This is a genomic window from Amaricoccus macauensis, assembly GCF_049800915.1.
Taxonomy (GTDB): Bacteria; Pseudomonadota; Alphaproteobacteria; order Rhodobacterales; family Rhodobacteraceae; genus Amaricoccus; species Amaricoccus macauensis_A.
Genome location: NZ_JBNAFY010000010.1, coordinates 1 through 57,671, shown reverse-complemented (window position 1 = coordinate 57,671; position 57,671 = coordinate 1). Strand labels below are relative to the sequence as shown.

The 57,671-nt window shown below is 66.3% G+C and carries 48 protein-coding genes (1 of these 48 running past the window's edge); 32 read left to right on the top strand and 16 right to left on the bottom strand.

Features of this window, described 5'->3' with window-relative positions:
* Both ACP15W_RS19800 and ACP15W_RS19795 read right to left on the bottom strand, forming a co-directional pair.
* A protein-coding gene (locus tag ACP15W_RS19800) for a WD40/YVTN/BNR-like repeat-containing protein (protein WP_424934680.1) crosses the window boundary here: on the bottom strand, positions 1 to 3,079 show its 5' portion. 1,409 nt of this gene lie to the left of the window's left edge; the window shows 3,079 of its 4,488 coding nt (coding positions 1-3,079); it begins with the start codon at positions 3,077 to 3,079; the stop codon falls past the left edge of the window.
* A gap of 118 nt (positions 3,080 to 3,197) precedes the next feature.
* Entirely contained in the window at positions 3,198 to 3,461 is a 264-nt protein-coding gene (locus ACP15W_RS19795) for a spike base protein, RCAP_Rcc01079 family (RefSeq protein WP_424934679.1), read from the bottom strand.
* 450 nt (positions 3,462 to 3,911) lie between these two features.
* Here ACP15W_RS19795 and ACP15W_RS19790 point away from each other — a divergent pair, with 450 nt between their 5' ends.
* From ACP15W_RS19790 to ACP15W_RS19780, 3 genes are all read left to right on the top strand, one after another.
* Entirely contained in the window at positions 3,912 to 4,790 is an 879-nt protein-coding gene (locus ACP15W_RS19790; protein WP_424934678.1) for a hypothetical protein, read from the top strand.
* Positions 4,783 to 6,036: a glycosyltransferase gene (locus ACP15W_RS19785; RefSeq protein WP_424934677.1), complete on the top strand. Its 1,254-nt coding sequence runs from the start codon at positions 4,783 to 4,785 to the stop codon at positions 6,034 to 6,036. The genes ACP15W_RS19790 and ACP15W_RS19785 overlap by 8 nt, the downstream gene beginning before the upstream one ends.
* Before the next feature lie 73 nt (positions 6,037 to 6,109).
* A complete protein-coding gene (locus tag ACP15W_RS19780; RefSeq protein ID WP_424934676.1) occupies positions 6,110 to 6,856 on the top strand; it encodes a hypothetical protein in 747 nt (248 codons plus the stop codon).
* Positions 6,857 to 6,910: 54 nt separating this feature from the next.
* Here the strand turns inward: ACP15W_RS19780 and ACP15W_RS19775 are convergent, their stop codons facing one another.
* Together ACP15W_RS19775 and ACP15W_RS19770 are read right to left on the bottom strand one after the other, a co-directional pair.
* Positions 6,911 to 7,804, bottom strand: coding sequence for a sulfotransferase (locus ACP15W_RS19775; RefSeq protein ID WP_424934675.1), 894 nt, complete (start codon positions 7,802 to 7,804; stop codon positions 6,911 to 6,913).
* 37 nt (positions 7,805 to 7,841) lie between these two features.
* Complete coding sequence (locus ACP15W_RS19770; RefSeq protein WP_424934674.1) at positions 7,842 to 8,762, bottom strand: hypothetical protein; 921 nt, start codon at positions 8,760 to 8,762, stop codon at positions 7,842 to 7,844.
* Between the two features lie 178 nt (positions 8,763 to 8,940).
* Here ACP15W_RS19770 and ACP15W_RS19765 point away from each other — a divergent pair, with 178 nt between their 5' ends.
* A complete protein-coding gene (locus ACP15W_RS19765) occupies positions 8,941 to 9,690 on the top strand; it encodes a sulfotransferase family 2 domain-containing protein (RefSeq protein WP_424934673.1) in 750 nt (249 codons plus the stop codon).
* A gap of 99 nt (positions 9,691 to 9,789) precedes the next feature.
* Entirely contained in the window at positions 9,790 to 9,915 is a 126-nt protein-coding gene (locus tag ACP15W_RS19760; protein WP_424934672.1) for a hypothetical protein, read from the top strand.
* A gap of 15 nt (positions 9,916 to 9,930) precedes the next feature.
* Here the strand turns inward: ACP15W_RS19760 and ACP15W_RS19755 are convergent, their stop codons facing one another.
* The 4 genes from ACP15W_RS19755 to ACP15W_RS19740 form a co-directional block, all read right to left on the bottom strand.
* Positions 9,931 to 10,791 carry a glycosyltransferase gene (locus ACP15W_RS19755; RefSeq protein ID WP_424934671.1) on the bottom strand — a complete coding sequence of 287 codons (861 nt, stop codon included), beginning with the start codon at positions 10,789 to 10,791 and terminating at the stop codon, positions 9,931 to 9,933.
* A complete protein-coding gene (locus ACP15W_RS19750) occupies positions 10,788 to 13,286 on the bottom strand; it encodes a glycosyltransferase (protein ID WP_424934670.1) in 2,499 nt (832 codons plus the stop codon). The genes ACP15W_RS19755 and ACP15W_RS19750 overlap by 4 nt, the downstream gene beginning before the upstream one ends.
* A 70-nt stretch (positions 13,287 to 13,356) precedes the next feature.
* Complete coding sequence (locus ACP15W_RS19745; RefSeq protein WP_424934669.1) at positions 13,357 to 14,394, bottom strand: NAD-dependent epimerase; 1,038 nt, start codon at positions 14,392 to 14,394, stop codon at positions 13,357 to 13,359.
* 997 nt (positions 14,395 to 15,391) lie between these two features.
* On the bottom strand, positions 15,392 to 16,753 hold the full coding sequence (locus ACP15W_RS19740) for a UDP-glucose dehydrogenase family protein (RefSeq protein WP_424934668.1): 1,362 nt from the start codon (positions 16,751 to 16,753) through the stop codon (positions 15,392 to 15,394).
* A 239-nt stretch (positions 16,754 to 16,992) separates the two neighbouring features.
* On the opposite strand from ACP15W_RS19740, the gene ACP15W_RS19735 reads away from it, so the two are divergent.
* From ACP15W_RS19735 to ACP15W_RS19705, 7 genes are all read left to right on the top strand, one after another.
* Positions 16,993 to 19,104 (top strand): hypothetical protein, encoded by a 2,112-nt coding sequence (locus tag ACP15W_RS19735; RefSeq protein ID WP_424934667.1) that lies wholly within the window; start codon positions 16,993 to 16,995, stop codon positions 19,102 to 19,104.
* Between the two features lie 154 nt (positions 19,105 to 19,258).
* Positions 19,259 to 22,312: a hypothetical protein gene (locus ACP15W_RS19730; protein ID WP_424934666.1), complete on the top strand. Its 3,054-nt coding sequence runs from the start codon at positions 19,259 to 19,261 to the stop codon at positions 22,310 to 22,312.
* A gap of 43 nt (positions 22,313 to 22,355) precedes the next feature.
* Entirely contained in the window at positions 22,356 to 22,580 is a 225-nt protein-coding gene (locus ACP15W_RS19725; protein WP_424934665.1) for a hypothetical protein, read from the top strand.
* Positions 22,577 to 23,674: a class I SAM-dependent methyltransferase gene (locus tag ACP15W_RS19720; protein ID WP_424934664.1), complete on the top strand. Its 1,098-nt coding sequence runs from the start codon at positions 22,577 to 22,579 to the stop codon at positions 23,672 to 23,674. The genes ACP15W_RS19725 and ACP15W_RS19720 overlap by 4 nt, the downstream gene beginning before the upstream one ends.
* On the top strand, positions 23,671 to 24,870 hold the full coding sequence (locus ACP15W_RS19715; RefSeq protein WP_424934663.1) for a hypothetical protein: 1,200 nt from the start codon (positions 23,671 to 23,673) through the stop codon (positions 24,868 to 24,870). Before ACP15W_RS19720 ends, ACP15W_RS19715 begins: the two co-directional genes overlap by 4 nt.
* The gene (locus tag ACP15W_RS19710) at positions 24,871 to 25,785 is read left to right on the top strand and encodes a hypothetical protein (RefSeq protein ID WP_424934662.1); all 915 of its coding nucleotides are present in this window, start codon (positions 24,871 to 24,873) and stop codon (positions 25,783 to 25,785) included.
* Positions 25,786 to 26,172: 387 nt separating this feature from the next.
* Positions 26,173 to 26,886, top strand: coding sequence for a sugar transferase (locus ACP15W_RS19705; RefSeq protein ID WP_424934661.1), 714 nt, complete (start codon positions 26,173 to 26,175; stop codon positions 26,884 to 26,886).
* 282 nt (positions 26,887 to 27,168) lie between these two features.
* On the opposite strand, the gene ACP15W_RS19700 is transcribed toward ACP15W_RS19705, so the two are convergent.
* Positions 27,169 to 27,987, bottom strand: a complete 819-nt coding sequence (locus ACP15W_RS19700; protein ID WP_424934660.1) for an ABC transporter permease — start codon at positions 27,985 to 27,987, stop codon at positions 27,169 to 27,171.
* A gap of 159 nt (positions 27,988 to 28,146) precedes the next feature.
* On the opposite strand from ACP15W_RS19700, the gene ACP15W_RS19695 reads away from it, so the two are divergent.
* The 6 genes from ACP15W_RS19695 to ACP15W_RS19670 all read left to right on the top strand — a co-directional run bounded on the left by ACP15W_RS19695 (position 28,147) and on the right by ACP15W_RS19670 (position 35,710).
* Positions 28,147 to 29,700, top strand: a complete 1,554-nt coding sequence (locus ACP15W_RS19695; protein ID WP_424934659.1) for a hypothetical protein — start codon at positions 28,147 to 28,149, stop codon at positions 29,698 to 29,700.
* A gap of 179 nt (positions 29,701 to 29,879) precedes the next feature.
* Positions 29,880 to 30,539, top strand: a complete 660-nt coding sequence (locus ACP15W_RS19690) for an ABC transporter ATP-binding protein (RefSeq protein ID WP_424934658.1) — start codon at positions 29,880 to 29,882, stop codon at positions 30,537 to 30,539.
* A gap of 99 nt (positions 30,540 to 30,638) precedes the next feature.
* Positions 30,639 to 32,048 carry a phosphomannomutase gene (locus tag ACP15W_RS19685; protein WP_424934657.1) on the top strand — a complete coding sequence of 470 codons (1,410 nt, stop codon included), beginning with the start codon at positions 30,639 to 30,641 and terminating at the stop codon, positions 32,046 to 32,048.
* Positions 32,049 to 32,499: 451 nt separating this feature from the next.
* The gene (locus ACP15W_RS19680) at positions 32,500 to 34,983 is read left to right on the top strand and encodes a tetratricopeptide repeat protein (protein ID WP_424934656.1); all 2,484 of its coding nucleotides are present in this window, start codon (positions 32,500 to 32,502) and stop codon (positions 34,981 to 34,983) included.
* A gap of 203 nt (positions 34,984 to 35,186) precedes the next feature.
* Positions 35,187 to 35,426: a type II toxin-antitoxin system ParD family antitoxin gene (locus tag ACP15W_RS19675; protein ID WP_424934655.1), complete on the top strand. Its 240-nt coding sequence runs from the start codon at positions 35,187 to 35,189 to the stop codon at positions 35,424 to 35,426.
* Entirely contained in the window at positions 35,423 to 35,710 is a 288-nt protein-coding gene (locus ACP15W_RS19670) for a type II toxin-antitoxin system RelE/ParE family toxin (protein WP_424934654.1), read from the top strand. The genes ACP15W_RS19675 and ACP15W_RS19670 overlap by 4 nt, the downstream gene beginning before the upstream one ends.
* A 165-nt stretch (positions 35,711 to 35,875) precedes the next feature.
* Here ACP15W_RS19670 and ACP15W_RS19665 read toward each other — a convergent pair whose 3' ends face one another.
* Positions 35,876 to 36,658 (bottom strand): glycosyltransferase family 2 protein, encoded by a 783-nt coding sequence (locus ACP15W_RS19665; protein WP_424934653.1) that lies wholly within the window; start codon positions 36,656 to 36,658, stop codon positions 35,876 to 35,878.
* Positions 36,659 to 36,742: 84 nt separating this feature from the next.
* Positions 36,743 to 37,246: a BLUF domain-containing protein gene (locus tag ACP15W_RS19660; protein WP_424934652.1), complete on the bottom strand. Its 504-nt coding sequence runs from the start codon at positions 37,244 to 37,246 to the stop codon at positions 36,743 to 36,745.
* A gap of 271 nt (positions 37,247 to 37,517) precedes the next feature.
* Here ACP15W_RS19660 and ACP15W_RS19655 point away from each other — a divergent pair, with 271 nt between their 5' ends.
* The 7 genes from ACP15W_RS19655 (at position 37,518) to ACP15W_RS19625 (ending at position 45,184) form a co-directional block, all read left to right on the top strand.
* Positions 37,518 to 38,102: a polysaccharide biosynthesis/export family protein gene (locus ACP15W_RS19655; RefSeq protein WP_424934651.1), complete on the top strand. Its 585-nt coding sequence runs from the start codon at positions 37,518 to 37,520 to the stop codon at positions 38,100 to 38,102.
* A 10-nt stretch (positions 38,103 to 38,112) separates the two neighbouring features.
* Positions 38,113 to 39,390 (top strand): hypothetical protein, encoded by a 1,278-nt coding sequence (locus ACP15W_RS19650; protein ID WP_424934650.1) that lies wholly within the window; start codon positions 38,113 to 38,115, stop codon positions 39,388 to 39,390.
* 324 nt (positions 39,391 to 39,714) lie between these two features.
* Positions 39,715 to 40,479 (top strand): WecB/TagA/CpsF family glycosyltransferase, encoded by a 765-nt coding sequence (locus ACP15W_RS19645; RefSeq protein WP_424934649.1) that lies wholly within the window; start codon positions 39,715 to 39,717, stop codon positions 40,477 to 40,479.
* Between the two features lie 60 nt (positions 40,480 to 40,539).
* A complete protein-coding gene (locus ACP15W_RS19640) occupies positions 40,540 to 41,562 on the top strand; it encodes a sulfotransferase domain-containing protein (RefSeq protein ID WP_424934648.1) in 1,023 nt (340 codons plus the stop codon).
* 41 nt (positions 41,563 to 41,603) lie between these two features.
* Positions 41,604 to 42,374 (top strand): sulfotransferase family 2 domain-containing protein, encoded by a 771-nt coding sequence (locus ACP15W_RS19635; protein WP_424934647.1) that lies wholly within the window; start codon positions 41,604 to 41,606, stop codon positions 42,372 to 42,374.
* 198 nt (positions 42,375 to 42,572) lie between these two features.
* Positions 42,573 to 44,186 (top strand): VPLPA-CTERM-specific exosortase XrtD, encoded by a 1,614-nt coding sequence (gene xrtD / locus ACP15W_RS19630; RefSeq protein WP_424934646.1) that lies wholly within the window; start codon positions 42,573 to 42,575, stop codon positions 44,184 to 44,186.
* Positions 44,187 to 44,197: 11 nt separating this feature from the next.
* Positions 44,198 to 45,184, top strand: a complete 987-nt coding sequence (locus tag ACP15W_RS19625) for a glycosyltransferase family 2 protein (protein WP_424934645.1) — start codon at positions 44,198 to 44,200, stop codon at positions 45,182 to 45,184.
* 314 nt (positions 45,185 to 45,498) lie between these two features.
* Here ACP15W_RS19625 and ACP15W_RS19620 read toward each other — a convergent pair whose 3' ends face one another.
* Both ACP15W_RS19620 and ACP15W_RS19615 read right to left on the bottom strand, forming a co-directional pair.
* Positions 45,499 to 46,194, bottom strand: a complete 696-nt coding sequence (locus tag ACP15W_RS19620) for a hypothetical protein (protein ID WP_424934644.1) — start codon at positions 46,192 to 46,194, stop codon at positions 45,499 to 45,501.
* A 422-nt stretch (positions 46,195 to 46,616) separates the two neighbouring features.
* Positions 46,617 to 47,606 carry an aldo/keto reductase gene (locus tag ACP15W_RS19615; RefSeq protein WP_424934643.1) on the bottom strand — a complete coding sequence of 330 codons (990 nt, stop codon included), beginning with the start codon at positions 47,604 to 47,606 and terminating at the stop codon, positions 46,617 to 46,619.
* Between the two features lie 83 nt (positions 47,607 to 47,689).
* Here ACP15W_RS19615 and ACP15W_RS19610 point away from each other — a divergent pair, with 83 nt between their 5' ends.
* From ACP15W_RS19610 to ACP15W_RS19580, 7 genes are all read left to right on the top strand, one after another.
* Complete coding sequence (locus ACP15W_RS19610; protein WP_424934642.1) at positions 47,690 to 48,298, top strand: TetR family transcriptional regulator; 609 nt, start codon at positions 47,690 to 47,692, stop codon at positions 48,296 to 48,298.
* Positions 48,299 to 48,876: 578 nt separating this feature from the next.
* Positions 48,877 to 49,254, top strand: a complete 378-nt coding sequence (locus ACP15W_RS19605; protein ID WP_424934641.1) for a response regulator — start codon at positions 48,877 to 48,879, stop codon at positions 49,252 to 49,254.
* Positions 49,255 to 49,463: 209 nt separating this feature from the next.
* Positions 49,464 to 50,309, top strand: coding sequence for an ExeA family protein (locus tag ACP15W_RS19600; protein WP_424934640.1), 846 nt, complete (start codon positions 49,464 to 49,466; stop codon positions 50,307 to 50,309).
* A 30-nt stretch (positions 50,310 to 50,339) separates the two neighbouring features.
* Positions 50,340 to 51,947, top strand: a complete 1,608-nt coding sequence (locus ACP15W_RS19595) for a GumC family protein (protein ID WP_424934639.1) — start codon at positions 50,340 to 50,342, stop codon at positions 51,945 to 51,947.
* Positions 51,948 to 52,004: 57 nt separating this feature from the next.
* On the top strand, positions 52,005 to 52,817 hold the full coding sequence (locus tag ACP15W_RS19590; RefSeq protein ID WP_424934638.1) for a CpsD/CapB family tyrosine-protein kinase: 813 nt from the start codon (positions 52,005 to 52,007) through the stop codon (positions 52,815 to 52,817).
* A gap of 114 nt (positions 52,818 to 52,931) precedes the next feature.
* Positions 52,932 to 54,449: a GMC oxidoreductase gene (locus tag ACP15W_RS19585; protein WP_424934637.1), complete on the top strand. Its 1,518-nt coding sequence runs from the start codon at positions 52,932 to 52,934 to the stop codon at positions 54,447 to 54,449.
* 29 nt (positions 54,450 to 54,478) lie between these two features.
* Positions 54,479 to 54,688, top strand: coding sequence for a hypothetical protein (locus tag ACP15W_RS19580; protein WP_424934636.1), 210 nt, complete (start codon positions 54,479 to 54,481; stop codon positions 54,686 to 54,688).
* Positions 54,689 to 54,779: 91 nt separating this feature from the next.
* On the opposite strand, the gene ACP15W_RS19575 is transcribed toward ACP15W_RS19580, so the two are convergent.
* The 3 genes from ACP15W_RS19575 to ACP15W_RS19565 form a co-directional block, all read right to left on the bottom strand.
* Positions 54,780 to 55,508 carry a hypothetical protein gene (locus ACP15W_RS19575; protein WP_424934635.1) on the bottom strand — a complete coding sequence of 243 codons (729 nt, stop codon included), beginning with the start codon at positions 55,506 to 55,508 and terminating at the stop codon, positions 54,780 to 54,782.
* Between the two features lie 27 nt (positions 55,509 to 55,535).
* The gene (locus ACP15W_RS19570; protein WP_424934634.1) at positions 55,536 to 56,354 is read right to left on the bottom strand and encodes a hypothetical protein; all 819 of its coding nucleotides are present in this window, start codon (positions 56,352 to 56,354) and stop codon (positions 55,536 to 55,538) included.
* Between the two features lie 233 nt (positions 56,355 to 56,587).
* Positions 56,588 to 57,671 (bottom strand): hypothetical protein (locus tag ACP15W_RS19565; RefSeq protein WP_424934633.1); only part of this gene is annotated, 1,084 nt, incomplete at its 5' end.

Here is a 57,671-nt window from a genome sequence, read left to right as displayed (position 1 = left end):
ATGCGAAGACGTTCCAGTTGCCATTGTCGTTCGGCGAAATGAGATGTGCCGAGCCGAACCCGTCGGTCGTGCGGTAGATGCCCCGGTTGAGCACGCAGATATAGGCGATATCGGCGTTTGTGGGATGGCACTCGATCCCCGTGACCCAGCCGCTGGGCAGGCCGTTCGGGCGCGATGCGTTGCTCCAGGAGTTACCGAAATTGGTGGAGGTGTGGATGCCCTTCTCGGAGCCGACATAGACCTTGCCCTTGGCGTCCTGCGTGAGCGTGTAGAGCCGGGAAAGCTGGTTGTTCTTGAAATAGGTGTTGGCAACCGACCAGGTGCGGCCGCGATCGGTCGACTTCAGCGTCTCGCCGCCCTGGTTGCCATACCAGCGGTTCACGAACAGCCATTCATCGTAATCTTGGTTGTTCCAGATCAGTGTCCTAGTCCAGGCGCGGAAGTTCCGGTTGGACTGACCCTGGCCGCCGACCACATAGAGGTCCTTGTGCGCGTAGGGATAGGTCTGGCCGTGATCCTCGGTGCGGAACAGGCCGCCCACGTTGGAGGGGTTGGCGCCGCTCCGGCTGGCGCAGACCGCGACCCACTGGCCGGGATATTCCGGGTCGAGCTTGCAGGTGACGCCGAAACGCGAGGTGAGCCCGCGTCCTTCCGGAACGTGCCAAGTCGCGAATTCGTTGCGCGCATCGCGCGTGTACCAGATGTGGTGCACATCCATGATGGTGATCGCGTCGTCCGGATAGAGCCGGTGCACGTCGCCGCCGTGGAAGAACTGGTAGTGCTCGCCGCCCTTGCCTTCGCGATAGCCGTTCGTCAGGCCCTTGCCGAGCGCGTCCTCGCCGACGAGCAGCGCCGGGCGCCAGATATCGGTGGAGACGGATGGCTCGCCGGGCACCTCGACCGTGGTGCTTGTTTCCGGACCCGCGGTTCCGGCGCTGCCCAGGGCACGCACCCTGATGTCCGCGGTGCGGCCCCACATGGCCTTGCCCAGATCCACGGTGAAGCTCGGGGACGGCAGGTCCTGCCATTCCGTCGTGCCGCTGCGCCACTGGATCACGCCACTGCCGTCGTCCCCCCAGGAAGCCGGCTCATCCGCATCAACCGAGATGGCGACCAGTCCATCCCCATCGCCGGGGGATGTCTTCCAGTTGGCCACTTCCGCAGGCGGGATGGCGGGCGGCGGCGGCAGGATCGCCTTCTTGCCGGATTCGTCCGACCACTCTCCGGTCTCGCTCGCCTTGTAGCGCAGACGGAAATTGGCGGCGCGCGCCTGACCATCCTTGAAGAGATGCCAGTCACCGGTGTCCTTGTTGAGCATTTCGGTGACGAATTCGCGGGTTTCGCCATCGACCAGGGTCAGGGTCTCCCAGTGTTCGTCCAGTGCAGGATCGTAAAAGCTGGTCGTCCACTGCGCCGCATGGACCGGCACGTCGGCGGCGATGCGGACCTTCGGCTGATAGGTCTCCTCCTGCCCGGCCGGAGCCCAGACGGTCGTGACGATGTCCCATTCGTCATCCGCGAGCACGGGCGGCGTACCGATATCGACCGGCTCGATCGTGACCTGGAACGCACTGCTTGCCGTGCCGCCGGAATTGCTGGCCGAGACTGTCACGACGCCATCGAGCGCGGTGCCGGTGGGGATGGAGACGACACCGGTCGCGGCATCGATTTCGGCGCCAAGCCCCTCGACCGCGAAGGACAGGTTCTCGCCGGTGAACACGTCCGCGGTTTCCACCCGTTGCAGACCGGTATTCTGGTCGAAGATCTCTTCGGGCAATTCGCCGGCAGCGACAGGGGCCGCATAGGTCACCTCGAGCGGCTTGGTCACCGCCTCGGCGGAACCGGCAATGTTGGTGGCCGTCACCCGGCAGGAGATTTCCTTGAGATCATCTTCCGGGCCGGGAACGTATTCGGCACCCGCCACACCCTCGATCTCCGCGCCGTCGCAGAGCCACTGAAGCGCTAGTTCGGGGGCCGGGACACCGCCCCAGAGCCCCTGGTCGAGCGTGATGGCCTGACCGATCGTGGCGGGCCCCGCGAGAACCGGCGCGCTCAGCAGGACCGGCAGGATCCGGGACGCCGAGACGGTGACCTCGAACACGGCCTCGGCCGCGCCGCCGGAGTTCTCGGCCCTGACCGTCACTTCCGCCGCGTCCAGAACAGCATCCGTGGGAATGCTGAGCGCGCCGGTCGCAGCGTCGATCGTGGCACCTGCACCGCTCACGGAGAAGCGCAGCCCGAGCCCCTCGAAGGCATCCGCCGCATCGATCGAAATGGCGGCATCGCCCTTGCCTGCGCTCACATCCTTGAGGATGCCCGCAAGTTCGGGTGCCTCATGGGTGATCTTCAGCGCCTCGGTGACGACCCCAACGCTGCCGCCCGCATTGGCGGCGGTCACCCGGCAGGAGATTTCCCCGAGATCGTCTTGCGGGCCGGGAACGTATTCGGCTTTCGTCGCACCCTTGACCTCCGCGCCGTCGCGCAGCCATTGCAGGGAAAGCGCGGGCGCCGGATAGCCGGTCCACGCACCGGGATCGACCATGATCCCGGACCCGATCTTGCCGCTGCCTGCCAGGGCCGGGCCAGAGGTCATTTCAGGGGCGACCGGCTCGACCGTGGCCTTGAAGGTGCTGGTCGCACTGCCGCCCGGATTGGTCGCCGTCACCGTGATCAGTTCACCGCTGAGAAGGTCATCGGTGGCGATAGTGACCACTCCTTTCGCGGAGTCAATCGTGGCGCCTGCGCCACTGACGGTAAAGGTCAGATTCTCGCCGGTGAAATCCGCGGCCGCATCCACCGTGACGGGGCCGGAACCGGCCGGCGCGATCACATCCGCCAGCGCGCCTGCGGAGACGGGAGCTTCAGGCTGTTCGGTCCCGATCTCCCGGATGGAGAGATTGACCTCGAACCGGCCAGAGGTTTCGCCGTCTTCATCGGAAGAGGCCACGTTCACGGCGATGCCGTTCGCGAGCGCCTCGGGAGAGATCCGGATTTCCCCGGTCTCCGAGTCGATGGAAACCCCCTCGGAATTCGCGCCGAATTCGAGGGAAAGTTTTGAAAATGAAAGCTGATCGCTCAAGTAAATTGCTCCAATGACTTGGAAAATAAGGTCGTGAATGGCTCTCGCTGCATGATCGCCGGCACCCTGAAGCACACCTCCCGGCCCGGTCAGGGCGCCCAGCAGAAGCGAGGTCATGCTACCAGAGGCCGAGAATCGCGGAGGCCGTGGTGCCCGTGGCCAGGACACGGGTCACCCGGAGCGGCATCAATGTGCCGGGCGGTACACTGGCGAAGGTGACGGTTTCGCCGCCGAGCATCGCGACACGCAGATCACCCCCCTGGCCCACATAGAGCGCCCGCGTCACATGCGAAATGTCCGACGCATCGCCGGGTGTGATCGGTGCCGCGTTCTCGGGAGGGGAAACCAGGCTGCGACTGTATTTGCTGAATTCGTCAATCATCGATCTCGTTCGTGCGCTCCGGCCAGCTGGCTCCGATGGCATCCGCCACGGGTAAGGGGTGGGAGCTCCCGCCTGGAATCGAAGCCTGCTCATGAAGGGAATACGGCACTGCTTGCCTCCGAAGGGGGGCTGCAAGATGCCGGAAGGCTGCAAAAGACACAGCCATGCGCGAAAGGTGCGCGTCTTTTTCTATCAAAATATGCCCGAAAAGTGAATTCCAATCGAGCGGCGCGCTGCCCGGCGCCGATTTGCGCAATCATGTCGCGGGTCCGATTCAATCCGAAGTCCTCCGTTCTAGGTTCTGGACACTCCATGCGCGGCGGGGCAGAAGAGGCCCGGATTTTCAGTCTTCGGCATCGGGATGGGCAGGCGGGTGAACAGAACGGCAAGCAGGCAAGCTCCAGGCAGCCCGCGGCACGCCCGAAGCCATTTCTGCGGGAGCGTTCCACAATGGTGACCGGTATCGGGATCACACGTCACGCCGGGGAGGAAGAAGCTGGCTCCCGCAGGGGAGGCCGCAACGAGGGGAAAGAGCGCCGCTCTCCCCGCCTGCATCTGCTTGCCGGATGCCGGAACCTTCTCGCCCCCGCACCGTTGCCGAGCGAGGAGATCGTGCGCCTGCTCGGAAAGAAGCGGGTGCAAGGCGCCACCGCCTTCTGGCTCTCGGCGCGCTGTGGACCGTTCTATCACGACTTTCTTCTCGAGGCGGAAGGCGACACGCGGGTCGCGGTCTTTGCCCGGTCGCTGACGGAGGATTTCGGCAGCCGGGTCGAACCGCTCGTGGTGCTGCCCACCCTGATCGCGGAGGCGACAGGGGCGCTGCCGCCTGCCCATGGCATGCGGGGGGCGCCTGGCGTTCTTCTGGAAATTCTGCGATCCCAGCCGAGCCTCGATCTCGTGCTTCACGCTTTTGCACTGCCGGCAAGCGTCGATGCCGACGGCAGCTGGGCGGGGCCGGCCGAACTGCTCGCCCCGCAGGCACGGGGCCGGCTCGACGGCCTGCGTGCGTCGCTGGCGGCAGAAGGGCAGGACCCGGACAGGATCAGGATCCGCGTGACCGAGGCATCCCGCAAGGCCCCGGGCTTCGAGGCTCTGCTGCGCAATGCCCTCTCCTGCGAAATCGCGAAACGGCTCGCACCGGACCTGGCCACGGCGGGGATCGGGGTCGATTTCCCGCAACTGGAAACCGCGATCGCGCAGATCCTCGCCAACTGGAGTGCAGCCGGCCAGCCCCCTGCCCCCTCCCTGGGGGCGTCCGAGCTCGACAGGCTGTCCGAGCGTGTCTCGATGGCATTGCCGTCCTTCGTTCAGGTATTTGCGGATGCGTGAGAGTGTCATCCTGCCCCGTCCACGCCGGAAGATCTGCTTCGTCATCGACAAGCTCGCGGGCCGCAGCGGCGGCGCCGAACGGATCCTGATCGGCACCGCCAACGGGCTCGCGGCACGTGGTCACGAGGTGCAGATCCTCACCCACGAGCCCCGGGGCATCCCGCCGTTCTATCCGCTCGCACCGGGGGTCATTCACACCAACCTGCGACGCCCCAAGGCGGTGCGCAACCGGATCCGCCGCAAGATCGACGCGATCCGCGACAGCCTGCACGCACGCTACAAGACCCCGCCCTTTCCGGCCGACCACCTGCTCTGGACCAGCAAATACGGGGCGTTCTGGCGCCGCCTCGAGACCCATCTCGCCGCGCATCAGCCGGATGTGGCCATCGCCTTCCTGCCACCGGCCATCACCGCACTCGGGCGTGCCCGCCCCTCGCCGGGCCTGCGCCGGATCGCCTCGCTCCACAATGTTCCCGAACAGGACTACCGCAACCCCGCGCGCTGGGATCCGAGCCCGCTGGACCGCGCGCGCCGCTGGGCCGGGCTCGAGGCCTGCGATGCGGTCACCGTCCTGCTGCCCGAATTCCGCCAGTGGTTCCCGGAGGAATTGCGCCGGCGCATCTCGATCATGCCCAATCCCGTCCCGCCGGTGCCCTCCAGCCGCATCCGCAGCCATGGCCGCGACCGGACCGTGCTCTCGGTTGGCCGGCTCGCCCCGGTCAAGCGGCAGGACCTGCTGATCGATGCCTGGGCGGAACTGGTGGAGCGGTTTCCCGACTGGACGCTCAAGATCTTCGGGATCGGGCCGGACCAGGAAAAACTCGCGGCCCGGGTGCGCGAACTCGGCCTCGAGGACAAGGTGCTCCTGATGGGCCATACCGATGCCATAGGCGAGGAATACCTCACCGCCGGCATCCTGTGCCACCCGGCGGAATACGAGGGCTGGGGACTTGCGGTGACCGAGGCCCTGGCCGCCGGGCTCGTCCCGGTGGGCTTCGCCGACTGCCCCGGCGTCAACCAGCTCATCGAGGATGGCCGGACCGGGGTTCTGGTGGATCCCGGGCCGGGCAGCCGGGAGGCGCGTGTCCATGCGCTGGCGGAGGCCCTGTGCGACCTGATGGCCGATCCCGAACGGCGCACCCGCCTCGGCATGGCCGGCCCGGCCAGCATGTGCGATTTCGCGCCCGACCGGGTGATCGATCTCTGGGAAGATCTGCTCTACACCGAGGCGGGGGCCCGCCCTTGAGCCGCCTCATTCTCCCGGGACATCCAGAACGCGCGGCCAACTGCAAAACACGTGGTGCATAAGGAAGATCACCGTGATCATTTCACATCATTGGAAGTTCGTTTTCGTCAAGACGCGAAAGACAGGTGGAACATCCGCGGAGATCGCCCTGTCCCGGCTGTGCAAGCCGGGAGACATCGTGACACCGGTCTCCCAGGAGGATGAGCACCTTCGGCCCGATGTGGCCGTGGGCCCGCAGCAGATGACCTTCAAGGTCAACGGGAGCGTGATCAAGCTCACCAACCATTCTCCCCTGCGGGACGCATTCCGGGTGTTCGGGGCCAAGTTGAAGGACTACAAGATCATTTCGGTCGAAAGAAACCCGTTCGACCGGGCGGTTTCCCTGTATTTCTGGCAAAAACGGAACAGGCCGGAAAACAATTCCGGGATGAGCGCGAAATGGGTCATCAACACCTTCAACTCCAACATGCCTCTGTATTCGCTTTTCGGAATTCCCGTGTTTGACCACATGCTGCGCACCGAAAATCTCGACGAGGACCTGGCGGCCCTGGCGCAGGATCTCGGGGTTGAGGGAGATCTGGCGTCGGGTCTGGTCCGGGCCAAATCGGGCTATCGTCCCAAGAGCGCATCACGCGAAGAGGTCTTTGCCGATGATCTTCTGCGGAGCGTCGTGGAAAGCAAGTCGATGGCCGAACTCTACCAGTTCGGCTATTCCTTCGACCGGGTCGGTTGCGAGCCGATCGCCCCTCTTCCTCACCGAAAGCAGGTCATTTCGGCCTATATCAGAAAACTGAAGCAGGCCGAAGCTCTCAACGTCTGAAACCGGGGGCGTTGATACGCTCCCGGCCTCACCGCCGTCCCGCCCCTCTGCGGCTCAGGCCATGAGCAACGGGCGGGCATTCGGCCAGACATTGCAGACGGTCTCGGTCCCGAACCTGGCCGCGACCGCGTCGTAGACGCTGCGGTAATATTGCATGACCTCGTCTTTCGCGCGCTCCGAGACATTCGCGGTCTTGGGCGATGCATTCACGAACTTGCCGAAATCCGCAGGGACCGTCTCGATCTCGAGGAAGTTGCAGATCCTGGAAACGGCCGCTTCCGTGAAAAGGCTTTCATAGAACTCGTAATGGATGTTTTCCGGGGGAAAGACCTGTTCGATGCACTCCATCGTCCGGTCATAGCGCGTGCGGAGCACCTGCGGCGACTTCGTGTAGATTTCGAGCAGCCGCTCTTCCTCGGATTTCTGCAGGATCCTGGCATCCGGATCCTTTTCGCGATGCTTGCGAAAACTCATGCGGACGGCCGACCAGACCCGTTCGAAGGGATCGCGCATCAGGAAAATGACCTTTACCGGCACGCCCCGCATCGCGAAACCATCCCGGATATGGGCGAGCCGTTCGACTGACAGCCCGGCATAGGCCGGCGTGATATCCGCGGTCAGCCGGACCCGGGGGTCGCGCAGCAGAAGATAGTGGAAGTAATCGAAATAGCTGCCCGAATCGAGGAGGAACTGAAGCCTGAGCAGGATCTTGGATCGCTTCTCGCTGGGCATGCCCGGCGTTTTCAGCGCCTTGCGGGCATTGGCCTGAACGCGTTGGCGAAAGGCCTTCGAACTGGGCAGATCGAGGGCATCGAACACATGATATTCCTTCAGAAACCCGAGATCGGTCTCGTCGGAACGTTGCAGGTAGTCATGCAGCCAAGTGGTTCCGCCCTTCTGGCATCCCACGCCAAGCAGAAAGGTCTTGTGATGCGAAGTATGGTCCACGATTCATTTCCCAGTTAAGATGCACAAGAGTGTTGGATCAGTAATATCCGAGACCATTACCCGGCCCGCCGAGGTCGTATTTCTCGAACAACGTCTGGTTGGATGCCGCATATGTTTCGAATATGTCCGCTCGCGCCTCGGAACCGAGCAGGGCGGCCCGGGGGTGCGTGGCCGTAGAGAAATGCTCCTGCAAGAAGCGGCGAAGAAGCTTTCTTTCCTGCTCGTTCAGCATGGGATTGACCTGGCGGGCGATCTTCATGCCAAGCTCGCCGTAACTGCGGTTGGCGACCCGTCCCGTGCTGGTTTCTTTCTGCGCTTCAAACTTTTCCGTGTCCTGTATGCCGCAAAGTGACAGGAACTCCCGGAAGAAGTCATCCGATCCGGCCTGCCGGATCCTCTCGAAGGGACGGATGAGGATACGCTCCTGCGGCACGACGGAAGCCAGGTCCTTGACCACCCTGAGCCAGGAGAAATCCACGTTCTCCGTCCGCTTCATGAATTGCTCGAATTTCAGTTTTCGGCCCAGATGCACGTATTGCATGTAGACGGACTCGAGATAATCCGCCTGCGTACGGGTGTAGAGTATGAAGAAGACGTCGAAATTCGGCAGCGCATCGCGGATGTAGCGCGCCGCCGCGCCTATGTTCTGGTAGAAATCCTGGATGTTCAGGCTGCTGACCAAGTCCTCGTTCGTGATGAGGATGTCGCCCTTCCTGCGGGACAGGATTTCCCCGAGGTTTCTCTTCGACCTGGGAGACATCGTATCCGGATCGCGCGTGCCATGGGCAACCTCGCCAAGCTCCTTTGCAAAGGGCGTATTCAGGATTTCCTGGCGCAGAACCACATCGAGTCCAGCCTGGGAGAGCGCGCTCTGGCACGTGCGCAGATTTGCCTGGAGAAACGAGGAAGCGGTCTTGTGTGCGCCGATGTGGAAATAGATCTTCCGGTTTTCACGCATCAGGTCAATACACTCGCATGCTATTCAAGGGCCGGATGAGGACGGGGCGGGCCAGGCCCCCTGCCCACCGAATTCACCGGCCACTGATAATTAGAGCGGGTTGTATTGAAAAGCACATTCCACGGTCATACCAGATCCCGGGAACGTGCCGTGCAACTTCGGAAAGGGGCAGCATTCGATGCAGTCGAACGAGAACGACAAGGCCAGGAAGAAAGCGAGACAGCGCCCCCTGCAGAGCCGGGCCGTGCCGCCCCAGCTCAACGGGGCGATCAATTTCGACATGGAAGCCATCTTCGTGGCCGTGCCCAAGACCGGCACCACATCCGTGCGCGCGCAGCTCTCGCCCGGCGGCCCCTATCTCTATCCCTTCGCGCATCTCGACATCTGCCAGATCCGCGACATTCTCTATGCCTATGAGCTGATGAAGGCTTTGCGGCAGAACAAGACCTTCCCGACGGAGAACGTGTCCACCGACGCCGAGGTCCGCGAACGCGCGCGCGCCATGTTCGAGACTTTCTTCAAGTTTTCCAGCGTGCGCAATCCCTGGGCCCGGGCGGTTTCGCTCTACTACCGCAGCGAAGGCGTGCAGATTTCCGACAAGATCAGCTTCGAGGAGTTCTGCGAGCGCCACACCCATGCCAGCGACACCTGCCTCGTGCCGACCCTGCACCAGAACCAGATCGACTGGATCACCGACGAGTCGGGCAAGGTGGTGGTGGACTATGTCTACAAGATCGAGGAATTCGCCGAGAAGATCGACGAGATCCACGAGCGCTCCGGCGGGCGCGTGCGCCTCAAGCCCCTGCAGAACAACGTGAACGCCCGCTCGCGCTCCGGCAGCTACCGCGATCTCTACAACGATCACACCCGCAAGCTGATCGCCAAACGCTTCGAGCGCGACATCGACGGTTTCGGCTATGTGTTTTGAGCCCCGGGCCTTCCGACGGACCCGGCGATCGGGCCGCCTCACCGTTGGAGGGTAGACAGGAATGACCGCAAGGCCCTCGTCGAGGAGAACCGCGCGCCGATGCAGACCAATTCCAACAGCAAGATCCTGAAATATTACACCGACGAGATCGCCGCCAAGGTGGCCGAGCGCTACCGGCTCGATTTCGAGGCCTTCGGCTACAGCACGGATCCGGAAAAGGCCTGATCCTGCCTTCGGGGGTCAGCGCCGCTCCGCCGCCCCGCCCGCGAGCAACCGGGCGACCTCGGCAAGCTCCACGCCCCAGAGCCTGAAGCGCACGGCCGCGGCGATCAGCCGGAAGCGGAGAGGATGCGGGCTCGCAAGGTAGTAGACCGTATCGCGCAGGGGCGGCGCGAGACTGCGCAGCGTCCAGAAGATGCGCCGCCGCACGGACCCGGCCCGGACCTGCCCGCCCTTCACCCGCCGGGCCTTGAGCGCGAGCTCCTCCCAGTTCGTGCGGCAGGGATGCGCGACCACGGCCCCGGGCACGAGGCAAAGCTCATATCCTCTCGTGCCCGCCCTGCGGCAGAACTCCGCATCGCCCCCGGAGCGCCGCGCGGCATCGAACCCGCCCAAGCGCTCGAATATCTCCCGGGGCACCGCGAGATTGGCGGTGGTCGCATAGCCATGGGCGACGTAACGCGCCTGGGGAATGCCACGCACGAGATCGTAGATCGCATGGGCATTGGGCTCGGGCGGCAGCTCCATTTCCACCGGCCCGGCCCGCAGCCCTTGGGGCATCGCACCCGTGAGCGCGTCGAGCCAGCCCGGCACGGGGCGGCAGTCGGCATCGGTAAACACCAGCCATTTCCCCCGCGCCTGCGCGGCCCCGGCATTGCGCGCGGCATAGGAGCCGGGCGTTTCGCAGGGCAGGATGCGGGCATTTTCCGGCAGGGCCACGGGCGGCGGGGGCGCAGGTGCGTCGTTGTTCACGATCAGCACCTCGAACCGATCCTGGGCCAGGGTCTGGCCGCCGAGCGCCGCGAGCAGCACCTCGACGATCTCCCAGTGCCGATGCACCGGCACGATCACGGAGATGTCCGGAACCGAGGCGTCCCTCATATTGTCTCCAGCCGTGCGAGCCGCTTTGGAAAGACCTCCCAGGCGCAGGTTTCCCGCACGAAGGCCCGGCCCGTCTCCACCCGCGCCTCCCAAGCCGCCTTGTCGCGCCACAGCGTCTCGATCAGCGGCCAGACCTCCTCCGGCGCGGCGTAGAGGGCGGCTTCCCCGAAGGTCGGCTCGAATTCGGGGGGCAGGATCACCGGCACGCCCACCGCCATCGCCTCCATCGGCGCACGGCCGAATTCCTCGAAATATTCCGGGTCCGGATAGTGCAGGAAGACATCGAGATCGGCGAGAAAGAGGCGCACGTCGCGTCCGTCGAAAGGATGGATCCGCCAGTTCCTCGGCCAGCGCCCCACGCGGTCCCGCGCGAAATGCGCCCCGCCCAGGAACCGCACCTCGCACGGTTTCTCGGCGCAATAGGCCGCCCGCAGGGCCGCCGGATCGCGCGGCCATTTCAGCGGATGGTCGCGCCCGTGACGCCCGATGACCGGACGCGGACGGGCAGCGCCGCGCCAGCGGGGCACATGCGCACACCAGGTTTTCGTATCGATCAGCGGCGTCCAGGTATCGCCGAGCGGCGCCGGATAGCGGGCGTCCGCGTCCATGGCCGCACGCACCCGTCCCGAGATTGGCGCCCAGCGTCCGTCGCTCCCCAGCGCACGGGTGAGATGCGCGCGCACGCGGGCCGGATCATAGGCCACGTCGTGCCCGGCCCGGTCGCGCTCGGCCATCTGGTTGACCACCACCGTGAGTGTCTTGTGCGTCACCTGCGGGAACCGGTCCATCAGCTCCGCGAAGACCGGGGGATAGGTGACGATGACATGGGTTGCCCGCACCGCCTCGCCGGGGGCCACGATCCGCATGTCCTGCTCTGCGGCCAGCCGGCGGACATCCTGGGCAAGCGGTACGGTCACGTCCTGGTCGTAGCGGCGATACTGCAGGAGACCGGCCCGAAGCCCGGCGGCCCGCGCCGCCCCGGCCATGGCGAGCCCGGATTTCTGCGTGCCGCCCAGGAAGTTGAAATCGCCGATAAAAAGCGCATCGAGGGCTGCGCCCGTCCCCCGCTCGGGGCGCAGGATCGCGGGTGCGGGAAAATAGGGCGGCGTGAGCTTGAAGCCCTCGCGGCGGGTGATCTGCGGATCGAGGCTTGCCTGCCAGAAGGCCGCGGCCTCGCGGTATTCGCGCCGGATCCCGTGGTAGATCGTCAGCACATGGCTCGCCCCGGTGCGGGTGAGCGAGGAGGGGATGAGCCGGCCGAAGGACAGCGGGCAATCCTTCAGGATCAGCCGTCGCCGGAAGGCCTCGCGCGGGCGGCCCGCGAGATGCTCGAAGCGCCAGATCAGTTCCTTGTCAGCGGCGATCCGCGCCGCGTCCCAGCCCCCGAAGCGGTCGAAAAGCTCCCGGCGGAAGAGGGCCGAACTGTCATTGAGCCCCAGTAGGTCGGGAAAGACCCGCGCCGGGCCCAGAAAGGCGAGATCGGGGGTCGCGCGCACCCAGGACGAGAAGGTCGAGGGCGCGCGGGTCTGTCGCAGGGCGCTCAATTGCCGGGCGATCTTCTCCGGGTGCGACCAGTCATCGGCATCGTGCACGGTGATGAAATCGCCCGTGGCCTCCGCCATCGCGCGGGTGCGCGCCATGTAGCCGCCCTGGTTCTTCTCCTGACGGATCAGTCGGATACGGGAATCCTCTCGGGCGAGATCCGCCGCCACATCGGTGGTGTGATCGGTGGAGGCATCATCCACCACCAGGATCTCCAGGTCGCCATGGGTCTGGTCCGTGAGGCTCCGGAGCGCCGTGGCGAGCGTCGCCTCGGCATTGAAGACCGGCACGATCACCGTGACCCGGCCCGTCGTTCCCGGCTGCGGCCCTGGTGCGGTTCCGCTGAGATTGTCCAGCGAAAGCAGGCTGTTGGAATCGCGGCGGATCACCTCCTGCAACCCGAAACGGCGGAAGACGGCGTTGATATGCGTGAGCGTGGCGGCATCCGCCTCCGGGCCCTGGGGGTCGCCGCCAGCAATGCGCCAGGACCCCGCGAGGATCAGCGAGAGCGAGGGGTCGGGATCGCGCACCCCGAGGCGTTCGGCAATCAGCGACCGGGCCGCGGCCCCCTGCCCGGCCTGGCCCAGATAAAGCGCCTCGAGCGCATATTGCCGCCGCTCGAAAGCGGCCTCGGGGCGCGCCTCGCGCATGGTCCGGATCCAGGTGAGTGCGGTGTTGAAATCGCCGTGCGCCGCGTGCCAGCGCGAGAGAACCCAAGCGGAATCAGCGGCTTGCTTCGGATTTCCGCCTTCGACCAATGCCTCGAGATCTCTGCAGGCAGCCTCGGAAAACCCGTGCCAGAGCCGCTCCTCGAGCCCCGAGGCGCTGGTGGCGAGCCCTGCGCGCAGCCGCGCCGCCCGACCGCGCAGCCAGGCCTCCAGCCGGTGGGGGATGGCATTGCGCACCGGGTCCGGCAGGGCGGAATAGAGGGCACGGAGGCGGGCGGGCGTCATGCGCGGGAATCGATATGGTTTCGATATGGAAACGGTATGGAAACCGTATGGCGAAAACGGGTCCGGAGGCTCACGCGGGGTTGGCCTCCTCCCCGTAGAAATCGCGATACCACTCGATGAAGCGGGCCACGCCTTCGCGCACCGGGGTCGCGGGGCGGTAGTTGGCCGAGAGCGCCAGCCGCGAACTGTCGGCATAAGTATCGGGCACATCGCCGGGCTGGAGCGGCAGGTATTCCTTCACCGCCTCCCGCCCGAGCGCCTCCTCGAGGGCGGCAATGAAATCGGCGAGCTCCACGGGCGCGTTGTTGCCGATGTTGTAGACCCGGAAGGGCGCGTTCGAGGTCGCGGGGTCCGGGGCGGCCGGGTCCCAGTCGGGATCGGGCGCGGCCGGACGGTCGGAGGCACGCAGCACCCCCTCGACGATGTCGTCGATATAGGTGAAGTCGCGGCTGTGGCGGCCGTGGTTGAAGACCTTGATCGGGCGGCCCGCGGAAATGGCAGAGGCAAACAGCATCGGCGCCATGTCGGGCCGGCCCCAGGGCCCGTAAACGGTGAAGAAGCGCAGGCCCGTCGTCGGCAGGGCGTAGAGATGGCTGTAGGCATGGGCCATCAGCTCGTTCGCCCGCTTGGTGGCGGCGTAGAATTGCAGCGGATGATCGACGCCCTGTCCTTCAGAAAACGGCATGGTGGTGTTGGCGCCATAGACGCTCGAGGTGGAGGCATAGGTGAGATGGCCGACACCCGCATGGCGGCAGGCCTCGAGGATATGGGTGAAGCCGAGGATGTTGCTCTCGACATAGGCCAGCGGGTTCTCGAGCGAGTAGCGCACACCGGCCTGGGCGGCGAGATTGATCACCCGATCGAATTCATGGGTCTCGAAGGCGGCCTCGACCGCGGCGCGGTCCGCGAGATCGGCGCGCAGGAAGCTGTAATCAGCGCCGCGGGCCTCGGCCAGACGCTCCAGTTCGGCCAGCCGGGCCTCCTTCAGCGCCGGATCGTAGTAATCGTTGACCACGTCGAGCCCGACGACCGCATCGCCGCGGGCGAGAAGTGCCTTTGCCACGTGAAAGCCGATGAAGCCGGCGCTGCCTGTGACCAGAGTTTTCAAGGCGAAGCCTCCCGCATGCGTTGCGGAAACGGGCTTAGTGCAAAATCGTCGCGGATTGAAACGCTATCTGGGAAGTGTGTTTGCTGCGCATGCCTCTGGTGGCCCGTTCCGCAGGCTAACAAAAGAAGAAGTCATCTTACAGACCGCCCCCAACTTCTTGGACGGACCGAACAGAGGTACTCCCGCATCAACCTGTGTAGGTAGAACCCAAATTATCCTGCATAAATTCAACCTAAGCGCGAGCTGCTATCCTTAACAACCTACTGACAGCAGGTTGTGGACACTTGTCTGTCAACCACAATATGTGGTCGAAATACGCAATAAAACCATTGCGATTCGGAGCACTTTGACTTCCCATAAAGCCGCTGCACTATCGCAGCAGTTTTAAAGGAGGTTCCGAATGTATCGGGATGGTTATACAGAGCGCATCAAACGTCTGTTTGGAGAGCTTCTCAAGCTCGTAATAGTGAAGCTGGTCGTCGACCTAGTTTGCCGACTTTTCGACGACCAGCTCTGAATCACCTTGGTGGTGCGTGACCACACATGCACCATCATACACCTCGTAGCGGATAACAACACCAAATGTGTAACGTAGGGAAGGTTAACCGTTACATTTCGACCGCCCCAAAGGCGGTCGAATAGGTTTATTCTGCATCCTGGATAAGAACGTGCCTCGCAGTATCGGCCTTAAATTTTCTCTGGCAATATTTCGAACAGGTATGATTTCCGGTAATTGCACGATACGATCTCAATTCGCAATCGCGCGCCGCACTTAAGGTAGTGAGCGACTAATCCATGCAAACGACGACATCGTCTCTTGTTCGCCGCGAAATGCGGCGCCATCCGGGGTTGCCGCTGAATTTCACCTTGTTTGCAAATATACTTGGGGAATTACTTCACGCGCAGGATCGCGTGACGGAAAGGCCGGCGGCAGGGACACCGGCGCCGGCCTTCGATCTGTTCGGACATCTCCGCCTCAGGCGACGGAGACGGCCCCCTATTCCGCGGCCGCTTCCGCCCCGGCAGGCGGTTCGATACGCCCGCGGCCGATGGCGTAATAGGCAAAGCCCTTCTTCTCCATGCGCTCGGGGTCGTAGAGGTTGCGGCCGTCGAAGATCACCGGCGCCTTGAGCTTTTCCGCGATCAGGTCGAAATCGGGGGCGCGGAACATCTGCCACTCGGTGATGGTGACGAGCGCATCCGCGCCGCGCAGGCAGGATTCCTTGGTGCCGCAGAGCGTGAGATCGTCACGGTCGCCGTAGATCCGCTGCACCTCTTCCATGGCTTCGGGGTCGAAGGCCCGGACACTGGCGCCCGCCTCCCAGAGCGCTTCCATCAGCACGCGGGAGGCCGCCTCGCGCATGTCATCGGTATTGGGCTTGAAGGCGAGGCCCCAGAGCGCGAAGACCTTTCCCTTCACGTTGCCGCCGTAATGCCGGATGATCTTGTCGAAGATCACTTCCTTCTGGGCTTCGTTGCGGGCCTCGACCGCATCGAGGAGCGTCGGCTCGAAGCCGACCTGGCGCGCGGTGTGGATGAGCGCCTTCACGTCCTTGGGGAAGCACGACCCGCCATAGCCCGCGCCGGGATAGATGAAGTGATAGCCGATGCGCGGGTCCGAGCCGATGCCGTGGCGCACCGCTTCCACATCCGCGCCGAGCTTCTCCGCGAGGCAGGCGATCTCGTTCATGAAGGAGATCTTGGTCGCCAGCATGCAGTTGGCGGCGTATTTGGTGAGCTCGGCCGAGCGCACGTCCATCACGATGACCTTGTCGCGGCTGCGGTTGAAGGGCTCGTAGATCTCGCGCATCAGGTCTTCGGCTTCCTCGCTGTCGGTGCCGATCACGATCCGGTCGGGGCGCATGCAGTCCGCGACCGCAGCACCCTCCTTGAGGAATTCGGGGTTCGAGACGACATTGTAGCCGAGATCGCTGCCGCGGCCCCGGAGCACTTCGGAGAGTTTCGCGCGCACCTTGTCGGCGGTGCCCACCGGCACGGTGGACTTGGTGATGACGGTCTTGGTTTCTTCCATGTGCTCGGCGATGGTTCCGGCCACGGCGAGCACGTATTTCAGATCCGCCGAGCCGTCCTCGTCGGGAGGGGTGCCCACGGCGATGAACTGCACGCGCCCATGGGCCACGGCCTGCGCCGCATCGGTGGTGAAGTTGATCCGGCCTTCGGCGTGGTTGCGCTTGACCATCTCCTCGAGCCCGGGTTCGAAGATCGGGATGCGCCCCTCCTTCAGGGCCTGGACCTTGGCCTCGTCCACATCGACGCAGAGCACGTCATGGCCGACCTCCGCCAGAACCGTTCCCTGGACGAGCCCGACATAGCCGGTGCCGAATACGGTGATCTTCATGGTTGCTCCTGTCTCCTAACCCACTCTTGCCCCTGCGGGCATACATAAGACCCGAAATCACGACCTGTTCAAATAGGCCTGCATATTCTGCCGCAGCAAGGTAAATGTCCATCCTGCCCGGCCCTCCGGACCCGGTCTCAACCACGGTTGCCAAGCGCATCTTCCGGGGCGCGGGTCCGGGCTCTATTGTGGCGGCTGGTGGCAGGGCCTCCCGCGGGGGGCCACAGGTGTGGGGGTGCATGGTGCCGGTCAGCCGGATGAAGAGGGCAGCGACAAGGTTGCCGGTGACGCGGCGGCTGGTGGCGGGGCTGCTGGTGGCGGGACTTGCGGCCCTGCCGGGCGCGGCCCAGGAAGAGCCCGGGGAGGCCCAGGAGGAGGAGGCCCGCGTGGTCGAGCCCGCCCCCCTGCCGCGACCCCTGCCGCCCTGGCTTTCGATCGATCCCGGAACCGCCGCCGATCTCTTTGCCATGCCGGTGATCGCCGCGGAGATCCGCGAGGCGGGCGCACTTGCGGACGCGGGCGAGACCGGCGCGGCGACGCTCCTGCTCGACCGGCTGGTCCTGCGCCATCCGGATCTGGCCGAGCTCCGGGTCAACCGCGCGGCCCTTGCCATGCTCGAGGGATTCCCCGAGGCCGCCCGGGCCGATCTCGAGGCGGCCGCGGAGGCGGGCATGGAGATGGCGCCGCTGCTGTCCGAACCGGTCTTCGCGGAGCTCGCCGCGGATGCGGCCTTCGCCTCCCGGCTGGCAGACCTGGCCGCGGAGCGCGACACCGAACCGGGGCTTGCTCCCACCCCCACCCCCGCCTGGAGCGGGCGCGCGGTGGTGAGTGCGGCGAACACGGTCTGGAACCCCGAGACCGGGCGTCTCGAGCCGCGCTTCGCCTTCGCCCCCGAGCCGTCCGCGCCCGTGCTGCCCGTCCGTCCCAGGACAGCCGCCAGCGACCTGCTGCGCGAGCATGAAAAACGCGGCCGGGCGGCGGGAAACAACGGCGATCTCTACGACAACCGCGACCGCGGCCATTCGGCGCTCGAACGCGCCGCCCACCCCCAGCTTGCCCATGTGGTCTATGACGATGCCGCGAAGCGGGCGGGCGTGGATTACGGGCTGGCGGGCCCCTTCCTCTTCGACCGGCCGGTGCTGGGCAATTCCTCGACCGCGATCACGAGCGGCCCCGCCTGGCGCAGCCTGCCGCGCCACGCCTATACCTATCCCGACGGGGCAGGCCCCCTGCGGCTCTGGCAGGAAGCGCGCGCGAACCACCTCTACGTCTATCCCGCGCACGAGGATTTCACCGACGAGGGCGGCGATCTCTTTCCGGCCAACACGCCCTATATCCTGATCTCGCGCGGCTCCTCGGGTTCGGACAAGCCCCTCCTCGAGGCGGTGGCGATGATCCTTGCCGCCTTCCGCCCCGACACCAAGGAGCGGCTGATCGCGGAAGGCCTCGTCACGCCGACGGTGCAGATGGTCTTCCGCCGCAGCCTGCAGAACGTGCGCTCGCGGGAGAGCTATTTCAGCTCGGATGCACAGCGCGCCGCCTTCGACGGCTTCGACATCAACCTCGCCCGCATGGTGAGCCTCGCCAACGCGATCCGGGTCGAGGACATTCCCGCCGAGGTGCGGATCGCGGTCGAGGCGGAGGATCTGGGCCGGGAGGGCGTGGATTTCTTCGGGGAGGGGCTGAGCGAGCAGCTGTTCGACACGCCCCGGGCGGTGGCACGGGTCTGGCGTTCGAAGACCGGGCGGCGCGAGATGATCCTCTCGGCGGAGGAGAGCCGCGACCCGAACGGGCGGGCGCTCGCCTTCGAGTGGCGGCTCCTGCAGGGCGATCCGGAGAAGGTCACGATCGAACCGCTGGACGGAGGTGCGCGCGCGCGCATCACCCTCGACTGGCACGCGCCCTTCGAGATCTCGGAGGAGTTGCCCGTCACCTCCTCCCGCGTCGATATCGGGGTCTTCGCGCACAATGGCGTGCATGACAGCGCACCGGCGATCCTGAGCTGGTATTTCCCGCCCCAGGAGACGCGGACCTACGAGACCGGCCCGGACGACACGCCCCGGATCGTCTCGATCGACCATGCCGACCCCGAGAAGGCCGAGACCTATGCCGATCCGGTGCTCACCCCGGGCGCGGACTGGCGCGATACGTATCGCTACGGCCCGGGTGGCGCGCTCGAAGGATGGGTGCGGGTCTCGCCCCGGGGCGAGGCGCATTTCACGCCCCAAGGCGCGCGCATCCTCGCCGTCGATGCCGCGGGCCATCCGGAACGCACGGTGCCGGTCAGCTATCCGCTGGTGGAGGACGCGGACGGCAGGCTCGCGGTCGAGGAGGTCCCGGCGGGCGAGTGACGCGAAACCGGCACGGCGCGCAAGGGGGTGCGGTGACGGTTTTTCGGCCACGGTCCTTCGGGGCCTTGCACTGGCGCCTTGCCAATCGGACGCGTCCTGACCTATCGGTTCGCGACATGAAAGTCGCATCCCGCATATTCTGGACACAATCGACATGCGTTCCAGCACCCTCCCTGCCCCGTCCGGGGAGATGAAAGATCCGGCGGCCCGTGCCGCGACAACCGCCCGGACGCTGTTCGATGCGGGCTGGTATGCAAGGACCGTTCCGGATCTCGAGGGCCAAGAGCCCTGGGCCCATTACCGGAAGACGGGCTGGCGCGCGAGCCGCAACCCGAACCCGGTCTTCGATGTGACGCGCTATCTCGCCGCCAACGCGGACGTGGCGGAGGCAGGCCTCGAGCCGCTTGCCCATTACCTCGAGACCGGCTGGCGCGAAGGGCGCCGCCCCCACCCGCTTTTCGACCCCGCCTGGTATCTCGAGACCAACCCGGATGTGGCGCAGGCCGGCACCGAACCCTTCACCCATTACCTCACCCTTGGCTGGCGGGAAGGGCGCAAGCCGCACCCGCTTTTCGACACCACCTGGTATCTCGGCCAGAACCCGGATGTGGCGAAACAGGGCCGCGAGCCCTTCGGCCATTATCTCGAGTGGGGCTGCCGCGAGCGCAGGCGGCCCCTGCGCAATCCGAACCCGGTGCTCGACATCGCCTGGTACAAGACGCGCTATCCGAAGATCGTGAAGACCGGGCTGGAGCCGCTCGAACATTACGCCACCATCGGCTGGCGCGAGGGCCGCAACCCGAACGCGGCCTTCGACGCGAAAAGCTATCTCGCCGCCAACAAGGGCGTGGCGAAGGCAGGCCTCGAGCCGCTCGCCCATTACCTCGAGACCGGCTGGCGCGAGGGCTGCCGGCCCCATCCGCTCTTCGATCCGAATTGGTATCTGGCCCAGAACCCGGATGTGGCCGAGGCCGGAACCGAGCCCTTCGGCCACTACCTCACCCTTGGCTGGCGCAAGGGGCGCAAGCCCCACCCGCTTTTCGACACCACCTGGTATCTCGGCCAGAACCCGGATGTGGCGAAACAGGGCCGCGAGCCCTTCGGCCATTATCTCGAGTGGGGCTGCCGCGAGCGCAGGCGGCCCCTGCGCAATCCGAACCCGGTGCTCGACATCGCCTGGTACAAGACGCGCTACCCGAGAGTGGCGAAGACCGGGCCGGAGCCGCTCCAGCATTACGCCACCATCGGCTGGCGCGAGGGCCGCAACCCGAACGCGGCTTTCGACACGAGACGCTATCTCGCCGCCAACGCGGACGTGGCGGAGGCAGGCCTCGAGCCGCTCGCCCATTACCTTGAGACCGGCTGGCGGGAAGGGCGTCACCCCCATCCGCTTTTCGATCCCGAGCGGTATCTGGCCCAGAACCCGGATGTGGCCGAGGCCGGAACCGAGCCCTTCGGTCACTACCTCACCCTTGGCTGGCGCGAGGGGCGCAAGCCGCATCCGCTTTTCGATCCCGCCTGGTATCTCGAGACCAACCCGGACGTGGCGAAACAGGGCCGCGAGCCTTTCGGGCACTATCTCGAATGGGGCTGCCGCGAGCGCAGGCGACCCCTGCGCAACCCGAACCCGGTGCTCGACATCGCCTGGTATCAGAAGCGCTACCCAAAGGTGCTCGATACCGGGCTGGAGCCGCTCGAACATTACGCCACCATCGGCTGGCGCGAGGGGCGCAATCCCAATGCGGCCTTCAATGCGACGCGCTATCTCGGGGATTACGGCGAGGTGGCGGAGGCAGGCCTCGAGCCGCTCGCCCATTACCTCGAGACCGGCTGGCGGGATGGCTGCCGCCCCCACCCGCTCTTCGATCCCTTCTGGTATCTCGGCCGAAACCGGGACGTGGAGGAGGCCGGGGCCGAGCCGTTCAGCCATTACCTGACCACCGGCTGGCGCGAGGGGCGCCGCCCCCACCCGCTCTTCGATCCAAAATGGTATCTCGATCAGAACGGGGACGTGCGGAAGATGGGCCGCGAGCCCTTCGGCCATTACCTCGAATGGGGCTGCCGCGAACGCAAGCGCCCCTTGCGCAATCCCAATCCGGATTTCGACATCGCCTGGTATCAGGCCGCCTATCCCGATGCCGCGAAATCGGGGCTGGAGCCGCTCGAGCACTATCTCACCCGCGGCTGGGAAGAGGGAAAGAGCTATTCCCGGGCCCTGAATGCGCGCTACTACCAGCTTCTGCACCCCGATCTCGCCGGGCTCTCGCCGGTCGAGCTGATCGCGCATTTCGAGACCATCGGCCGGGCCGAGGGCCGGGTGGCGGTGCCGCCCGCGCGCGGCGAGGTGACGGTCACGCCCCGGGCCGCGAAACCGCCCGCCCGGCGCAACCTGCCCGAGACCGAAACCGGAGGCGTGCCGCAGTACAGCGCCCCCCTGGTGATCGCGGGCTTCCACCGCAGCGGCACCTCGATGCTGGCCAACCTCTTCCATGACGCCGGGCTCTTCCTGGGCGACGATCTGCTGGGCGGGAAGTTCTCCAACAAATACGGCCATTTCGAGGATCGCACCGTCATCGGCTTCCACGACCGGCTCCTCGCGCAATCGGGCGCCTCCTGGCAGCACGGGAGCGCCTTCATCCCCACCGTCACCCGGGAGGACTGGTACTGGCTGTCGGAATACGGCATCGCGCGGTCGGAGCATGGCGCCTGGGGGGTGAAGGACCCGCGGGTCTGCCTGTTCCTGCCGCAATGGGCGGAGGTCTTCCCGGCGATGTCGGTGCTATATCTCTTCCGCTCCTGCGCCGAATGCGTGGGCTCGCTCAAGCGGCGCGCGGCGGCCGATCTGGCCCGGGGCCAGGCGCCGGCGGTCAATATCCGCTTCTGGACCGAGCCCGATCTCGCGATCCGCATGTATCTCACCTATGCCCGCGCCGCCCTGCGGTTTCTCGAGAGCTTTCCGGGGCGCTCCTGCGTGGTGAGCCTCGACAGCCTGCTGGCGGGGCGCGACATCCTGGGCGAGCTGCGCGAGACCTGGCGCTATCCGCTGGCGCCGCTCGAGGTGGGCGACGTGTTCGAGGCCGGGCTGATGAAGCGCGCGGGCCCCAACGAGGCGGTGGCCGACCCGGCCCTGCTGGCGGAGGTGCGCCAGGTGGAGGCACGGCTGCGCGCGCGCGAACGGATGGGATTCGTCGGGCCGGAAGGCCGGTGACACGCGGGACCGCCGGGACCGGCAGAACGAAGAGAGGCACGCCATGAAGCAGATCCTGGAAAAACTGCCCGAGACGGCCGCGCTGGAGGCGACCTTCGACCTCCTGCGCTACGAGAACGCGGCGCAGCAGGCGCGGATCGCGACGCTCGAGGCCGAGCTGGAGGCGATGCGGGAGGGGCTCGCGGACAAGGACCGGCTGCTCGAATCCCAGCAGGAATTCATCGATCTCCTGAACGCGGAGATCCACGCCCTGCGGGAGACGGGATGAACGCCATGATCCCGCCCCTCAAGCCCCGGAGCGGTGTCCTCGAGGTGACGCCCGGGCGCGTGCGCGTCTTCACCGACCCCGAAACGGCCCTGGACTGGACCCGGCCGGAGGATTTCGCGCAAGGGGATGCCGTCCAGGCGATCGTCCTCCATGCCGCGCCCGATGCCCCCGAACTGCCGCGCCATGTCCGAGCAGCACTTGCGGGGCTTCTGGGCCATGTTCCCTTCTTCGCCGTGCCCTCGGGGGCGCCGGACTGTCCGCTGAGGCGGTGGGCCGAGGCCCATGGTTCGATCTTCGACCGGCTGGTGGCCCCGGAGCCGGGCGAGGCCCCGGCAGGCTCGCTCCTGCGGCTCGAGCGGCCCGCGGGAACGGATCTGATCGAAGCGGTCTTCGAGGATCTGGCGCAGGAAACGGCCCAGGCCTACGAACAGGAGGCGGAGTATTCCCCGGCCGAGCACTGGGAGGCGCGCGCGCAGCAGTTCGGCACGTCGGCCCGCTCGGTCTGCTATGCCAATGCGCCCCGGATCATCAACAAGATGATGCACGAGACGCAGATGGAGGCCCTGATGCCCGCCATCCGGCGCGCGGCCTCCGACATGCGCCGCGGCTCCCGCCCGCCTGCGCTCCTGGAATACGGCTGCGGCATCGGGCGGCTGGCGCGCTACTGCCGGCCCCATGTGCGCTATCACGGCGCGGACATCTCCCGGGGCATGGTGGAGACGGCGCGCACGCTCAATCCCGGCGTGCGGTTCTTCACCACCCGGTCGCTGCCCGCCGCCGACCTGCCCGAGATCGACATCGTGATGACGGTCACGGTGCTGCACCACAACGACCGGGCCGAGCGGCTGAAGATCCTGAAGACGGCCGCGGCGCGCGCGGGCGCGCGGGTGCGGCTGGTGCTGCTCGAGGACCTGCTGGTGCCGGTGCAGATCAAGTCGCACAACATGTATCCCCTGTCGGTGGAACGCCTGCTCGACGAGATCGCCATGACCTTCGGCGGCACCTGCACCCAGACCGGCTTCCGGCTCCTGGCCTACAAGCCCAATGACCTGGTGGTGCGCGCGGCCCTCATGGAACTGGATGTCTGGCGATGAACGAACAGGTCCTGCCCGTCCCCGCCCCCTCCGAAGCGCCCGACCGACCGGGGCGGATCGCCATCGTCTGCAACGGCTGCGTGCCCGGCTCGCGACTGCCGAGCGGCGCCCAGGGCCTGCGCGCCCAGGGGCTCCACCTCGGGCTCCGGGCCTCGGGCCACGACTGCGACATCGTGACGCGCCGGAGCACCGTGCGAGCCCAGCTCGACCGCTGGAACGCGCCCTCGATGCGGTTTCCCGGCCATTGGCGGGTGATCCCCGACGAGCGGCTCGAGGCGCGCCTGAAGGCCGACTACGCCACGATCATCTTCATCGGCTGGGTCGGGATCGACGCCTTTGCCAAGGCCCCCGGCCAGCGGATCGTCTATGATTTCTTCAGCCCCTCCATGGTGGAGCATTCCTTCATCTCCTCGGGTGGGCGGCTGGAGGCGAAACGCAGCAAGAAGGAGGAGCTGATCGCCCAGGCCGACCTCCTCATCGCCAATGGCACCGGCCGGGCGGAATACGGCGCGGATTACATGCGCGCCCGGCCCCCGCTCGTCCATCTGCCCGCCCCGCTTTCCGTGCGGCTCGCCCTGCCCTGGGCCGGGGACGCGGCCATGACGGAAGCGCCCGCGCAGGGAAACCCCGCGCAAGGACCGGCGCGCGAAGGCCCCCTGCGGGTCTTCTTCGGCGGCTTCGACCAGGCCTGGACCCGCGGGCTCGATGCGGGCGCTCTGGAAGACCTCGCGGATCTCGGTGGCGTCGAGGTCACGGCGATCGGCGTGGGCGAGCACCTGCATTTCCACGACCGCGCCTCCCGGCAGCGACCGCGCCGCCCGCAGGGTCGGGTGGTCTATCGGGACGTGGCCGCCTTCGAGGCCTACCGGCGGCTCAATGCCGGCTCCCATATCTCGCTCGACGTGTTCGAGCGCAATGCCGAGCGCGAGCTCTGCTATTCCACCCGCGCCATCACCTCGCTCTGCAACGGTTGCCCGGTCATCACCATGGCCTTCACCGAGGTGGGGCAGCTGGTGGCCGAAACCGGCGCGGGCTGGGTGCTCGAGGAATTCTCGCTGCCCGCAATCCGCGATCTCGTCGCCCGTCTCGCCTCCGATCGCGAGGAGGTGCGGGCGCGGGCGCGCAACACCCGGACCTTCTGGGAGCGCCATTGCGACCCGGAGCACGAGATCCGGCCCCTCGTGGAGGTTCTGTAGATGGACGGCCCCGCCTTCCCCGCCCCCCGGGCGGTCTCGGAGCGGCTCGCGGCACGCTGCCCGACCCTGGTCCTCGTGGTCCATGGCGGCCCGCTCGAGGCCAAGAGCGCGCTGCTCGCCGCCAGCCTCGCGCAGTATTACCTGCCGGGCAGGATCGTCGCCCGGGTGATGGAACCCGAGGCGCGCTGGGGCGCGCTCGGGCCGGAGGCAAGGGCCCTTTTCGAGGGGCTCGGCATCCCGCTCGTGCCGGCGGAGAACCGGATCGATCCCGACTATCCCCATGGCAACAAGGTCGCGGCCCTCGAGGGCATATCGGGGCCGGCGGTGTTTCTCGACAGCGACATGCTGCTGATGTGCCCCTTCTCCTGGCATCCGGAGCTCGGCGCGGACATCGCCGCCAAGCCCGCCGACATCGACACCTTCTCGCGCGGGGGGGGAAGCTGGTCGCGGGTCTGGCAGCTCTTCAACCTCGAGACCCCGGCGAAGAGCTTCACCTCCACCGCCAGCCGCGAGGCGATGCGGCCCTATTTCAACGCCGGCTTCATCTCGGTGCGCGACGGGGACGCGTTTGCGCGCATGTGGGTGGAGACGGTGCGCCGGATCGATGCCGAGCCGCGCATCCTGAACAAGCGCCCCTGGGTCGACCAGATCGCCCTGCCGGTGACCGCCGCCCGGCTCGGCTGGGAGATCCGGCCCCTGGGCGACCGGTTCAACTTTCCCTGCCACCTCTCGGACACCGGCGCGGCCAGCCCCTATTTCGCCCATTACCACTGGCCGAAGGTCATCGCGTCCCAGGCGCCGCTTCTCTGCCGCACGCGGGCGCTGCTGGAGCGCGTGCCGGGACTGGCGGCGATCCTCGCCCGCCACGAGGAATGGGACGGCGTCCTGCGGGCCTGCGACGTGCAGGCAGCCTGAAAGGGCGGGCCACAACCGCAGGATGCAACCCCGGGACCGCCCCACGAAGGCCCCGAAGCCCGGACCGGGCCGCGTGCGAAAAGCCCAAGTTCCTTGGGACATGGGCGGAAAGACCGGGTGCGGACGCGTGGCACAAATTCACCATGATCCTCCAAGGTATTCAATTAAGGCGAAAATTTAGTTGAAATTCGAGGTGAATAGTGTCTTAATTCCCCCCGTGAGAGGGGTAGCTCACAGAATCGATGTTTCAGAAGGAACGCTCCTAGGGCCGTGATACGCGTGGCCTTGTTCGGGTGCCCTGTTGGCGTTTCCGCATCGGATCGCCGAAGAGGGTTTCTGTTTCTGCTGCTCGCGTTGCTTTCATGGTGCTTGGATCAGGGTAGACGGATGACACTCTTTACGGAACTTGACGGAAACCTGACGCTCTCCGACAGTTCGCAAGACTCCGACCTTTCTCGGAAACATCGGCATCCGGATGCTGGAGCGGCCCGCTCCGGGCTCTCCTGGAAACTGAAGACCGTGGCCGATTACATCATGGCTTCCGTGCTGCTCCTGAGCTTCGCGCCCGTTCTCGCCGCCATCGCCCTGGCGGTGAAATTCAGTTCGCCCGGCCCGATCTTCTTCCGCCAGCCGCGCTACGGCGCCGGCCGGAACGTCGTGGTGGTGACGAAGTTCCGCACCATGCGCGTCGAGGGCACCGACATGACCGGCAAGCGCCAGGCGACCCGCGACGATGATCGCGTGACGCCCGTGGGCCGCTTCCTGCGCAAGACCTGCCTCGACGAGCTGCCGCAGCTCTGGGACGTGCTCTGCGGCAAGATGTCGCTGGTGGGTCCGCGCCCGCATGCGCTGGTGCTCGAGGTCGATGGCGAAAGCATCGAGGACATGATCCCCGAGTATCACGAACGTCACACGGTCCGCCCCGGCATGACCGGCCTTGCCCAGATCAACGGCAACCGCGGCCCGGTCCACAGCCGTTCGATGGCCGAGGAGCGCGTCGATTTCGACCTGGAATACATCCGCAGCCACTCGCTGCTCCTGGATGCGAAGATCCTCGTCAGGACGCTGTTCGTGCCGTTCCAGAAGGAAGGCTCGTTCTGAGGCGCTGACCCGCGCCCAACCATTCCGCCCACCAGCCATTCCACCCGGCCATTCCACCCCGACACCCCGCTTCGGCACAGGCCCCGCGCCCGAGGGTGACCCGGGCCGATGGCCCTCTCCGGGAGCAAACGCCCTGTCCGCATGGCAAATGCCATCCGGAACGGTTTGCTTTCTCGGGACCAAAATCCTTTTCCGGACGGCTTTCGCCACCCGGAACGGTTTGCTTTCTCGGGACCAAAATCCTTTTCCAGGCGGCTTTCGCCACCCGGAACGGTTTTGGTCCTACTGCTCGATCAGGAAGGCGGCATGGCGGCGCACCAGGTAGCCGCCGATCACCAGGCAGGTGAGCGAGATGCCCAGCACATAGGGGATCGAGACGTAATCGGCATTGTAGGTGCCGAAGAAGCCCGCGCGCATCAGGCCGATGCATTGCAGGACGGGATTGTACCAGACCACGTCCTGGAAGGCGGCCGGAATGCTCTCGAAGACGTAGAACACGCCCGAGATGATGAAGAGCGGCCGGGTGAGCACCGACCAGATGTTCTTCCAGGTGGGAAAGAAGCCGAAAAGCACGCAGTTGAGCGTGCCCACTCCGAGGCCCAGCAGCGAGACCAGCGTGAAAGAAATGACGATCATCTCCCAGTCGAGGATCACATAGGCCCCGCTGACGACGATGATGCCGCCGATCAGCAGGACCGCGATCATGAAATTGGTCATCAGCGTGAGCAGGAATTTCGCCGCCACCGCATCAAGCGCGCTGACCACCGGATAGGCCAGCAGCCCGCGGTTGGAGGTGATCGCGGAACTCACCGCGCGATGCATGGTCAGGAAGAGCTGAAGCGGCACGATGCCCGTAGAATAGAAGAACAGGAAACTGTTGCCGAGCGGCGGGCTGCGCAGCGCCAGGCCGAAGGCGATGGCCAGAAGCAGGATGCCGCCGAGCGGCTGGGCGATGGCCCAGAAATAGCCGCCCGCGGACTTGCCGAAGGAGGTGCCCATCTCGCGGATCACCAGCGCGCTGAGCACGCGCAGCCGCTGGAAGGAGGGGCGGTCCGCACGCGGCCGGAGCGGAGAGAGTCTGAAGGTATCGAATGAACTCACGGGAGAGGCTTTTCTCTTCATCGGCGCCGGCACGGAGAAAACACGGGCGAAACTGTCGAATTCGTGCGGCCGGCGTCATTTGCCTTGTATTCGCCCAGACGGTAAACCACACCATGTTCCGATAACAAGCCTGGTCCGAAACCAGTGCCGCAGGTGAAGATGATCCATCCCCAGACCGAGACCGGCGCGCCCCCCGAAGAGGAGGCGGCCCAGACCCCCGGACAGGACGCCTCCCAGCCCCGCCAGGGCCCGGACCCCGTGCAGGCGGGAGATGCCGAGCCGGACGGCAGCGGTGATGGCGGCGGCGATGTCGCGGCCTTTCCCGCCCGCGGGCGGGGCCGGCGACGCAATGCGCGCGGCCGGAAGACGAATCGGCAGTCGGGCGACACACCGCCCTCGGGCAACCGGTCACGCCGGCAGAAGCTCAAGGCCCGTAAGGAAAAGACCCTCGACCGGAAGGCCGGCAAGCGGAAAAGGAAGAAGGGCGGCAAGCTGAAGGCCGCCTCCGCGTCGGCCTCCCAGGCCGCCTCCGCGGCGCCCCCCCGGGCCGAGGGTTTTTCCGGCGAGATCCTCCCCGCGAGCGGCAGCACGTCCGGCATCGAGGTGCCGCCGGCCCGGGCACGGAGCCGGCACTGGGCGATCCTCGTGTCCTTCCTGATCGTGGTGCTGCTGCCCTTCGCGCTGGCCAGCGGCTATCTCTACACCCGCGCCGCCGACCAGTATCACTCGGAAACCGCCTTCTCGATCCGCTCCGAGGAGCAGTCATCCGCCGCCGCCGGGCTTCTGGGGGCGATCACCCAGATCAACCCCGGCTCGGCTTCGGAAGCCGATATCCTGTTCGAGTTCATCCGCAGCCAGAAGATCGTTGAGAACATCGACGATCAGCTCGACCTGCGCACGATCTTCAACCGCGCCGAGAACGATCCCTATTTCACCCTGGGGCCCGACGCCACGATCGAGGATCTGCTCGATTACTGGCGCAGCATGGTCGAGGTGAGCTACGAATCGAGCGCGGGCATCATCCATGTGCGCGCCAATGCCTTCACCCCCGAGGATGCCCAGGCGATCACCACGGCGGTGCTGGCCGAGAGCAGCCGGGTGGTGAACCTCCTGTCCGAACAGGCGCGCGAGGATGCGGTGCGCTTCGCCCGCGAGGAGCTGGAAGAGGCGGAGGCGCATCTGCGCGACGTCCGCAAGCGCATGGCCGATTTCCGCCGCACCAACCGCATCGTCGACCCTTCGGCCGACATCGCCGGCCAGATGGGACTCTTGAACGCGCTCCAGCAGGAGCTGGCCCAGGCGCTGGTGGAGCGCGACGTGCTGCTCTCCTATGCCGCCGAGGACGACCAGCGGGTGATCCAGGCCAACCGGCGGATCTCCGCGATCACCGAGCAGATCGAGGAGGAGCGGCAGAATCTCGGCGTGGGCGGGGTCGACGGGGTGCTTCCGGAGGTGGTCGGCACCTACGAGGAGCTGCTGGTCGATATCGAGTTCGCCAACACCGCCTATACCCAGGCGCTCGCCTCCCTTGCCGCCGCGCGGGCCGAAGCCCGGCGCCAGAGCCGCTACCTCGCCCCCCATGTGCGCCCGACGCTGGCCCAGAGCGCGCTCTATCCCCGCCGGACGCTGCTCGCGGGGCTGACGGGACTGTTCCTGGTCCTGGGCTGGGGCACGCTGATGCTGATCTATTACAATGTGCGTGATAGTAATTAGTGAGCATGCCGCACGAAAGTGGACACCGGTTTCGGGCTTTTCGGCATGCGACCGACAAAAGCATGCCGCACGAAAGTGGACACCGGTTTCGGGCTTTTCGGCATGCGATCCACAAAAACATGCCGCACGCAAACGGCTTCGCGCCCTTCGGCAGGCAGCCGTCAGGTGAGGGCTGACCCGTGATCGAGTTCCGGAACGTCTGCAAGGCCTACCGCACCACCACGCGGCGCAAGGTGCTGCTCGACAATTTCTCGCTGACCCTGCCCGCGGGGCGCAAGGTGGGCGTGCTCGGGCGCAACGGCGCGGGCAAGTCGACCCTGCTTGGCATGGTGGCGGGCATCGCCAAGCCCGATTCGGGCCGCATCCTGCGCCATGCCTCGGTCTCCTGGCCTCTGGGTTTCAAGGGCAGTTTCAGCGGCGATCTGACAGGGGCGCAGAACGTGCGCTTCACCGCCCGGGTCTACGGTGTCGATACCGATGCGCTGGTGGCCTATGTGGAGGATTTCGCCGAACTGGGCGATTTCATGGACATGCCGATCCGCTCCTATTCCTCCGGCATGAAGGCGCGCATCGCCTTCGGCATGTCCATGGGGATCGCCTTCGACTGGTATCTGGTCGACGAGATCACCGCCGTGGGCGATGCCGCCTTCAAGAAGAAGTCGCTTTCGGTGTTCAAGAACCGGCTGAAGGATGCCGGCATGCTGATGGTCTCCCATTCCAGCAGCACGATCCGCAAATACTGCGATGCGGGCCTGGTGCTGGAAAACGGCCGGGCGACCTATTTCGACGATGTGAAAGAGGCGCTTGCCGCACACAAGGCGAACATGAAGGCAGGTTGAAGGCCCGGAGATTGCGGCTTTTTCTCGTCAGGCGGGGCTTGCGCGTGCTATGGCCGGAACGGTTCCCGTTCCCACCCCGAAACCCCGGAGCATTTCAGCATGAAATTTGGCACAAGCGGATTGCGCGGCCTTGTCAGCGACATGACCGGCGAGCTGGTCACCGCCTATACGGCGGCCTTCCTGCGCCATCTCGAGACCGACGGCGCGCCCGCAGAGGCGCTTCTGGTGGGGCGTGATCTCAGGCCGAGTTCGGAGCGGATCGCGGGCGAGGTCCTGGCCGCGGCCGAGGCGGCGGGAGTGCAGGGCGTGCAATGCGGCGTGCTGCCGACGCCCGCGCTGGCGCTCGAAAGTGCCGCCCGCGGGCTGCCCGCGCTGATGGTGACCGGCAGCCACATTCCCTTCGACTACAACGGGCTGAAGTTCTACCGCGCGACCGGCGAGATCACCAAGGCCGACGAGGCGGGCATCACCGCGGCGCTTGCGGATGCCCCCACCCCCCTGCCCGCGCCGGTCTCCCCGGCGGAGGATGACGCGGCGCGGCGGCGCTATATCGAGCGGATCACCGGGTTCTTCGCACCCGATGCGCTCGCAGGGACCCGGATCGGCGTCTACCAGCACTCGGCCGCGGGGCGCGACGTGCTGACGGAGATCCTTGAGGGCCTCGGCGCGGAGGTGATCGCTTTCGGGCGCACCGACGGGTTCATCCCGATCGACACCGAGGCGGTCCGGCCCGAGGACGAGGCGCTGGCGCGCGAGAAGACCGCCTCCGAGCGGCTCGATGCCATGGTCTCCACCGATGGCGACGGCGACCGGCCGCTGATGGCCGACGAGGCGGGCACGATCCTGCGCGGCGACATTCTCGGGGTTCTGACCGCGCAGTTCCTGGGCGCGGATGCGGTGGCGACGCCGATTTCCTCGAACACGGCGCTGGAGCGCACGGGGGCCTTCGCGCATATCGCCCGCACCCGCATCGGCTCGCCCTACGTGATCGCGGCCATGGAGGAGCTGGAGGCCGCGGGCGCGCGGCTCGTAGTGGGCTTCGAGGCCAATGGCGGCTTCCTTCTGGGCGGCGATGTGACGAACGAAGGCGGCGCGGTGCTCTCGGCGCTTCCCACCCGCGACGCGGTGGTGCCGCTTCTGGCCACGCTGGTGGCGGCGAAGACACGCGGCCTGCGGGTCTCCGAACTCGTGGCGAGCCTTCCGGCGCGCTATACCGCGAGCGACCGGCTCAAGGAGATCGGCCAGGACCGCAGCGGGCCGCTTCTGGCCGGGCTGGCGGCGGAAGAGACGGCGCGGCGCGACTTCCTCTCCGGGCTGGGGCTGGCGCCCGCGGGCGAACCGGACACCAGCGACGGGGTGCGGATGGGGCTCGAGGGAGACGAGATCCTGCACCTGCGGCCCTCGGGCAATGCGCCGGAACTGCGCTGCTATGCCGAGGCAGCAAGCCCGGAGCGCGCGCGGGACCTGGTCGCCCGGACGCTGGAGAAGGTCGCGGCGGAGCTGCGCTAAGGAAAGTCGCGGCGGAGCTGCGCTGAAGAAAGGTTCGGCGGAGCCGCGCTGACAGACGTTGCGGCGGAGCTTCCGGATCGCGTCGGCGGGGTGCCGGGGGCACGCCGCGCGATCCGGTCGGCCTGAGGGCTATGCCCGGAAGCCGAGAGGGGTCGGGATTTCCCTTTGCGCCGGATTCGTGCCGTGCCAGCCCGTGGCAAGCGCGGATGCGCGCAGCCGCCCGGGACGGGCTGCGCGGCACGATCTGTCACGCGCCAGATCGTGCAAGGCAACCGGAGAGGTTGCTCAACATTCACACCATATCTCGGCCGCCCCGTGCCCCCGGCTTCACGCCGCCCTGAAGCGGATGTGAGTTTACAGATTGTTGGCGCTTTGGCCTCTAGATGGCCCGGCCCCGTGCCACGCCCCGCAAACCCGGGGGCGCGCGACCGGCCGAAACCTGGAGCCTTGCATGCGCCTGCCCCGCCCCTTGCCTCTGCTGCCCGCCCTGATGGCCACCACGCTCGCGCTCGCGGGCTGCGACACCGCCGAGGAACGGGCCGAGAAGCACTACCAGCGGGGGCTCGCGCTGGTGGAACAAGGCGAGACCGCGCGCGCGCTCCTGGAGTTCCGCAATGTCTTCCGGCTCGACAATGCCCATGCCCCGGCGCTGAACCAGTATGCCGCCCTCCTCGAGGCGCAGGACGACACCCAGGGCGCGGCGAAGCATTACCTGCGCGTGCTGGAGATCGAGCCGCATGATTTCACCGCCCACCAGCGCCTGGCCCGGATCCTGATCGGGCTGCAGGATTACGGCGAGGCGGAGATCCATGTCTCCGAGGCCCTCCGGCTGGAGCCGGGCGATCCGCTGGCCCGCGCGCTGCGCGCAACGCTCGACTTCCGCGCCGGCACGAACCGCGCGGCCGCGCTGGCCGAGGCCCGGGCGGTGACGCAAGAGGCCCCGGAGGTCGTGGCCGCCCACATGATCCTGATCGCGGACCGGCTGAACGCGGAGGACATCGCGGGCGCGCTCGACCGGGTCGATGCCGCGCTCGACGCCGTGCCGGGGGACGAGGGGCTGCACCTCGCCCGGCTCTCGATCCTCGAGGAAACCGGCGATATCGACGCCATCGGCGCGGAGCTTGCGCGCATGGTCGGGCTCTTCCCGGAGAATGACGGCGTGCGGGACGCGCTGATCCAGTGGCACCTGCAGGCGGGCGACGCAGAGGAAGCCGAGGCGGTGCTGCGCGCGGGCGCGGCGCCGGGCGACACGGACGCCGCCCTCGAGGTGGTGCAGTTCCTCTACGGGCTCCAGGGACCGGAGGCCGCGATCGCCGAGCTCGAACGCCTGATCGCGGAGACGGAGGCCCCCGGCCCCTACATCCGCGCGCGGGCCGGAATCGATTTCACCGAAGGCCGCCCCGAGGCGGCAATCGCCGCGCTGCGCGCCCTGCTCGAGGGGGCGGAGGCCTCCGAGGAGACCCGCGAGACCCAGGTGATGCTGGCGGGCATGCTGGCCGGAACCGGCGCGGGCGCGGAAAGTGCGGCGCTGATCGAGACGGTGCTGACCGAGGAGCGGGGCCATGCCGGGGCGCTCAAGCTGCGCGCCCAGGCCCGGATCGACACAGGCGACCCCGATGGCGCGATCCGCGATCTGCGGCTCGCGCTCATCGAGACCCCCGAGGACCCGGAGATCATGACCCTCATGGCGCTCGCGCACGAGGCGGCGGGCAGCCGGGAGCTGATGGGCGAACGGCTGGCGCTGGCGGTGCAGATCTCGCAGAACGGCGTGGCCGAAAGCCTGCGCTATGCCGCCTACCTGATGCAGGAGGACCGGCCCGGCCCGGCGCGCGACATCCTGCGCGAGGCGCTGCGCCGCGCCCCCGAGGACCCGGAAATCCGCCACATGCTGGGCCGGATCGCGATTTCCGAGCGGAACTGGACCGAGGCGGTGCGGATCATGGACCGGCTGCAGGCGGGCAGCACGCCGCGGGAACTGGCCCTTGCCACCAGCCTGGAGGCGGAAAGCCTCGCGGCGCGCGACGAGACCGGCCTTCTGACGGAACTGGTGGAGAGCATGGCCCGCGCGGGCGGCGCGGAAACCGAGCTTGCCCGCCAGGTCGGCGCCTGGGCCGCGCGCGGGCAAACCGCGGCGGCGCGCGATCACCTCGACGCCCTGCTGCAGGACAATCCGGCCAACCTGCCCGCGCATCTGCTGCGCGCGGGTCTGCGCGCGGCGGAAGGCGAGCAGGCGCAGGCCGAGGCGCTCTACCGCGAGGCCATCACCGCCATTCCCTCCGATGCCCGGCCCTATGAGGCGCTGGTGATCCTGCTCTCGACCCAGGGCCGCGAGGCCGATGCGGCCTCCGTGGCCCGCGAGGGAATCGCGGCGGCGGGCGCTTCCGCACCGCTGCAGCTCACCCTGGCGAGCCTCGCCGAGGCGAAAGGCGACATTCCGCGGGCCGTGGAACTCTACGAGGCGCTTCACGACGCCGATCCCGAGAACCTGGTGGCGGCCAACAATCTCGCGAGCCTGCTCAGCGCGGGCATTCCCGCCGATCCTTCCGGGAGGAGCGCGCAGGACGCGGCGCGGCTCGCCCGGGCCGCGGAGGTCGCGCGCGGCCTCGAGGGGATCGCCGTGCCGCCGCTCCAGGACACCTATGGCTGGATCCTGTTCCTTCAGGGCGATGCGGAAACCGCGCGGATCTATCTCGAACCGGCCGCCGCCGCGCTGAGGGAGAATGCCCAGGCGCAGTATCACTTCGCCGAAGCCGCCTTCGCGCTCGAGGACTGGGACGCGGCGGAAGCGGGCCTTGCCCGCGCGCTGGAAGCGGAGGTCGCCGGAAGCCCCCTGCCCCAGGCGGAGGCCGCCCGCGCCCGGCTCGAGGAGATCGAGAGCCTGCGCGCCGCAGATCCTGCGACGCCACCCGCGCCCGCCCCTGCGCAGGGCGGCTGAAACAGCCCCCGGTCCGCCCGCCGCGGGCCGCCGAAGAAACCCTGCCGGGCCGCCGCATCCCCATCCCCAGACACACCATGGAGATCAGGCACCGGGTCCGGAAGCTCCGCGCCGTGGGCACGCTCGAGGACAAGGTCGAGTCGCTGCGGAACCGTTTCGAGACCAGCATTGGAAAGTACCAATGATTGGTATAGGATCGGATCATGGCACAGAACACCTCCGTCTCTCTCGGCCCGCACTTCTCCACCTTCATCGCGGAGCAGGTCGAGACCGGCCGCTATGGCTCGGCCAGCGATGTCATCCGGGCAGGCCTGCGTCTGCTCGAGGAACACGAGGCCAAGGTGAAAACGTTGCAGGATGCCTTGATACAAGGCGAGCAGTCCGGTGAGCCACAACCCTTCGACTTCGAAGAGTTCAAGAACCGGAAACGTTGCTCGACGTGAAATCTCTCGTCTTCTCACCCGGTGCGGCGGCAGACATCGACGGTATCTGGGACTACACCGTTCATCGCTGGGACGGAGATCAGGCCGAACGATACATCGACCAGATCCGGGATACCTGTCTTGCTCTGGCGGCAGGACGAACCACAGGACGGGTCGTCACCGTTCGATCAGGCTACCTGAAATATCCCGCCGGCAGCCACATGATCTACTACCGCGAGACTTCCGCACGCCTCGAGATAATCCGCATTCTCCACCAGCGCATGGACGTGGAAAGTCACCTCTAACCCGAACCTGTTATGCCCCGCCGAGATTTGATCCAGAGGACATTTCGTGATCTGCCTTGCCCTCGTCTACGTGACAGCCGCGGTGGTTTAGGACGGCGACACCTCCCCTGAAACCGCGGCGCCGACATCCGGGGCATTCCCTCGTTTCCTCTCCATGAAAACCGCTCACCCCCCCAGCCGTTTGCGCGCGGCCCCCACGGCATTGCAGGCGATGCACCAGGCGGCGCGGGGCCGCGACAGCCCCGCCGCCTCGCGGTAGAGCCGCCAGGTCGCGGCCATGGCGCGCGCCTTGTTGCCCGAGAGCGAGTGTTTGCGCACCCGGTAATCGGCCAGAACCGTGTCGATCCCGTGGGCCGCGCCGCCATCCGCCAGCAGCCGGAGCCAGAGCCCGTAATCCTGCCGCCGGCGCAGGTCGGGCATCGCCACGGGGCCGAAATGGCGCGCGTCATAAAGCGCGGTGAGACAGCCGATCACGTTGCCGCGCAGGAGACCCGCGTGATCGACCCGCGCGGGCACGCCCACCCGGCCGAGCGGGCGGCCCCGCTCGTCCATGCGCTGATAGGCCGAAAAGACGAAGGTGGCGCCGGTACGCGCGATATACTCGAGCTGGACGTCGAGCTTTTCCGGGCGCCAGAGATCGTCGGCATCGAGAAAGGCCACGAAGCGGCCCCTCGCCGCGGCGATCCCGGCATTGCGCGCCGCCGCCGCACCGCGGTTTTCCTCCCAGCCCAGCAGCCGGAGCCGGGGATCGTCGCGCGCGAGTTCCTCGGCCAGCGCCCGCGAGCCATCGTTCGATCCGTCATCGATGAGCAGAAGCTCCCAGTCTGTGAAACTCTGGGTCCGGACCGAACGCACGGTTTCCTCGAGCGTGCGTTCCGCATTCCAGACCGGTGTGATCACCGAGACGACAGGATGGACGGCGGGGCCGGAAGCGTCGTCCCTGTCCATGGCGTGCGGCTCCCCTTGTGCTGCCCATGTTGCCAAGCGGGCCATCCATAGCCGATTCCCGGCCGGGGAAAAGGGCGCGGCGGATCAGGGCGCGCGCCGGATCTCCACCGGAACCGCACCCGGAACCGCACCCGGGGCCGCACCTTGGGCCGCCCCCGAAGCGGCGGGCAGGGCCGGGCGGCAGGTCTCGGCCATGAACTCGAGCAGCGCATCGGCGGGAAAGCCCTCGACCGGGAAGCCGAAATGGTAGTCGAAGCGCGCGAGGATGGCGGGGCTGATGCTGGGTCCGCTGCGCAGGATCAGACCCGGTGCGCCGAATTGCCGGTAGTAGATCCGCTCGCGGGCGCGCAGGCTGATCTGCACGTGGCGCGGATCCTTCAGGATGCGGGTGTAGGTGGCGCAGAGGGCGGGGGCCGGTCCCTCCAGCGCCTGGACGATCCAGCCGTCGATGAAGACGAGACCACCCGAGAGCCCGCCCAGGACCCCGCCGGCGGCATTGCGCAGGCGTGCGGCCTGGGCGATTTCCGAAATGTCGGAGAGTTCCGTGCCCGTGGCGGCCCGGCTGACATAGAGGATTCGCTCCAGCATCGCCTGTTCCCTGCGCCAGCGGACGTGAAATACTCGGATCGGCAGCAAGCCTATCCCCTGCAGGGTGAAGCATCGGTAAATGTTTACCGAAAATGTTTACGGCCCTCGGACAGGGAGCCCGGAATGCGCAAAAAAACGCCCTGATCTGTTGCAGAATGACTACGATCCCGGGGCCAAATCCCCGTCAAACCGGAGCCCGGGCAGGTTAGGGGTTTTCCTCAAAGCCCTCTGCATGTTCTAAGATCGCCCAAACCATCACAAGGGCGGTTCGATGAGACAGATTTTGTGTGCCATTCTTTTTGCGGTGCTCTCCGCTCCCTTCGCTCTGGCGCAGAGCGCAGGCTACCGCGTCCAGCCCGGGGATACGCTGGCCATCACCGTGCTCGAGGACGACACGCTGAACCGTGAGGTTCTGGTCCTGCCCGACGGTCGCATCTCGGTGCCGCTGGCCGGTTCCGTCCAGGCCGGAGGAAACTCGGTGGGCACCATCGAGAGCACCATCGCCGACCGGCTCGCCTCGAACTTCGCCGTCCGCCCGAGCGTCTTCGTGTCCGTGACCACCGTCGACGAGGACGGGCTGACCTTCCCGGTCTATGTCCTGGGCGAGGTCGCAGCACCTGGCATCCACGAGGTCGAGACCGGCACCACGCTCCTGCAGGCCATCGCGCTCGCCGGCGGCCCGGACCGCTTCGCCGCCACCAAGCGCATCCAGCTTCGCCGCACCGACTCGTCCGGCCAGGAAAAGCTCTACCTCTTCAACTACCGCGCCGTCGAGCGCGGCGGGTCGATCCAGTCGATGATCACGCTGCGTGAAGGCGATGTGATCCTGGTTCCCGAACGCCGCCTGTTCGAGTGAGGGCGTGCGTATGCGCCGCAGCCCCCTCGCCGCACTGCTCATGGCGGGCACCGCATGGACGCCCGCCGCCTTCGCCCAGCAGGAACCTCAATCGACCCTGACGGCCACGATCTCCGAACGGTTCGAATACGATTCCAACTACCAGCTCGATGATCCCTCTGCCGGCGACACCTATTTCGCCGACACGATCTTCGCGATGGACTACCTCCAGGAGACGGAAGACCGCATCCTCGGCCTCGGCTTCGATGTCGGCCTGCGCGCGCTCTGGGAAGCCGACGAGGATTTCGACTGGCAGGTCGCCAGCCCGAGCGGCGCCTACCTCCTCTACGAGGATGAAGGCCCGCATCTCGCCTTCGACGCCGATGTGAGCGCCCGTACCCGCCAGGTGGAGAACGACGACGACGATATCGAGGACGATATCGACGACACGCTCGAAAATCTCGGCGATGCCCGAGAGATCCGCTACGATGCGGATGTCGGCTTCGAGATCGGCCCCGATGCGCCCATGTCCTACGGGATGCGCTTCCTCGGCACGGATATCGACTACGAGGACAACGAGGGCGGCCTGACGCCGCGCCAGACGGTGGAAGGCCAGGCCTTCCTGACGGCCCGGATCAATCCGGTGCTCTCGGCAGCCCTCTTCGGCAGCTACTTCCGCTACAGCGCCGACAACAATGCCGAGACCGAAGTGGACATCGCCGAAGGCGATATCGGCATCATCTACGAGCCGAGCGAAGTGCTCGAGATCACCGCCGGCGTCGGCTATGCCGACCGCGAGCGCGAGGATTTCGGCGAGCAGACGGAATCGGACTCCGGGATCGTGCTCCGCGGCAACGTGAACTACATCCTGCCGGATTTCACCATCAACGCGGATGGCCGCTATACCACCGCTGCCCCCGACCCGCGGTTCAGCTTCAACCTGCGCACCAACTACGCGTTGCAGCGCAGCCAGCTCTTCGCGCGCGTCTACAACCGCTACACCGGCGCGGCCAGTGGCGGCGCCAACGAGGTGCGGGTCACCGGCGCGGCCTTCGGCGTGGTGCATGAGATCAACGACATCTCGCGGGTCCGCCTCGACCTGGGCTATGCCCACCAGGAAAACCTCGACGACGACGACGATCCGGATATCGACCGGACCAATCTCACGGCGAGCTATTTCCACGACCTGACGGAACGGATCACCGCCGAGGTCGGCTATGGCTACACCCGCCGCCAGGACGATCCCGACGATGCCACCAGCCACCGGCTGTTCGTGGAGATCGGACGTACATTCGAGACCGGCCTCTAAGCCCCGGATCCGAATCGCGATACCCGGCCCCCCCGGCCGGGTATCCGCATTTTTCTTTCATGAATGTGATATTTGGTTACGACTATTTACCATTTGAAATCATAAGGTGCCGGAAGACTTTCGGCACCGGAACGCATCCGGTATGCCGGATACGAGATCGTCGCCATCCCTCCGTGACGAAGAGGGGGGCGATCATACCTGCACTCTTGCTTGTGGTTTTGGAGTATGTTCACGCGAAAAGCGCTTCCGGCAGGTCCACCGGTCTCGATATCTCCGCCGCCTTCGAGCGAAGAGGGGACGAAGACACGAAAGGGCAATCCTCCCATGGCCTTCCCTGACCTGCCCTGGCTCGAATTCGGGGACAATCTGCGGGTCAACCTTCCCACCCGAGCCGATGCCCTTCACCTGGTTTCGGATCGCCTGGCGCGTGGGGAAGGTTTCACGATCGCAACGCTCAACCTCGATCATGCCGTGCAGCTCCGGAACTCGGACGCATTCCGGGACGCCTATGCCAGGCACACCCATGTGACCGCCGATGGCGAGCCGGTGGCCTGGCTGGCCCGGCGGGTCCACCCCGGCATCGAACGGGTGGCGGGCTCGGACCTTGTCGAACCCTGCGTGGGCGCGGCGGCCCAGCATGGCGTGCCCATCGCGCTGATCGGCGCCGCGAACGCCGGCGTGCTCGAACGGGCCCGGGCCAAGCTGGAGCGGAAATTCCCCAACCTGAAATGCGCGCTCGAACACTCGCCGTCCTTCCCCTTCGACCCCATGGGGGCCGAGGCCGACGCCCTGATCGCCCAGGTTCGCGACAGCGGCGCCCGGCTGGTGCTGCTGGCGCTCGGCGCGCCGCGCCAGGAGATCCTGGCCAGCCGGATGACCGAGGCCTGCCCCGAAGTGGGGATCATCAGCGTCGGGGCCGGCGTGGATTTCATCGCCGGCGAGGCCCGCCGCGCGCCGGAAACCTTCCGCAAGTTCAACATCGAATGGGTCTGGCGGCTGATGCGGGAGCCCCGGCGGCTGGGTCCGCGCTACTGGCGCTGCCTCCGCCTCCTGCCCCGGCTCGTCGTCGAGGCGTATCGCCGTGCCTGAGTGCTGCTCCGGGAGCGCCCCGGCACCGGCAACAGGCCCCCGCGACAGGATTTCCATGCCATGACCGAACCCGAAAGGCTCCCGCCCGAGGACACGGACCCGCAGGCCGCGGGCCAGGACATGACAGGCCAGGACGCCCCGGACCGGGAGAGCGCCCAGGAGATCACCCAGGAGATCACTGGGCGCCCGCGCATCATGACGCCCGCGGGCTTCAACCCGCCCGCGACGCCGCCCCAGGAAGTGGGGCTGCGCCAGAAGGCCGTGACCTTCTGGAAGAAGAACCGCGCGCTGGTGCGCAACCCGGCCTTCTGGGGCCTGGTGCCGCGCATGCTCGCCTTCAGGCTTCGCACCACAATCCGGCCCTCGCCCCTGAGTGCGCGCCCCGAGGTGCTCTTCGTCGCCACCCATCACAAGGCGATGACGACCTATTTCCATGCCGTGCTGCGCGGGCTCGCCTTCGCGCTCAACCTGCCCTTCGAGCGGGTGGGCAATTCCGATCTGCCCTCGAAACGGGCGAAGCTCTTCCTCTCCATGCAGGGAAAGCAGGATCTGGCCGCCCTCGGCCCCTATCGCGGCGCCCATGTGATGCGCGACCCGCGCGACATGATCGTCTCGGGCTACCATTACCACAAATGGACCCACGAGGAGTGGGTGCACCGGCTCGACGACAATGGCGAGAGCTACCAGGACAAGCTCAACCGGCTCGACAAGCATGCCGGGCTGTTCCTGGAGATCGACCATTTCATCTTCTACTACCGCGACACGCTCGAGGCCTGGGACATGGCCAACCCGGCGATGCTCGAGGTCTCCTACGAGGCGCTCATGGGCGCGGGCAAGCGCGACCTCTACCGCGACATCTTCGCCCATCTGGGCTTCGAGGGGGCCGAGCTCGACCTCGCCGTGGACCTGATGAAGCTCTTCGAGGCCGAAAGCCGCACCGGCAAGGCCAGCGGGAAAGTGGACCAGAGGTCACATGTGCGCAGCGGCAAGTCCCGGCAGTGGGAAACGGAACTCGACCCCGAGCACCTGGCGTATATAGAACAGGAACTGGGACCCGTCCTGCGCAAGTTCGGCTACGACTGAAGCCGCGGCGGACACCAAGACAACACCCGGAGGAACGTTACATGCCCTTCTTCAGGACTGCCGGGAAAACCTGCTACTTTTCCCATATCCCGAAAACGGGGGGAACGTCCGTTGAAGATTACCTGATCGAGCGCTTCGGCCCGCTGGCCATGCTCGAACGGCGGTTCAACTTCATTCCGCAGCCCGAGCGCTGGTGCCAGACCTCGCCCCAGCATATCGAGTGGAAGAGCCTGCAGATGTTCCTGCCGCTCGAACTGATCGACGCGGTCTTCACCGTGGTGCGCCACCCCATCGCGCGCACCGAGAGCGGATACCACTTCCAGATCCAGGTCGAGAAATCCGTTCCGCCCGAGACGCCCTTCTCCGACTGGCTCAAGACCCAGGTGCGGATGCTGAAGGAAAATCCCTTCGCGCTCGACAACCACATGCGCCCCCAGGTCGATTTCGTGCCCGACGGCGCGGCGGTCTTCCATCTCGAGTTCGGGCTCGACCCGATGGTGCCCTATTTCGACGAGCTGGCCGGCAATACCGACGGCCCCCGGATGATCGGGCATTCCAACAAGCGCAAGAAGCCCAAGACCGAGGCGCCGGACTGGGCGCGGCCCTCCCAGGCCGATATCGACCTGCTCTGCGACCTCTATGCCGAGGATTTCGAGCGCTTCGGCTACGTGCCCGGCGAGAAGAAGCCCCAGGTCGAGAAACCCGCCCTGCCGCAATCCTTCCTGGAGGCGCGCGAGGCCGAGCTTGCCCACCGCGCCACCTCCGCCTACCGCTGGAAGACCCGGCTGAAACGCTGGCGCTCCAAGTTCTGAGGTTCCGAACTCCGAAACCGGGGCAGTCCCAAGCGATGCCGCGCCCCGGAACGGGCCCGCGGCCGGGGCGGAACGTTCCGGAAACGCTTACCCTTTAAACAATTGATTCTCGTGTTGGCGGGCGCCATCGCGTAATTTCGAACGCAACTTCCGGCGGTATCGCGGTATCGTGCGGACCATGGGTACGAGGCGCGGCTTGTGAGCTCAGTGACGGACATCGGGCCACGGGCCCAGGGGTTTCAGACGGCCCACGCGCGGAACTGGCGCGGCTTCGGGCTGTTCCTGCTCTGCTGCGCGGGGGCGCTGCCGATCTTCTGGTCCGGCCTGGTGCATCTCGGCGAGGCCTGGTCGCGGCCCGAATACAGCCACGGGCCCGTCATCCCGGTCCTTTCCTTCTACATGTTCCTGCGCGAGCTGAAGATGGTGCCGCCCGCGACCGGGCCCGTCACCGATCGCGGCCCCGGCCTGATCCTGGCGGGTGCGGCCCTTCTCCTCGCCATCGCGGGCAATCTGGTCGATATCCCCGATATCGTGACCTACGCGCTCATCCTCTGGATCGGCGGGCTGGTGCTCACGGGCTTCGGCTTCGCGCGCGGATGCCTGTTCTGGACCTCGGTGCTGCACCTCGTCTTCATGCTGCCGCTGCCGAACATGATCTACTGGGACGTGACGATCGCGCTGCAGTTCGTCTCCTCGGAAGTGGGTGTCTGGCTTCTGCGCATGGCGCAGATCCCGGTCTATCTCGACGGCAACATCATCGACCTCGGGGTCTACAAGCTGCTGGTGGCCGAGGCCTGCTCGGGGCTGCGCTACATGTTCCCGATCATGAGCTTCACCTATGTCTTCGCGGTGCTCTACCGCGGGCCGCTCTGGCACAAGATCGTGCTGCTGCTCTCGGCGGTGCCGCTGGCGATCGGGATGAACTCGGTGCGGATCGGCATCATCGGCATTCTGGTCGACCGCTACGGCATCGCCCAGGCGGAAGGCTTCCTGCATGTCTTCGAGGGCTGGGTGATCTTTCTCTCCTGCATCGCGATCCTCTTTCTCATGGCCGTGGGGCTGCAACGCCTCTCGGGCGACCGCCGCCCGCTGGGCGATGCGCTGGAGCTCGATTTCACCGGGCTGAACCGGGAGCTGGCCCGGGTGCTGAACATCGCGCCCTCGGCCGCGCTCATCGCGCTCACGCTCCTGACGGCGGGGGTTTCCGCCGCCTGGATCCTCGCGCCCGCCCGCGCCATGGTGGTGCCCGATCGCGCGCCCTTCGTGGAGTTTCCGCGCGAGACCCAGGGCTGGTCCGGGACCCGCAAGGCGCTGGACCCGGCCACCGAGGCCGCGCTCGGCGCCGATGACTACACCACGATGGAATTCGTGCAGGCGGGCACCGGCGCGGCAGCCCCGGTCGATTTCTTCGCCGCCTATTACCACAAGGAAACCGATGGCGGGTATATCCACTCGCCCGCGGCCTGCCTGCCGGCGGGCGGCTGGGAGGTCTTCCGCATCGAGCCGGTGGACATCGCCCTGCCCGGCACCCAGTTCGGGGACATCCGGCTCAACCGCACCATCATCCAGAAGGGGCTCAGCAAGCAGCTGGTCTATTTCTGGTTCGAGGGGCGGGGGCGCAGCATCGCCAATGATTTCGAGGCCAAGATCCAGACCGTCGCCGACAGCCTCCTGCGCGGCCGGCGCGACGTCGGGATCGTGCGGCTCATCACGCCCATCGGCGAGGCCGAGAGCGAGAGGGCCGCGGATGCGCGCCTGACGGACTTCCTCACGGCCCATGCCGATCACCTGCATCAATTCTTTCCCAAGTGAGCCCGCTTCCCATGCAAGACGCCTCCCCCTCCCCTGCCGACCCGAAGCCCGAGACAGGCGCGACACCGGTCGTCTCCGTGCTGGTCATCAGCTACAACACCCGCGAGATGACGCTCGAATGCCTGCGCAGCGTGCGGGACCAGACGACGATCCCCCATGAGGTGATCGTCGTCGACAACAACAGCCAGGACGGCTCGGCGGAGGCGATGGCAGCCGAGTTCCCCGAAATGGTGCTCGATGCGCGCTCCGACAACCTGGGCTTTGCCGGCGGCAACAACGAGGCCGCCCGGCGCGCGCACGGCAAGTATCTCCTGCTGCTCAACCCCGACACCGTGGTGCTCGACAACGCGATCGACAAGCTCGTGGCCTTCGCCGAGGCCAATCCGGAGGCGGGCATCTGGGGCGGGCGCACGCTCTTCGGCGACATGAGCCTCAACCCCTCCTCTTGCTGGCAGCGCATGACGGTCTGGAACTGCTTCTGCCGCATGTCGGGGCTGACCGCGATCTTTCCCAACTCGGCCTTCTTCAATGCCGAGGGCTATGGCGGCTGGCCGCGCGACACCGAGCGCGAGGTCGACATCGTCCAGGGCTGCTACCTGCTGATCACCAAGGAGATGTGGGATACGCTCGGCGGCTTCGATCCCGCCTTCTTCATGTATGGCGAGGAGGCCGATCTCTGCCTGCGGGCGCGCAACACCCTGGGCGCACGGCCCCGGGTCACGCCCAATTCGACCATCATCCATTACGGCGGCGCCTCCGAGACCGTCCGCTCCGACCGGATGGTCAAGCTCATGACCGGCAAGATCGCCCTGATCGACCGGCATTTCCCGAAGTGGCAGCGCCCGGTGGGCCGGTTCTTCTACGGGATGTTCCCGCTCACCCGGCTCATCGCCACGCGCACGCTCGGCACGCTGACGGGCAAGGCCTCCTTGAAGGAATCCGCCGATGTCTGGGCCGATGTCTGGGCCCGGCGCAAGGTCTGGCGGGCGGGGTACTGACCAAAACCGTTTCAGGCGGAATAGCCGCCTGAAAAAGGATTTTGGTCATCTGAATGACCCAAAGTGCGCCGCCTCGGCATAGCCGTGCCTGCGGCGGACCGGGGGATGGCGCCGAAACGACGGCTGGAGGCGATTTATGGTGCCGACACCTGAACGCCCGAACGTTGCGCAACCCTGAAAAAGCGCCAGACCTCCGGGACGGTCCGGCGCTTGGCACGGCGGTGCTTCGCACCTCGTCCCGTGCCAGATGGGCCTGGCTCGGATGGAAAATGAGCCCGGAGCCGGCCGCCTCTCCCCGCCCCCACCAGCCGCGCTCAATCGAAGATATCGGCGATGGCGGCCTGTTCGGCCTCCTCCCAGCGCCGCACGAGGTCGCCCACCTCCTCGATCTCCTCCGCGTCGAGATGGTGGGCACCGTCCTCGTTGATGCGGCACAGGCTGAACGGCTCGCCGACGCTGGGAGAGGTGAGATCGAGCGCCTTCAGCACCCGCAGCACCGCCGCGCAGCCGAAACGCAGCGAGCGCTCGGTCAGGTGGAAGTGGGAGAGAAGCGATCCGGCCTGCTGGGCCATGGGCGCACCGCTGCCGATGGCATGGAACCCGATATCGGCGTAGTGTCCGATCATGCCCGAGGGCGTGATCTCCGTGATCCACGGCGCCCCGTCCCGCCATCCGGCGGCCATCACATAGGCCGAGGGTGTCCCGCCGCCTTCCTCCCCCGGCACGTCGGGAATGAAGGTGTCGTAGTGATGGCGGAGGATCGGGAGCACCTGTTCCTGCAAGGCCCGCCCGATGTCGGGGGCCTCCAGGATCGCCGCGCTGTTCTGGTTGAAGCAATTCTCGACATCGGTGAGCACCGAGCGCGCGCCGCTGCCGCCCCAGGCCGCGAGATCGCCCAGCGGGTGCAGCTTCTCGGCCGGGTATGTCATCCCCCGCCCCTTGTCGGTGATCTGGGAATCCGAGCCGAGCACGACTCCATCCCGGCACACGGTGGCAAGCACGACAGTCATTTCTCGATCCTCCCCGGGGTCAGGCCTCCCGGATAGCAGGCCGGGACACATCCGGATCATGGTGCGCTTCATGTCGCGCCGATCAAGCCCGTGCGACAGGCGTGCGGTGCGAAGAAGGTCCCGAAGGAGCCCAGATAGTCCTTTGCTGCGGGATGGATGAATGTCGGCTTTGGTAGGTCGATCCCCAATGCGGCCCAATTCTTCAAGTGCAGAACGGAACTCACGACGCAGCAAATCTGAATTCGGTGTGCGCTCTGCGACACTGCCCAGAACACCTCTTCCGATCTCTACGCATGGCCATACCTTGGAGGCGAGTTGCACGATCCCGGCTTCTCGCGATCGGCTGCCCTTATTAGGCCGCGACGCGCTTGACGACCCCGGCTTTCACCGGGGACGCCGCGCGCATCTTCGGGTGGCATCGGTCATGTCCATTCTGGCATCACCGCATCCGGGTACCGCGCGCCGAACCCACCGGCGGGAAGGATCTCGGCGATGCGTCGAAGGTCATCGGCGGAGAGCGTAAGCCGGGCGGCGCCGACATTTTCCTCCAGGCGCGCGATGTTGCGCGTGCCGGGGATGGGAACGATTTCGTCGCCCTGCGCCAGCAGCCAGGCCAAGGCCAATTGCGAGATCTTGGCCCCGCGTTCCTCGGCAAGGGTTTCGAGCTGGCGCACCGCCTCTACGTTCTTCTCGAAGGCGCCGGGCTGCCAGCGCGGATCGAAGCTGCGCATGTCGCTCTCGTCGTACTGGTCCGCCGGCTTGGCCGTCCCGGTCAGGAAACCGCGGCCGAGCGGCGCGTAGGGCACGAAGCCGATGCCGCAGTCTCTTAGCACGGGAAACAGCTGCTCGACATCGCGTTCAAACAGCGAATACTCGGTCTGAAGCATCGCCACCGGTTGAATCGCATGGGCGCGGCGGATGGTCTCCGGCCCCGCCTCGCTGAGCCCGAAATGGCCGACCTTGCCCGCCTCGATAAGGTCTTTGACCGTCCCCGCCACGTCCTCGATCGGCACGTCGGGATCGACGCGATGCTGATACAGGACATCGACATGCTCCACGCCGAGAAAGCGCAGACTGTTGTCGAGAACCTCGCGGATATGCTCGGGTCGGCTGTCGTAGCCGTAGTCGCGAGTCCAGCCGAACTTGGTGGCGATCACTACGTCGTCCCGCACGGGCGCCAGTGCCTTTCCCACAACGCGTTCATTGTGACCCCAGCCATACATCTCGGCGGTGTCGAAAAACGTCACGCCGATCTCATGGGCGTGACGGATCGTCCTAACGGCGTCGTTCGTGGTGTCCGGTCCGTAATGCTCGGTGATGCCCATTGCCCCGTAGCCGATGGCTGACACCTCTGGGCCGTTTCGGCCGAGCTTGCGGGATGGAAGCGAGTTCTCTTGACGTTCGGTATTCAAGCTCGTCTCCTGTGTGTGACATGCCGAAATCGGCATTAAGTAATTTATTTGGCACTAAGTGCCATTTTATGCGCGAGGTGTCAATGACGAGCGTAGCTGATGGTTCAGGCCGTTCCCTCAGGACGATCAAGGCAGAGGCTGTAACGGCATCCATCGCCGCCCACGCGCTCGCACTCTTCGATGAAAAAGGGTTCGACGCCGTGACGGTGGACGACATCGCGGCCGCGTCCGGCATTTCGCGACGCAGCTTTTTCCGTTACTTCCCCACGAAAGAAGACGTAGTGGTCGCGGGCCATGCCGCCTTCGGCGAAAGGATCATCGAGGCCGTGAAGGCCCGGCCTCGGGACGAAGACGTCTGGGTGTCCCTGCGCCGCGGCTACGATGTGCTGGCCGACAATGTCGATCGCGATCCCGAAGGCGCAGCCAGAACGATGCGCGTGGTCAACAGCACGGCAAGCCTGCGCGCCCATACGCTCGAAAAGCATATTGCCTGGGCTGTCGGACTTGCACCCGAGATCGCGCGACGCCTCGGCGACGCGGACGCCCGGCGCTTGGAAGCGGATGCGTTGGTCCACGCGTCCTTCGCCTGCCTCGACGTCGCGCTGGCCCACTTCACCCCCGGGCGGGACACATCCCTCAGCGTGAAACTGGACGCAGCCTTTGATGCGCTCCGACCGGATCGTGCGCGCTGACTGATCGAAATATTCGTACGCCCATGTACTGAAGATCACATTTCGCGCGTACCATTCCGATCGCGGGCCGCATGCGGCAGACTTGCGTCGATTATGCAGCGAAGGCCCGCTTTGTCCCGCACACTGGATACAAACCCCATGCCAGAACCTTTGCGCCTAAAACGGCCGTTTCTGTCCCTCTCCCATACCGTACGAAAATCCAGTCGTTTGAGCGGGAGAAAACCCCAGGACAAAACCGGCTCGCTTGGTAAGCCCCATACACTCCATTATCAGCCCCCACTCTCCCTCTGAACGAAGCACCCTGCGCCCCGTTTGAAACGCTGGGCCATGCCACCCACCCCCCGTTAACCTTTCCCGTTCGTGCGAAAAACATATGCATGAAATATGCATCGAATATGCATTGAAGTGGCATGGGCCAGGGCGCTGTTAACCTTGGGAAATTCCGCCCCCCGGGCACCAGCCGGCACGAGACTGCGAAAATGCGCGCCTCGCACCGGAACTCACCCCCGGATTCGGGACTTCTTAACGCTTCCCGGCCAAAGGTGCGGCTCAACAAGCCTCGGTCAGAGAGTAGAGAAATGCCAGACGCCAAGAGCATAGCCGCCCTAGTGGTAGACGATCAGCAGACGATGCGCGCCATGGCCCGGCTCGTGCTCAAGGAAATCGGCGTCATCGACGTGGCGGTGGCCGCCAGCGCCGAGGCCGCGCTCGACCAGCTCGGCGCCAAGAAATTCGACGTGGTGATCTCGGACCTGAACATGCCCGGCATGTCCGGCGTGGAGCTCGCCGAGAAGATCAAGGCCGATCCGGGCCTGAGCTCGATCCCGGTTTTCCTTGCCACATCAAAGGCCTACCAGGACCAGGCCGGTGCCTCGGTGGACCATTTCGTGGCCAAGCCCTTCATGGTGCCCGACCTGCGCGAGGCGCTCGAGAAGCATCTGGGTGCGCTGAGCTGACGCGCCCGCGGGTCCGCCCGGTCTGCCCGATCAGGCCCGGTCAATGTCGGCCCCCGGTGTACACGTCACACTCGCTCACCTGTTATTCTTGTCTCGATTAATTACGTGATATGAGGTGTACAAGCCTGTAGAATGCACGCCAAAGATGCCAAAGAGCGGGGCGGCGAAAAGCGTGCCCTTCTCGGAGGGCGTGTCGCGTAACAATGGGAATGACGAGTAACTTGGCGATCTACACGGACCATTTTGGCCTCACCGAGCGGCCTTTCACGCTTCTTCCGGATCCCGATTTCCTCTACTGGTCGGATAATCACACGCGTGCCTATTCGATGCTCGAATACGGCATGCTCACCCATGCGCCGATCACCGTGATCACAGGCGAGATCGGCGCGGGCAAGACCACGCTTCTGCGCCATCTGCTCCGCACGCTGCCCGAGGAATTCACCGTCGGCCTGATCTCGAACGCGCAAGGAAACCGCGGCGAGCTGCTGCACTGGGTGCTGATGGCCCTCGGCGTGCCCACGGATACCGGTGCGAGCTATGTGCAGCTCTTCGCCCAGTTCCAGGATTTCCTCATCGAGGAATACGCCTCCGGGCGGCGGACCATGCTGATCTTCGACGAGGCGCAGAATCTCAGCACCGAAACCCTCGAAGAGCTGCGGATGTTCTCCAACATCAACGCGGACAAGGACGAGCTGATCCAGATCGTGCTGGTGGGCCAGCCCGAGCTTCGGGACCTGATCGCCCAGCCCCAGCTCACCCAGTTCTCGCAGCGCGTTGCGGCGGAATACCACCTGCCGGGCATGTCTGCCGAGCAGGTCGAGGCCTATATCAACCATCGCCTCTCGGTGGCCGGGGCCACGCGGGAGATCTTCACGCCGGCAGCCTGCGAATGCGTGCACCGCGCCTCGCGGGGCGTGCCGCGCCTGGTCAACCAGATCTGCGATTACGCGCTGGTCTATGCCTTTACCGACGGACGGGATCTGATCGATGCCGGCGTGGTCGAACAGGTGGTCACGGATCGCCGCATGCACGGCAACCTGAAGCTGGTCGGCTGATCGGGCCGGGAATTTAGAGAAGCACGGGAAATGGGAAATCTGGATCTGAAGTTCTACTGGGCGGTGTTCCTCCGACGGCTGCCCTATTTCATTCTGGTTTCCGGTTTCATTGCCGCCCTGGGTGTCACGGTGGCGGCGATCCTGCCGCCGGTCTATGTCTCGGGTGCCCGGATCCTCGTGGAGCCGCAGCAGATTTCCGACGATCTGGCGCAATCCACGGTGCCGATCGATCCCTACGAGCAGATCCAGATCATCCAGCAGCGGGTTCTGACCCGGGCCAATCTTCTCGATCTCGCCGAGAAGAGCCAGATGTTCGCCGACAGCCCCGATGCCTCGGCCGAGGACATCATCAAGAGCATGGCCGGGCGGATCACCTTCACCGGCAGCGAGCCCGAGGATGTAGGCCGGACCGGGCCGACGCCCGGTGCCATCGTGGTCCGGATCTCCTTCGAGGCGCCGAATGCCGTGCTGGCCGCCCGCGGCGCCAACGAGGTGGTCAACCTGATCCTGGCGGAGAATGTCCGCATCCGCAACGAACGGGCCACGGGCACGTCGGATTTCTTCGAGACCGAGGTCGCGAAACTCTCCGAATCGCTGCAGGAAAAGGCGCGCGAGATCGCCGAGTTCAAGACCGAGAACGTGGAGGCGCTGCCCGACAGTCTCGAGGCGCGCCGCCAGCAGCAACTCATCGAACAGGAGCGCCTGCTCGCGCTCGAGCGGGAGGAGACCTCGCTGCGCAACGAGCGCGCCACGGCGATCTGGGTCTATGAGCGCACGGGCCGGTCAGGCACGTTCGACACCCGCACGCCGGAGGAGGAGCAGCTCGAGGCGCTGAAGAGCGAGCGGCTGCAGAAACTGGCGATCTATTCGCCCTCCAGCGCCGCGATCCGGGTGCTCGACCACCAGATCAACAATCTCGAACAGCTGGTCGAGGAACAGCGCCAGACCCGCGCCACGCCCGAGAGCGGCGACGGCTCCTCGGAGCCTGCCACGGAGCTCGATCTCGAGCTCGCGCCGATCGACGCCCGTCTCGAATTCATCACCCAGGAAAAGCAGATGATCGAGAACACGCTGGCCGAGCTCCAGGCCTCGATCGCGACGACACCGCGCAACGAGATGGTACTCAACAGCCTCGAGAGCGAAATGCAGAACCTGAACCAGCGCTACGAGGAGGCCAGCGCCCGGCTGGCCCAGGCGCGGGTGGGCGAGCGGATCGAGCTGAGTTCGCGGGGCCAGCGGCTGACGCTGATCGAACAGCCGATCGAATCGCCCTATCCGGAGAGCCCCAACCGCAAGCTGATCGCGATGGCCGGTGTTGCCGGCGGCGTGGGCGCGGGCCTCGGGATCGTCGTGCTTCTGGAGATGCTCAACCGCTCCATCCGGCGCTCGGTGGATCTCTCGACCCATCTCGGCCTCCAGCCGCTGGCCACGATCCCCTACATCCGCACCCGCCGGGAGCGACGGGTCAAGCGGACGCTCATCGCCCTGGCGCTGTTTCTGATCTTCGTGATCATCCCGCTGGGTCTGTTCATGCTGCACACGTATTACATGCCGCTCGACCTGCTCATCAGCGAGCTCAAGAGCACCTTGAGGGGCGAGGTTCCCGCACCACCGGCCGCGGTGGCTCCGCCCTCCTGAGCGGCACATAGAAGGCACAAGGGAGGCGCCTGCCGCCTCCCCCGGCACGAGGACATCATGGAACGCATTCAAGCCGCGATACAGAAGGCCAAGGAGCAGCGGGGCATGCCGGCGGCAAGAGGGCTGCCGGGCACCTATTCCTCCTGGGATGCGCCCTCGGCCGTCGGCGCCTCCTGGGAGGCGCTGGAGAGCTTCGAGCCGGACCCCGCGCTCATGGCCGAGCATCGGATCGTGACCTATGCCGACAGCGATCCGAGCGATGCCGCCTTCGACATGCTGCGCACGCGCATCCTGCGCACCATGCGCGAGAACCGCTGGGTCTCGCTCGGCATCACTTCGCCGACCTCCGCCTGCGGCAAGAGCATGACGAGTCTCAACCTCGCCTTCAGCCTGGCGCGCCAGACCGACATGCGCACGGTCCTGGTAGATCTGGACCTGCGCCGGCCCTCGATTGCCCGGACGCTCGGCCTCGAGACACCGCAATCCATGGCGAGCGTGCTTCAGGGCACACGGTCCCCGACGGAGAATTTCGTGCGCGTGGGCGACAATCTCGCCATCGGGACCAATGCCGGCTCGGTGCGCAATTCCTCCGAGATCCTGCTCAATCCCGCCACAGCCCAGGGTGTGGCCAATCTCAAGGCAACCTTCCGGCCGAACGTTCTGCTGTTCGACCTGCCGCCGATGCTGGTCAGCGACGATGTCATGGCCTTCCTGCCACATCTCGACTGCGTGCTTCTGGTCGCAGGCGCCGAGCGGACCCGGCTCGACGAGGTCGATGCCTGCGAGCAGGACCTCTCGGCCCAGTGCAATTTCCTGGGCGTGGTGCTGAACATGTGCCGCTACGGCGGCGAGACCTACGGATACTACTGAGGGCGTCGGATATTGCAGACCGCGTCCCGTTGCCCGACAAGACGACAGGGAGCCGGGGAAGACCGATATTGATCGTGGACTTCGTTCCACCTGGAGGATGGCAGGCTTTCAGACATGATCCTTGATGCAAACACTTTGGAAAGAGGCGGTCTCGAGCGCATGTTCGATGTCTGCATCGTGGGCTCGGGACCCGCAGGCATCAGCGCCGCCCGCAAGCTCGCGGCCCATGGCCTGGATGTGGCCCTCATGGAAGGCGGCGGGCTCGACATCAGCGCCGAGAGCCAGGAACTCTACGAAGGCGACATTCTCGGCCTCGACTACTACGACCCCACCACCACGCGGCTGCGCTATTTCGGCGGCACCTCGAACCATTGGGGCGGCCGGAGCCGCGGGCTGGATCCGTATGATTTCGAGGCCCGCGCCTATCACCCGCTGAGTGGCTGGCCGATCACGAGTGGCGATCTCGACCCCTACGCCGCCGAAACCGACGAGATCCTCGATCTGCCGCCCGCAAGTGCCCTGCCCGACCAGCCGGTGGAAGGCGCGGAGGACGATCTCAAGATCGTCCGCTTCCGCATGAGCCCGCCCACCCGTTTCAACAGCAAGTATCGCGCCGAAATGACCGCCTCGGAGCGCATCCGGCTGGTGGTCAACGCCAACCTGGTGGATCTGCGCGTCAACGAGGCCGGCAGCGCGATCACCGGCGCGGTGTTCCGCTCCTATGCCCCCGAGGACGAAGGGTTCACGATCCGGGCCCGCGCCTATTGCCTGTGCCTGGGCGGAATGGAGAACCCGCGCGCGCTTCTGAATGCCGACAGCCAGATCCCGGGCGGGATCGGCAACACCCACGACCTGGTGGGGCGCTATTTCTCGGAGCATCCCACCTACAATGTGGGCCAGGTGATGTTCGAGGATGCCGTGCCGCCTTCGGCCGGTTTCGCGCCGACCCCGGAACTGATGGCGCGCGAGGAGATCCTGAACTTCAACCTGCTCATGGCCTCCAAGGGCATGGATTTCGCCACCGAGGCGAAACGCAGCGTCGCCTGTTCCGCCGATTTCATCACCCGCCTGGCCGAGCGCATGCTCGGTCGGCCCTTCAACTGCGAGATCGGCGGGCTGGGAGAATATTTCGAGCAGCGCGGTGCCGAGGATTACCGGCTGGCCCCGATCGGCACCATCATCGAGCAGGCGCTCAACCCGGAGAGCCGGGTGCTCCTGACCGATGAGACCGACCGTTTCGGGCTGCGGATGCTCGCCCTCGACTGGCGGCTCAGCCCGCTCGACTACCATACGCTGCGCGGCTCGGCGACGGCCCTCGGGCAGCATTTCGCGCAGACCGGCATCGGTCGGGTACAGATGGCGGACTGGCTTCTGGAGGAGACCCCCACCCCGCCGGACCTGGGCAGCCCCGGCAGCGAGGTCGCCCTGCATCACCACATGTGCACCACACGGATGAGCGCCGATGCGCGCGAAGGCGTGGTGGATGCCGACTGCAAGGTCCATGGGATCGAGAACCTTTATCTCGGCGGGTGCAGCGTCTTCGCTTCCGGCGGCCACGCCAACCCGACCTACACGATCGTGCAACTCGCTCTCAGGCTCGGGGATCACCTCTCCGACGTGCTGGTGAGTTGAGGTTATGCCCTGCGAAGAAGGATGAGAGGATGACGCCAAGAAGACCTTCAAGACGATCCTTCATCGGCCTGGCGGTGGCGGCCGCCGCCTTTGCGCCGTTCATCGGCCGGTTCATCCCCCCGGCAAGGGCCGCGGTGCCCGCGGTTGCACCGGGGTTTCACGTGGTGGATGGCTGGATCCTGACGGATGCCGATGTCGCGGCCCTGCGCGATCACGGGGTCCGGGCCGAGAACGCCTGAGACCGGACCTCCCGGCGAGACGACGCGTCTTCGCCGCGGCTCCTGCCCCGATCGAAGATCCGGGCAGGGCGGGGAGACGACCGGTCGGGAATTATCCCGCGCGGGCCTGATCGATCCAGGCTTCGGCCGGGACAAGGCGACCGAGATACCCGAGCCGCGAGACGAGATCCGGGGCCTCGAGCGGGGCCAGTTCGGCCATGCAGGCGATGCCGGCTCTCTGCAGCGCCCAGATGAGGCCGGGTCCGGCCCCGTCCAGTTTCTGCAGGTCGCAGACCGGCGCGGCGCGCGGCTCGGAAATCCCGGCTCCCCGCGCGCCGGCATGGGCTGCGGCCAGTTCGGCCTCCGGCGGGCGCTGGAACGGCAGGACCGACGCCGGTTCGGGGTCGTCGGCCACAGCCTGTGACGAGGGCGCAGCGCTGCCCTGGCTCAGGGCCTTCAGAAATTCCTCCAGGGCGGCGGCATTGTCCTCGGCTTCCCCGACGGTCTTGCCCGCGGGGGCGGCACCGGCCTGTTCCGCCGGCTTCGGGATCGGCGTGTCGGCCATTTCCCTGGACGGCATTTCGGCTGAGGGGGCGGCCATGGAAGCCTTGGGGGTCATCTTCGGGGAGGGAGCCAGGGGTGATGCTTCGGGCGCGGCCATCTCCGCCGGTTCAGACACCGGTTCGGCCCGCAGCCGCGCCAGCCGCTCCGCCCGTAGACGGTTGCGGTGCGCGATGCGCATGGCCAATGTCTTGCGCGCGGCCTCTCCGGGCTTGTCGGCGTCGGCTGCTTCCGTCTTGGCCGCATTGATGCCGGTCGTTCCGGCCGTCTCCTGTTGCATCGGTTTCATGCCTCTGCTGAAGATCTATCAGTTGAACTGCGACACACGAAATGCAGCGCGATCTTCTTCGGCGCGCTGCTCGATCCGGGCCAGAAATTCGGCAAGCGTAAGCCCCAGCGTCTTCTTGAAGGCATCCGCCGCTTCGAGCAGGCCCGCCGCATCCTGGCTGCCGTGCCCCACGGTCGCCTGCTGGCGCTCCAGATGGGCACCCAGCGTCGTGGCCTGGGCATCGAGACGCTTGAGCACCAGCCCGAGCGTACCCGAAAGGCTGGCGAGCGTTTCCTGCACCGCAGCCTCCCGCGCGGCGAGCGTGTTCAGGATCTCTCCCTGGCGCGCCTCGAGGGCGGCGAGACGCTCCGCGAGCCCCTCCCCTGCCCCGTCGGTTGTCGCCTGCTCCATGGTCAGCCGGGCGCATTCCGCGGCATAGCGGGCATTGACCACTGCCTGGATCTCAGGGCCTGCGCTTTCCAGGGCGCCGGTGACGGCAGCATCCTGAGCGCGGAGGAGAAGGATCGGCTGTGCGAAGGCCGCATCGGCTTCGGGCAGGAGATCGGTGGCATTGAGCCAGACCGCCTCCTCTCCGAGCGAAGCACAAAGGGCGGCCTCGATGGCATCGGTCCATTCTCCGGGTGCGAGCCCGGCCAGGCGGCCATCGAGATCACCGGGTCCGGCGCGGAACGCGTAATGATAGGCCTCGACGCGATAGACCGGACCGCCGATCAACGCGCAGAGCGCGCGCAGACAGCCCGCCTCACCGCCGAGTTTTGCGGGATCTCCTATCATTTCGTGGCTCACGAGCCCGGCTGCGATCAGGTCTGACAAGGCGGCGGGTGCGGGGGTATCCACGGCGAGGGACCTCTCTCGGGAATCTGGAAACGGAGCGAACTCGCCCTCAAACTGCGATGTTTAGGTTAAAGGGGTGTTAGCAATCCGCAGGCAGCCGGGATTTCCGAAAGCGTTGGCTGGCCGCAGATTAAACCTGCCAACACACTGAAATAATGCGGGAAAGTCAAAATTCGGCCCGGAGGCACCCCGCACGGCCATGGGAGGCTGTGCGGGCTTCCGCCGGACGGGGCGGATCACTTCTGGTGCAGCGAGATCACCCTGGGCATGGACTGGATCTCGCCCAGATCGTCGCCCTGCCCGGCCTCTTGGGCACGCGGCGGGTTCAGCGCGGCGGCGACGCGCCCGGCCATTTCCGACGCGCCCCCCTTGCGCTCGAGGGTCTGCATCAGGATCGTCTGGGTGGCCGACAACCGCGGGAGAGTCGTTTCCAGGAGCGCCAGCCGGTCGGCGAATAGCTCGGTATGCTGGGCAGCGGCACGCGCGGCAATGAGCTGCATCGCCACCTCCTGCGCCTGGGCCCGGGCCTCCTCCGCATCGGGGTCATCCCAGGGGCGCGCCTCGAGATCGGCCAGCCGCTTCTCCAGCGGGCTCAGGCGCTTGAGCAGCGTGTCGATATTGGCGTCGCGCCCGGCAAGCGCCTGGGACATTTCCTTGCGAATCTCGGCCATGGACACGGCCTGTGCGGCCTTGCTTCCAATGGCGGTAAGCCGTTCGGAGGCGCCTTCCTGCGCGGCGAAGAGCGCATCGAGTCGGGCCGACACGGCGCCAAGCTGGTCCTGACGCACCACCCGGCCCTGCTCCTTCTCGATCTCGGCAAGCCGGGTTTCGAGCGGCACGAGGCGTGTCGCCAGTGTTTCGGCCGTCGCATCCTTTTGGGCATAGAGTTCGCCAAGCTTGGCGGACAACTCGTCGAACGGCGCCTTGTCGGGGTTTTCCAGGACCGTGATCCGGTCCTTCAGCGCCTCGAGGCGCTCGGAGAACCGATCGAGCACTGCCCGCGGGTCCTGAGCAGCGAGCATGCCTTCCATTTCCGCGAGGCGGGCCTGCACGGGCGCCATCTGTCCCGAGACCAGCTTCTCGGCCTTGTCCTCGGCTGCGGCCCGGATGCCGCCCAGCCGGTCGGCCAGTTCGTCCTGCACCCAGTTGAGCGCATCGAGCCGGGAGGCCAGGCCTTCGACCTGTTCCCGCGGCACGGCAGCCCCGAGACCCGATTCGAGATCGGACAGCTTCGCCTCGAGCGGTGCGAGCCGGGCAAAGACCGTCTCCACCGTCGCATCCTTCTGGGCGTAGAGCTGGGTAAGTTGTTCGGAGATTTCC

Excerpts from the sequence above, each read along its gene's own strand:
- ACP15W_RS19605 (WP_424934641.1), top strand. The coding sequence starts at position 48,877 with ATGCCAGACGCCAAGAGCATAGCCGCCCTAGTGGTAGACGATCAGCAG.
- ACP15W_RS19590 (WP_424934638.1), top strand. The coding sequence starts at position 52,005 with ATGGAACGCATTCAAGCCGCGATACAGAAGGCCAAGGAGCAGCGGGGC.
- ACP15W_RS19795 (WP_424934679.1), bottom strand. The coding sequence starts at position 3,461 with ATGATTGACGAATTCAGCAAATACAGTCGCAGCCTGGTTTCCCCTCCC.
- ACP15W_RS19735 (WP_424934667.1), top strand. The coding sequence starts at position 16,993 with ATGGTGCCGGTCAGCCGGATGAAGAGGGCAGCGACAAGGTTGCCGGTG.
- ACP15W_RS19685 (WP_424934657.1), top strand. The coding sequence starts at position 30,639 with ATGAAATTTGGCACAAGCGGATTGCGCGGCCTTGTCAGCGACATGACC.
- ACP15W_RS19750 (WP_424934670.1), bottom strand. The coding sequence starts at position 13,286 with ATGACGCCCGCCCGCCTCCGTGCCCTCTATTCCGCCCTGCCGGACCCG.
- ACP15W_RS19695 (WP_424934659.1), top strand. The coding sequence starts at position 28,147 with ATGATCCATCCCCAGACCGAGACCGGCGCGCCCCCCGAAGAGGAGGCG.
- ACP15W_RS19585 (WP_424934637.1), top strand. The coding sequence starts at position 52,932 with ATGATCCTTGATGCAAACACTTTGGAAAGAGGCGGTCTCGAGCGCATG.
- ACP15W_RS19580 (WP_424934636.1), top strand. The coding sequence starts at position 54,479 with ATGACGCCAAGAAGACCTTCAAGACGATCCTTCATCGGCCTGGCGGTG.
- ACP15W_RS19730 (WP_424934666.1), top strand. The coding sequence starts at position 19,259 with ATGCGTTCCAGCACCCTCCCTGCCCCGTCCGGGGAGATGAAAGATCCG.
- ACP15W_RS19645 (WP_424934649.1), top strand. The coding sequence starts at position 39,715 with ATGGCCTTCCCTGACCTGCCCTGGCTCGAATTCGGGGACAATCTGCGG.
- ACP15W_RS19635 (WP_424934647.1), top strand. The coding sequence starts at position 41,604 with ATGCCCTTCTTCAGGACTGCCGGGAAAACCTGCTACTTTTCCCATATC.
- ACP15W_RS19620 (WP_424934644.1), bottom strand. The coding sequence starts at position 46,194 with ATGACTGTCGTGCTTGCCACCGTGTGCCGGGATGGAGTCGTGCTCGGC.
- ACP15W_RS19650 (WP_424934650.1), top strand. The coding sequence starts at position 38,113 with ATGCGCCGCAGCCCCCTCGCCGCACTGCTCATGGCGGGCACCGCATGG.
- ACP15W_RS19680 (WP_424934656.1), top strand. The coding sequence starts at position 32,500 with ATGCGCCTGCCCCGCCCCTTGCCTCTGCTGCCCGCCCTGATGGCCACC.
- ACP15W_RS19575 (WP_424934635.1), bottom strand. The coding sequence starts at position 55,508 with ATGCAACAGGAGACGGCCGGAACGACCGGCATCAATGCGGCCAAGACG.
- ACP15W_RS19675 (WP_424934655.1), top strand. The coding sequence starts at position 35,187 with ATGGCACAGAACACCTCCGTCTCTCTCGGCCCGCACTTCTCCACCTTC.
- ACP15W_RS19760 (WP_424934672.1), top strand. The coding sequence starts at position 9,790 with ATGCAGACCAATTCCAACAGCAAGATCCTGAAATATTACACCGACGAG.
- ACP15W_RS19755 (WP_424934671.1), bottom strand. The coding sequence starts at position 10,791 with ATGAGGGACGCCTCGGTTCCGGACATCTCCGTGATCGTGCCGGTGCAT.
- ACP15W_RS19595 (WP_424934639.1), top strand. The coding sequence starts at position 50,340 with ATGGGAAATCTGGATCTGAAGTTCTACTGGGCGGTGTTCCTCCGACGG.
- ACP15W_RS19715 (WP_424934663.1), top strand. The coding sequence starts at position 23,671 with ATGAACGAACAGGTCCTGCCCGTCCCCGCCCCCTCCGAAGCGCCCGAC.
- ACP15W_RS19710 (WP_424934662.1), top strand. The coding sequence starts at position 24,871 with ATGGACGGCCCCGCCTTCCCCGCCCCCCGGGCGGTCTCGGAGCGGCTC.
- ACP15W_RS19770 (WP_424934674.1), bottom strand. The coding sequence starts at position 8,762 with ATGCGTGAAAACCGGAAGATCTATTTCCACATCGGCGCACACAAGACC.
- ACP15W_RS19740 (WP_424934668.1), bottom strand. The coding sequence starts at position 16,753 with ATGAAGATCACCGTATTCGGCACCGGCTATGTCGGGCTCGTCCAGGGA.
- ACP15W_RS19610 (WP_424934642.1), top strand. The coding sequence starts at position 47,690 with ATGACGAGCGTAGCTGATGGTTCAGGCCGTTCCCTCAGGACGATCAAG.
- ACP15W_RS19790 (WP_424934678.1), top strand. The coding sequence starts at position 3,912 with ATGGTGACCGGTATCGGGATCACACGTCACGCCGGGGAGGAAGAAGCT.
- ACP15W_RS19660 (WP_424934652.1), bottom strand. The coding sequence starts at position 37,246 with ATGCTGGAGCGAATCCTCTATGTCAGCCGGGCCGCCACGGGCACGGAA.
- ACP15W_RS19765 (WP_424934673.1), top strand. The coding sequence starts at position 8,941 with ATGCAGTCGAACGAGAACGACAAGGCCAGGAAGAAAGCGAGACAGCGC.
- ACP15W_RS19725 (WP_424934665.1), top strand. The coding sequence starts at position 22,356 with ATGAAGCAGATCCTGGAAAAACTGCCCGAGACGGCCGCGCTGGAGGCG.
- ACP15W_RS19600 (WP_424934640.1), top strand. The coding sequence starts at position 49,464 with ATGACGAGTAACTTGGCGATCTACACGGACCATTTTGGCCTCACCGAG.
- ACP15W_RS19720 (WP_424934664.1), top strand. The coding sequence starts at position 22,577 with ATGAACGCCATGATCCCGCCCCTCAAGCCCCGGAGCGGTGTCCTCGAG.
- ACP15W_RS19665 (WP_424934653.1), bottom strand. The coding sequence starts at position 36,658 with ATGGACAGGGACGACGCTTCCGGCCCCGCCGTCCATCCTGTCGTCTCG.
- ACP15W_RS19640 (WP_424934648.1), top strand. The coding sequence starts at position 40,540 with ATGACCGAACCCGAAAGGCTCCCGCCCGAGGACACGGACCCGCAGGCC.
- ACP15W_RS19705 (WP_424934661.1), top strand. The coding sequence starts at position 26,173 with ATGACACTCTTTACGGAACTTGACGGAAACCTGACGCTCTCCGACAGT.
- ACP15W_RS19655 (WP_424934651.1), top strand. The coding sequence starts at position 37,518 with ATGAGACAGATTTTGTGTGCCATTCTTTTTGCGGTGCTCTCCGCTCCC.
- ACP15W_RS19785 (WP_424934677.1), top strand. The coding sequence starts at position 4,783 with ATGCGTGAGAGTGTCATCCTGCCCCGTCCACGCCGGAAGATCTGCTTC.
- ACP15W_RS19625 (WP_424934645.1), top strand. The coding sequence starts at position 44,198 with ATGCAAGACGCCTCCCCCTCCCCTGCCGACCCGAAGCCCGAGACAGGC.